Consider the following 57,671-nt stretch of genomic DNA (forward strand, 5'->3'; position numbering starts at 1 on the left):
CAAGTGCGAGGCATTTCCCCTTCTCGACCGTGAAGGTGACATCCTGCACGGCGCGCAGGTAACGCTTCGGCTTGCGGTCGATCACCCGGTTGAGCCAGGGCGCGGAGACATCGAAAATGCGGGAGAGCTGATCGACTTCCAGGGCGTTGTTTGCGCTTCTCACTGAACACCTCCATCATGAACGAGACAGGCAACACTGCCCTGCCCTTCGGCAACCATCACGGGGCGGACCTGCCGGCACCGCGACCCGGCTTCAAGACAGCGCGGATTGAAAGCGCAACCGGTGGGAATGGCATTCAGCCGCGGCATTGCACCGTCGATCTGGGCAAGACGCTCGACACGGGCGCCAAGTGCCGGGATCGAGCCCATCAGGCCGCGCGTATAGGGATGTTTCGGTCGGCTCAGCACCTCTTCGACCGGACCGATCTCGATGACGCGCCCGGCATACATCACGGCCACACGGTCGGCGGTTTCCGCAATCACGCCCATGTCGTGCGTCACCAGCATGACGCCCGTGCCGTGCTCACGGCAAAGCCTGCGCAGCAATGCGGTAATCTGCGCCTGGATCGAAACGTCGAGCGCCGTTGTCGGTTCGTCGGCGATGATCAGTTGCGGATTGCCCGCAAGCGCCAGTGCGATGACGACACGCTGGCGCATGCCGCCGGAAAACTGGTGCGGATAGTGATCGATCCGCTCATCCGCGCCGGGAATACCGACCTGTTTCAGCAAGGCGATCGCCTGGGCGCGCGCTTCCGTGCGGCTTCGGCTGGAATGCAGCCGGACGGTCTCGATCAACTGCTGGCCGACGGAGAACAGCGGATTGAGCGAGGTGAGCGGATCCTGAAAGATCGCACCGACCATGCTGCCGCGGATCGATGCCATTTCCGCTTCGCCGAGATTGTCCGTGCGCTTACCACCGATGCGAATTTCGCCGGAAGCCACACGGCCGGGCGGTTCGAGCAGGCCGAGAACGGCCATGCCTGTCATCGATTTGCCCGCGCCGGATTCGCCGACGACACCGAGAATTTCGCCGCGTTTGATCGTCAACGAAACATCGGAGAGTGCGGTGAGTACTCCCTTGCGGGTCGGGAATTCGACGGACAGGCCGCGAACATCCAGCGCGAGCGCATCGGAGGCTGGTGGGTGGCAGGAAATGCTCATGACGCAACCTCGCTTTGGCTGAGATGCAGTGGATAGCTTGGAGGAAAGATCGTCTCGACCGGCGGATGCCCGTAAGTGCGTTCGGGATAACGCTTCACAAGCCTGTCGAACTGCGCCTGTGCCTGATCGCGAGCCGCCGAAAGATCGATGCCGGCAACCTGCCCGTCACGCATCGACAGGCGACCATCGACGATGGTGGCGCGGGTGACGCGCCCGGTCGCGCCATAGACGAGCGTCTGGATCGGATCGATGCGCGGTGCGATCATCCGGTCGGCCATGTCGAAGACGGCGATATCTGCTTTGGAGCCGATGGCAAGCCGACCTAGATCGGGGCGTTTGAGAGCGTCGGCACCTGCGATCGTCGCAGCGTCGTAGAAGTCCGCGGCAGATCCGGCATCGCCACGCCCTTCGGCAATGCGGTTTGCCATCAGGCCGACCGCCATGTTCAGCACCATGTCCGGCGGCGCGGTGTCGGTGCCCATCCCGATGCGGATACCCATCGCCTTCAGCTTCGAGAAGGACTTGAGCGCAGAACCATGCCGGGCCGAAACCAGCGGGCAATGGGCGACCGTGACGCCGTTTGCGGCATAGCGGGCAAGATCGTCGTTCGTGGCGACGGTCGCATGCGGTGCTATCAGGCGTGAGGAGAGCAGGCCAAGGCCATCCAGCCTTTCCGGCGCGGTGACCCCATGCAGGCGCCGAACGGTCTGCAGTTCCATTTCGCCCTGTGCCATATGCAGGCGAACCGGAAGACCCAGCTCCCCGGCATGGGCGAATGTGCGGCGCAACAGGGTCTCGGTACAGGTCTCTACACGGTCGGGGGCGAACATCCCGGAGAGCAAGCCACCGGCGGTTCCGTGGATACGGCCTGCAAAAGCCGCGGCGACATCCAGTTCCGCCAGCCCCCGCTCCTCGTCGAAGATCGGCTGCATCGCGCCCGTCTCATCGACGATCACGCCGCCGCTGCGATAGGCAGGCCCGAGCCAGACGCGCAGGCCGAGTTCCTCGGCTGCCACCGCCGCCGCCTCGAATTCCGCCACCGTCTCGCCCCAGGCGCGGTAGAAGAGCGATGCAATCGGCAGAGCCGAAGTAATGCCGTTCAGAAGAAGCTGCGCAAAAGCATAACGCTTCTGAAAGGCAAGCTCTTGCGGGCTGTACATTTCATAAGCCCGCGCTGCGTAATCCGTCGGCCAGACACGGCCTTTCTTCCAGCCTGGCTGGTTGTCCATGCCCAGAACGGTCGTGTCGAGGTCAGACAGCGCATCGAGATCGACGAAGCCGGGGCCGATCAGGGCGTCGCCCATATCGTAACGTGCCGCAACTTCGCCCTCGAACCGTTTGCCGATCCAGATGACGCGATCATTCTCGATCACCGCTTCGCCACCTTCGACGAGCCGCCGGCCTTCGGGAAAATCGGCAACGATGTAGCGAGCCTTCAGCGCCCACCGGCCGGGCGGCCGTTTTCCGAGCGGAAGGACGGACCAGTTTCTGTCTCTGATCATGGCCGTTCCCGCAGGCTCTTCCCGTCACGGGCAACGACATTGCTGGTCGTCACGACAAGCTTGCGCGGCTGGTGGGTGACGATCGCCTCACCGACACTCTCGCCCTCGACGATGACCACATCGCCACGCCCGCCGACAGCCAGCACATGGTTGGCACGGTCCATCGCCAGCGCGCCGCCTGTCGTGCAGACATCAAGCGCCATCAGCAATTCATCGTCGCGGCGCAGATTGTTCTTCATGCCGAGCAGCATGGCGCGCTCCAGCATGTCGCCATTGCCATAAGGCCCCCATGTGTCGCGAAAACCGTCGACGCCCGCGCCGAAACGCACGCCGGCAGCACGCAACCGCTTGAGCGACGGGACTTCGCGCGACGGCGGCGCGGTGGTCAGGATCGGCACGTCGAGTTCGGCGCAGGTATCGATCAGTCCCTGGCTCACGTTCCAGTCGGGCATCCCGAGGCAGAAGGCGTGGCTGACGGCCACCTTGCCCTGCATGCCGAAAGCCCGAATACGCTCGAAGATCAGCTCCATCGAAAAGGCCCCGAGTTCGCCGCCTTCATGCAGATGGATATCGATGCCCTTGCCGTATTTTTCCGCCAGCGCGAAGATCGTGTCGAGATGTCCCTTCGGGTCGCGGTCCATGCCGCAAGGGTCGAGGCCGCCGACGAGATCCGCGCCCATCGCCATCGCCTGATCGAGCAGTTCGACCGTACCGGGCCGACGCAGCAGGCCGGATTGTGGGAAGGCGACGATCTCGATCTCGACGACACCGGCAAGCTGGCGACGCGTTTCCATCACGCCTTCGAGCGCGACCAGCCCCTGATCGGTGTCGATATCCACATGGGTACGGATCAGCGTCGTGCCGTAGCCGACAGACTGCAGCGACTGGCGCATGGACTGGACATGGGCATCAAGCCCGTAGTCGCGTTTCACCTTGCGCTCGTTGTCGATCTTGTCGATCAGCCGCGGGCCGACCTCGTTGACATACCAGGGATAACCAAGCAGCGACTTGTCGAGATGGGTATGCGCATCGACCAGGCCCGGAATGGCGATGCGGCCACCGGCGTCCTCCGTTGCAATGCCTTCGTCGGCAAGTCCCGGTCCGATCGCGGCAATAAGGCCGTCCCTGATCAGGATGTCGGACGCCTCGCCCCCCATGGGTCTTGCGTTCTTAATCAGAAGATCACTCATGGATATGCCTCAGCGCAGTTTGGGATTGAGAGCGTCACGCAGCCAGTCGCCCAGCACGTTGATCGAGACGACCAGCAGACAGAGTTGCAGGCCGGGGAAAAGCACGATCCACCACTGTCCGGAAAACAGGAACTGATTGCCGATGCGGATCAGGGTGCCGAGCGACGGTTGTTCCGGCGGCATGCCGACGCCGAGGAAGGAAAGCGTCGCCTCGATCAGGATGCCGAGGCCGAAATTCAGCGTCGCGGTCACCAGAAGCGGCGTGGTGGTGTTGGGCAGGATATGCTTGATCAGGATGCGCCATGTCGGCACGCGGATCAGCCTTGCCGCCTGCACATATTCCTTGTTGCGCTCGACCATGGTCAGCGCCCGGACGGTGCGGGCATATTGCACCCAGGCGGAAAGTGATATCGCGAGCACGATAACACCGGAAGCGCCGACCTCACGCAAGGATGGCGGCAAGGCCTGCCGTGCGAGCGCCGAGACGAGGATGGCGATCAGCATGGTCGGCATCGACAGGAGAACGTCTCCGGCCCGCATCAGCAGGCCATCCGCCCATTTGCCGTAATAGCCGGCGACCAGCCCGAGCGTCGAGCCGACGATCAGCGATACCGCGACGGAAGCGGCGCCGATGACGATCGACGCCCGCGAGCCATAAAGAATGGCCGACAACAGGTCGCGGCCCTGCGTGTCGGTTCCAAGGATGAACGGCCACTGGCCGTCCTCCATCCAGATCGGCGGGATCTCGGCGTTGAGCAGGTCGAGCGAGGCGAGATCGTAAGGATTCTGGACGGTGATCAGGGGCGCGAAGAATGCCGAACCGATGAGAAGCAGCAAGAGGATTGCGGCTCCGACGGCGGAAGGGTGGTGCGTGAAACTCCACCACAAATCGGATTCCCGCAGACGGGAGAGCCAGAAGGGAGCGGAGCGGGGGGCCCGTTTCGCAGTCTGTTCAGCAGTATTGATCAAGGGTGTCATGATTGTCTCCCGTCACGCAGCGCGCAGGCGCGGGTCGATCAGCGCGTAGGCAATGTCGACGAACGTGTTCAACGTCACGAAGATGAAGGATACGATGCAGAGATAGGCCGCCATGATGGGGATATCGACGAAGGTGACGGCCTGCATGAACAGCATGCCCATGCCGGGCCACTGGAAGACGGTTTCCGTGACGAGCGCAAAGGCAATCAGGTTGCCCACCTGCATGGCGGTCAGCGTAACCACCGGCATGAGACAGTTTTTCAAGGCATGGCGAAACCAGAGTGCCCGGCGCTTCACCCCGCGGGCACGGGCGAACTTGATGAAATCGGCCCGCAATATTTCCAACATTTCGGCGCGGACGAGGCGCATAACCAGCGTGATCTGGAAAAGCGACAGGGACAGCGCAGGCAGCACGATTGCGGCACGGCCGGAGGGCGTCAGCAGTCCAGTCGACCACCAGCCGAGCTGCACGACCTCGCCGCGACCATAACCCGGCAACCAGCCTAGGCTGACGGAAAAGGCAAGGATCAGGATGATGCCGACGAAGAAACTCGGCAGCGAGACACCGACGATGGAGGAAAACTGCAGGCCTTCAGCCCACCAGCGCCCGCGGCCGATCGCGGTGAAGACGCCGAGCGGAATGCCGATCGCCAGCGATAGGATGGTGGCGATGATGACGAGTTCGAAAGTTGCCGGAAAACGCTCGCCGATCAGGGTGATGACATTCTGCTGATTGCGCCAGGAAAGGCCGAATTCACCCTGAGCGGCATTGGTGACGAAACGCAGATATTGCACCAGAAATCCGTCATTCAGGCCGAGACGGCTGCGCAACTCGTCGCGCTCCACCTGGGTGGCGCTTTCATTCACCATCATCTCGACGGGATCGCCGAGGAAACGGAAGATCAGGAAGGCGAAAAAGGCGACGGTCAGCATGACAAGGATGGCGTTGCCGACGCGTTTTACGAGGAAGGCGATCATGGTCGCGGCGTCCCTGGTTTCAGAAAAGCGAAGGGTACCCCTTGCCGGTGTGATCGACGGCAAGGGGCATGGCGACTTACATCTTCACCAGCCAGAGGCGGGGAAGGTTGTCCGAGAAGAGCGGGAAATCCTTGATCTTCGCGGTTGTCGCCCAGGCAAGCGGCTGCTGATGCAGCGGGATCATCAGGGCATGGTCCTTGGCGATCTTCAGCGATTGAGCTTCCATCGCCAGACGCTTGGTCTGGTCCAGTTCGACGGCGGAAGCCTCGGTTACCTTGTCGAATTCCTTGTCGGACCAGCCGCCCCAGTTGAAGATGCCGAACGAGCCTTCCTTCGTATGAAGAACCTGCGAGGTGAGGCTGTAGGTGTCGAGCATGGGCAGGGTCGCCCAGCCGAGCGTGTAGACATCGACCTTGCCGGACGAGCGCTTCGGTGTCTGAACCGCACGGGTGCCCTGGTCCAGTTTGGGCTTCAGGCCGACGCGCGACCACATGGAAGCAACCGCCTGGCAGATCTGCTCCTCGTTGACGAGGCTGTCGGCACAGTTGAACTCGAATTCGAAACCTTCCGCACCTGCTTCCTTCAGCAGAGCCTTGGCCTTCTCCGGATCGGCCTTGACCGGCGTATCGAGTGCTGCGTCATAACCGGGGATCTGCGGGGCCACGAGCGCGCCGGCATTGCGCGATTTTCCGCGCATCACCTTCTTGTTGATGAGATCGAGATCGATGGCGAGCTGCATCGCCTGGCGAACGCGCAGATCCTTCATCGGGTTTGCAGCACCGGACAGAAGCTGATCACGCTGGGAAAAACCGATCATTACGGTGCGAAGGTCAGTGCCTTCCAGCACCTTGACCTCGGGCGAAGCGGCAAGCCGCGGCAGATCCTGCACCGGCGCCTGGTCGGTGAAATCGATATCGCCGGCCAGAAGGGCAGCAACACGAGTTGCCGGCGAGGCAATCGGGGTCAGCTCGATCCGGTCGATATTGTGTTCAGGCTTGTCCCACCAGCCGTCGAATTTGGTGAAGACCGTCTTTGCGTCCGGCTGGCGGCTTTCGAGCTTGAACGGTCCGGTGCCGTTTTCATTGTAGGTGGCATAACCTTCGGTGCCGGATCCGACATCGGTCGGCGCTTCGGCATTATTGTCCTTCAGCCAGCCCGCATCGAAGATGTAGATGGTTGTAAGGTCATTCGGCAGAAGCGGGTAATTGGCCGAGACATCGATCTCGATCGTGTGTGCATCGATGACGCGGGAGCCCTTATAGGCCGGAATATTGCCGCGCAGCGGCGACTTCGGGTCCGAGGCACGCTTCAGGGATGCCTGCACATCTTCAGCCGTGAAATCGGCGCCGTTGTGGAACTTCACGCCTTCCCGCAGCTTGAACCGCCATGTCGTCGGCGAGACGATTTCCCAGGAGGTGGCGAGCGCCGGCTCGATCTTGAGATTGCGATCATAACGGACCAGCCCCTCATAAGCGTGGTTGAGGACGCCAAGCGCAAAACTGTCGCCGTAGGAATAGGGATCGAGCGAGCTGATATCGCGCGAGGCACCCCATTTCAACGTTCCGGCAGTGGCCGGCATCGCAAGAGCAAGAAGCGCAACGCCCCCCACCAGAATTCTCGATAAACGCATTGATAATTCCCCTCGGATTGCATGCAATTCTCACAAGACGATGCTTGGGACTGGAATGCATGGCGTTAAAACCGGCTGCTGAAGGTGGCTTTTGGCGCTTTCTCTATCAGCTTGCCTTCATGCTAAATCAGAACGAATGCAAACTCAATATATAATTGCATGCAATTTATTAGACTGGATGACGTACGATTTTTATGCGATATGCTGATGAAACTGCATTCATTCGAAAGAGCGACAGCAATGTCCACGAACCTCAGCAGAAGTGATGCGATCTACGCCTCGCTGCGCCGCGCAATTCTCGAGCAGGCCCTGAAGCCCGGTACGAAACTACCGGAAGATTCCATCGGCGATACATTCGGCGTCAGCCGCACGAGTGCCCGTAATGCGTTGCTAAGGCTGGCTTCCGACGGCCTTGTCGAGATCAAGCCGAACCGCGGCGCAGCCGTCGCCATGCCGACGCTGGAAGAAGCGGAAGAGGTTTTTGCTCTGAGACGTTGCCTGGAGCGTGAAGTGATCGAAAGGCTGTGCAAGCGCATGCCGCGCGATGGCATCGACGCGCTGATCAGCCATGTTCGGGAAGAAGAAAGGGCGCTTCAGGCATCTTCGCCGCGCTCCATCCGGCTTGCCGGCGAATTTCATATCCTGCTTGCCGAACTCACCGGATCGAAACTGTTGATAGACTTCATCAGCCAGGTCGTCTCGCGCTCGTCGCTGATCCTCGCGCGTTTCGGAAGACCGCATTCCGCCGAATGCGGGATCGACGAACATGTGCAGTTGATCGAGGCGCTCAAGGAGCAGGATCCGCAGACGGCTTGCCGGATCATGGACCACCATTTGCATGCAGTCGAAGACCGCGCCAAGACGGATGACAAGGATGACGGCCCCGACATCACCGAAATTCTCAGCCGCTACATGTCGGCGTCCGATTGACATGAGCCAGCAGGAAAAGACCACTGCGCGGTCCAGGCGCGGCATGGTGACGAGCCCGCATCATCTCGCCAGCGAAGCCGGAGCCAAGGTCCTGCGCCGCGGTGGCACAGCGATCGAGGCGGTGATCGCTGCAGGTGCTGCGCTGACAGTGCTTTATCCGCATTTTTGCGGGCTGGGCGGCGATGCGATATGGATCATCGCCGACCGCGCCGGCCGGCGCAAGGCGATCATGGGGATCGGCCAGGCTGCAAATGACCTACCGAAGTTCGAAACCATCCCTGCCCGCGGTCCGCTTTCGGCGCTGACCACGGCAGCAGTCGTCGACAGCTGGGGCCAGGCACTCAATTTTTCGCAGGAAAACTGGCAGGGCAAGGAAAGTCTTGCGTCGCTGCTCGGCGATGCGATCGAACTGGCGGAAGAAGGGTTTCCGGTCAGCAGTTCGCAACAGCATTGGCATGCCTTTCGAAGCGCTGAGATCGAAAGCTGGCCGGGGATCGCAAATGCTTTCGTCACGGAAGGACATCAACGTCAACCGCAGCTTGCCGAAGTGCTGAAAGCGATCGCTCTGCATGGGCATCGCGAATTCTACGAGGGCGAACTCGCTAGCCGCATCGCCAGGGCGCTGGAGGCAGCCGGCAGCCCGATCCGGGCGGACGATCTGGCAAAGACCGTGGCCACCCTTGCCGAGCCGGTGTCGCTCACCTATCGCGATATCGAGCTTCTGGCCCCGCCGCCCCCCTCGCAGGGTATTTCGACGCTCGCCATCATGGGCATATTGTCGAATTTCTCGATGCGGAATGTCGATCCGACCTCCGCCGATTTCTACCATCTCTGCGTAGAGGCGGTAAAACAGGCGTTTCACGACCGGGGGCAGATCGCCGATCCGGATTTCGCCGCGCAACGTTGCGCAGAATGGCTGGCGGGCGATTATCTTGCGGCCAAGGCGGCGGCGATCGATCGCAAATCCGCCCTGCCCTGGCCTCACCGTTTCCAGACCGGCGACACGGTTTATCTCGCAGCGGTCGACTCCGAAGGCCGATCGGCAAGCGTGCTGCAGAGCACCTATTATGACTGGGGCAGTGGCGTATTGCTGCCGGATACCGGCATTCTCTGGCAGAACCGCGGAGCGGCGTTCAGCACCGATCCGAAAAGCCCGAACGTGCTGGCGCCCGGCAAGCGGCCCTTTTACACGCTCAATCCCGGCCTCGGCCTGAAGAACGGGATGCCGCATCTTCTCTACGGTACCCAGGGCGCAGACGGCCAGCCGCAGACGCTGACCGTTCTCCTCAGCCGTCTTATAGACCACGGCTTTGACCCACTATCCGCCCTTTCGGCGCCCCGTTTCCTTTTGGGCAGAACCTTCTCCGACACCCGCAACAACCTCAAGATCGAGGATGCCGTCGGCGATGATGTTCTGGCCGAGCTTGCGGGTCGCGGGCACGAGGTCATTCCGATCTCGGCGCTGAATGCCCTTTCCGGTCAGGCCGGCGTCATTCGATTGGACGGCGACGGCTGGATGGACGGAGCGCATGACCCGCGCAGCGATGGCTGCGCTGTCGGAATATAGGTTTCAGATGAAAGTCGATCTCGTTCTCCGTAATGCCTTGATCGCCCGACATCCGGGCCTGGTCGATATCGCCATTAGGGACGGCCTGATTGCCGAAATAGGAAGCCGGATCTCCTGTGAGGCGGTCGAGGAAGAGGATCTCGAAGGGGCATTTGCCTTTCCCGGCTTCGTCGACAGCCATATCCATCTCGACAAGGCCTGTATCATGGAGCGCTGCTCGATCTGCGCGGGTACGCTCGAAGAGGCTGTGCGCGAGACGGCGAAGGCAAAGGCCGGGTTCTCCGAAGACGACGTCTACAAGCGGGCCTCGGCGCTGGTCGAAAAGGCCATCATGCATGGCACCAACCGCATGCGGACATTCGTTGAAATCGACCCTCGCGCCGGAATGCGCTCCTTCGAGGCGATCAGGCGGGTGCGCGAGGATTACGCCTTTGCAATCGATATCCAGATCTGCGCCTTCGCGCAGGAGGGGCTGACGCACGAGCCGGAAACGGAAGCCATGCTCGACGAGGCGCTTCGCTCGGGCGCCGACCTGATCGGCGGCTGCCCCTATACTGATACCGATGCCACAGAACATGTCCGCAGAATTTTCGCACTTGCGCGCAAACATGATGTCGATGTCGATTTTCATCTCGATTTCAGCCTCGACCCGGCAAAAACCGATCTGCCGGGGGTGATCGAGGCGACGCGGAAGAATGGTTATGCCGGTCGCGTGACGATAGGGCATGTCACCAATCTGTCAGCGCTCGATCCCGCTGCGCTTTCCACGGTTGGAAAGAAGATTGCCGAGGCGGGTATCGCGCTCACTGTTCTGCCTGCAACCGACCTTTTTCTCATGGGGCGGCAATATGGCTCGAATGTTCCGCGCGGTATCGCACCTGCCAACGCCCTTGCGGCTTTGGGCGTTAAAACGGCAATCGCGACCAATAATGTACTGAACCCGTTCACCCCGTTCGGTGACGCGTCGCTGGCGCGCATGGCCAATCTCTATGCCAACGTCATGCAGCTATCACGTGACGCCGACATCGAGCTTGTCTTCGACATGGTGGGAGCGAAAGCAGCAGCAGTTACCGGCTTTCGACATGATCTGGCGGTCGGCCAACCGGCAGATATCGTCACTCTCGATGCCGCAAATCCATCCGAGATCGTCCGTTCCTCAGCCCCCACCCTTGCGGGATGGAAGCGCGGGCGAAAGACATTCGTTCGCCCGAAAGCGCGGTTGCTCTGAGGCGATTGCATTTACGTCAATGCGAGCAATCCGGGATGCCTGTCGGTTTCCCCGGCTGCAGGAATGCTGCTTTGGCTGCCGCGTCGCGAGCAGGCTATACCGGCCGCGACCGAAGCGCGTTCCATGGCCGCCTTGAGCGGCAGGCCGCGATCGAGTGCTGAAGCAAGCACGCCGACAAAGCAGTCGCCGGCCGCTGTCGTGTCCTTTACATCGATCGGCAGAGCCGTGACCCGGATTTCATCTCCATCGACACAGGCTTCCGCACCGTCTCCACCCAGAGTTCGCAGAACGCCGGTGCCAAGGCGGATCGAGAGCGCTGCGGCGGATGCTCCGCAGCCTAGCCAACCGGCCAGCGCCTCGGCCTCATCTTCGTTGACGACGACAAGGCCGCAGAGCGACAGTATCTTTTCGGACAGAGGGAAGGCCGGAGCGAGGTTGAGGATCGACAGGGCCTTCGAGGCACTTGCGCGGTGGATGAGCTTTTCCACTTCCGCCACATCGTTTTCCATCTGCATCAGCACGACATTTGCTCGCTGCAACAGGTCCTCTTCCACGGCATCCGAAGAGGCGGAAAGATTGGCGCCGGAGGCGACCACGATCATGTTGCGGCCTCTGGCATCGATATGGATAGAGGCGTTGCCTGTCGGCTCATCCACACGGGCGACACGGCTGATATCCGCCGCAGTGGCAAGGTTCTGCAGACCGATTTCGGCAAGGCTGTCATTGCCGACCGCACCGACCATCACCACTTCGGCGCCATCCCGTGCCGCCGCGAGCGCCTGATTAGCTCCCTTGCCGCCGGCTTCCGTGCGAAAACCCTTGGCAAGCAGGGTCTGCCCCGGTTGCGGCATCTCCTCGACCTCGTAGACGAAGTCGACGTTGATGGAGCCGAAGGTGATGATCATAACATGTCTTCCTTCAAGCGACCTGAACGAAGTGGCCTTCGCCGGCTTCTTCATAGGTGCGTTTGGGCGGAACGTAATCGGCGGCGCGGAACGGGCTCTTGATCTCGTCATTGGAGATGCGGCGCGTCTGGCGACGTGACGGATCGGCGATCGGAACCGCCGCCATCAGGCGCTTGGTATAATCGTGCTGCGGGTTTTCGAACACGGCCTGACGCGGGCCGATTTCGACGATTTCACCGAGATACATGACCGCAACGCGGTGGCTGATGCGCTCGACAACCGCCATGTCATGGCTGATGAAGAGGTAACCCAGCCCAAGCTTTTCCTGAAGGTCCAGCATCAGGTTGATGACCTGCGCCTTGACCGACACATCGAGCGCCGAAACGGATTCGTCGGCGATCAACAGCTTGGGTTCCAGAGCAAGCGCACGGGCGATGCAGACACGCTGCCGCTGGCCGCCGGAAAACTCGTGCGGGAAACGATCCGCCATCGACGCGGCAAGACCAACGCGTTCCAGGAGTTCCCCGACACGGTCACGCGCATTCGATGCACTCACCAGACCATGGGTGATCATCGGCTCGGCGATCGCCTGCCCGACACGAATGCGCGGGTTGAGGCTTTCGAACGGATCCTGAAAGATCATCTGCGCTTCGCGGCGAATGTCCGTCAGTTCCGTTTTTCCGGCTTTCAGCACGTTCTTGCCATCGATCCGTACTTCGCCCGACACCGGATCGGTGAGGCGAATGATCGAGCGGCCGGTGGTGGACTTGCCGCAACCGGATTCGCCGACCAGCGACAGGGTTTCGCCCTGACGAAGCTCCAGCGAAACACTTTCGACGGCATGGATACGGCCGATCGTTTTGCGCAGGAAGCCCCGCTTGACCGGAAAGCGGGTGATCAGGTTGTCGACCTTGAGGATCGGCGGCTGATCGCGCTTGACGGTGTCCTCGGTCGCCTTGACCGGCTTGATCTCGCCGGTCTGCATGTCGACCTGCGGGAACCGCAGCGGACGATCCTTGCCGGTCATCGAGCCAAGCTGCGGCACGGCCGACAGAAGCGCACGGGTATAGGGATGTTTTGCGCCGGCAAAGAGATCGTGCGTCGTTCCGGTCTCCACCTGCTCGCCGCGATACATGACGACGGTGCGGTCGGAGATTTCCGCGACCACGCCCATGTCATGGGTGATGAAGAGGACCGACATGCCCTCCTCTTCCTGCAGCGTCTTGATCAGCTCAAGAATCTGCGCCTGGATGGTGACGTCGAGCGCGGTTGTCGGCTCGTCCGCGATCAGAAGCTTCGGATCGCAGGCAAGCGCGATCGCGATCACGACACGCTGGCGCATGCCGCCCGAAAAGTTCATCGGATATTCGTTGAGGCGCGACTTGGCCGAGGGAATCCGGACCTTTTCGAGAAGCCGTACGGCTTCAGCCTGAGCTTGGCTTTCCGACATGCCGCGATGCTGACGCAGCACTTCGGTGATCTGCTCACCGATCTTCAGGACCGGGTTGAGCGAGGTCATTGGTTCCTGAAAGATCATGCCGATACGGTTGCCGCGGATCTTCTGCATGTCTTCGAGCGGGATGGACAGAAGATCCTTGCCCTCGAATTCAATCTTGCCGGTCACGCGGGAGTTTCCGGGCGACAGCAGGCGCATGACCGACATGGCCGTGACGCTTTTGCCGGAACCGGATTCGCCGACGACGGCAACGGTTTCCTTCGGTGCGATGTCGAAGCTCACATCTTTGACGACATTGCGCCACTCGCCGCCGACGCGGAAAGCCGTGTTGAGGTTGGAGATGGAGAGAATTGGACTTGTCATGATCTTAGCCCTCGCGACGCGGATTGAGGATGTCGCGCAGGCTGTCACCGATCAGATTGATCGCGACGATGAGCAACAGAAGGGCGATGCCCGGGAAGAGGCTGATCCAGTAATCGCCGGAGAGCAGATATTCGAAACCGTTCGAGATCAGGAGACCCAGCGACGGTTCGGTGACCGGCAGGCCGATACCGAGGAAGGAGAGTGTCGCTTCCAGCATGATTGCATAGGCAACGCGCATGGTGGCGACCACGATCAGCGGCGGCAGGCAGTTGGGCAGGATGTGCCGAAACAAGATGCTGCGGTCCGGCAGCGCCATCGAGCGGGCGGCATCGACATAGGCGCGCTTGCGCTCCACCAGTGCCGAACCGCGGATCGTGCGGGCGTAATAGGCCCACTGCGTCACGACGAGCGCCAAAATGATCTTGTCGACGCCCTGACCGAGGATGGCGAGGAAGATCAGCGCGATCAGGATGGCGGGGAAGCTGAGCTGGATGTCGACGATACGCATCAGGATCGAGTCGGTCCGGCCACCGACATAGGCGCTGACGAGGCCGATGGAAGCGCCTATGACCAATGCGATCGCCGCGCTGGAAAGGCCGACGAGGATACTGGTGCGCAGGCCATAAAGGATGGCGCTAAACAGGTCGCGCCCCTGTGTGTCGGTGCCGATCAAATAGGTCGTGCCCGACATGCTCTCAGAACCTGGCGGCAGGCGACCATCCATGATGTCGAGCTGTGCGAGATCGTAAGGGTTCTGCGGTGCAATCAGCGGCGCGAAGATTGCCGCAAGAATGAAGATGGTCACCAGCACCATACCGAGTAGCGCAAGCTTGTCATGCAGCAAGGCATAGATGATTTCGCGCGCGGGCGAACGGGAAGTGGATTTTGCACCGCTGTTTGCAGTGGCATGAACTGAAGTGGTGGAGGACGAGGTATTGTCGGTCATCACGAGTTCCCCTCAAGACGGACGCGGGGATCGACGATCGAATAAAGAATGTCGACCAGAAGGTTGATGACGCTGAACATCACGACGGTGATCATCAGGTAGGCGAGGATTACGGGGCGATCGAGAACACCGATGGCGTCGATGATCAGCTTGCCCATGCCCGGCCATGCAAAAATGGTTTCGGTGACGACAGCAAAAGCAATCAGCGAGCCGAGTTCGAGACCGATGACGGTGATCAGCGGGATGAGTGTATTCTTCAGCACGTGCACGGTGACGATACGGCGTTCCGGCAGCCCCTTGGCGCGGGCGAAACGGACGAAATCTAGCTGCATGGTTTCCATCACGCCGGCGCGAGTGAGACGGATGACCAGCGAGATCTTGAAAAGCGCCAGATTGAAGGCCGGCAGGAACAGATGCGACAGGCCATCCCATGTGAACATCGACAGCGGCACGCCAAACACATTGACGGTATCGCCACGGCCCGATGACGGCAGCCAGCCGAGATAGACGCTGAAATACATGATCATGACGAGGCCGATCCAGAAGGTCGGCAGGCTGAAGCCGAGGATCGAGAAGGTCATGATCGATTTTGAGATAAATCCCTTGGGCTTCAAGCCGGCATAAACGCCGAGCGGAATACCGATGACCAGCGCCATGGCGAGCGCCACGAAAGCCAGTTCCAAGGTCGCCGGCATCCGGTTCAGGATCAGCGTCAGGGCCGGCTGGTTGAACACGAATGAATTGCCGAGATCACCGGAGAGAGCGTTGGTCAGAAAGATCCAGTACTGCTCCCAGACCGACTTATCGAGACCGAAGGCCTGAATGACCTGCAAACGTTCGGCCGGTGTCGCGGTCGGGCTCAAGAGGACGTCGACCGGGTTGCCGACGAGAAAGAGGCCGGCAAACACCAGAACAGACATGACGAAAAGTGTGAGCACGGTCTGCAGGGACCGGCTTAATAGATATCCGCTCATGCGTGTGAGCCTCCCGTAGTTCGGATCTCGGGCGCTTCGCCGCCATGGCGGACAATTCGCTCGATCAGCAATTCGATAAACCCGGTCTCGTCGACATCGGTAACAACAGTGGTATTGGACGGCCGGTTCATCTTGTTGTAGAAATCGGCATAGGTATACCCCATCGTCAGGCCGGTAACCTGCACGCCGACAAAAGCCTCACGGCTGGTGAACAGTTCAGGACGGATGAGCCAGGCGATCGTCGTCGCATCATGAATCGGGCCGCCCGGACGACCGAAGCGCTTTTCGTCGCTGCGGTCGAAAGTGGTGAAGAGATTGTAGAGTGCGGCACCCGCCTCGCCGCCGGCGCGGAACCGCTCGAAATGGTCTGCCGTAAACAAAGCCTGAAAGGTCATGTCGAGGGGCATCAGCACGATCGGCACGCCAGACTGGAAAACGATCTCGGCCGCATGCGGATCGGCATAGATGTTGAACTCCGCCCAGGGCGTGCGATGGCCAAGCGCCGTGAAGGCACCGCCCATCGATACGATCTGGCGAATGCCGCGCGCGACATCCGGATGCTGGATCAGCGCCAGTGCGACATTCGTGAGCGGTCCGATGGCGCAAATGGTGATCTGCTCACCCGCCGTTACGGCGGCGCGAGCCGAACGCACGATAAACTGGATTGCACTCTCTTCTGCCGGCACGACATCGCCCGCCTTGACCAGCTTGTCATCGAACGAACCGATGCGAGCGTATTTGCCATAAACCTGTTCGCGCACCAGCGGGCCACTTGCGCCGGCAAAAACCGGTACGTCACGGCGGCCGCTTACGCCCACCAGCTTGCAGGCATTGGTAACGGTATGTTCGAGTGAAACATTGCCGGCCACGATCGACAGGCCGAGAACCTCGATTTCCGGCGAGGCAAGCGCCATCAGGATGGCGGCGGCATCGTCCACGCCCGGATCCGCATCGATGATGACCTTGTGGATGCTCATGCGACAGCCTTTTCGTCAGCGTAGCGCGACAGGCGCTCCAGGAAGAAGGCAATCACGCCTTCCGCATCGACCCTGGTGACGATATCTGCATTCGGCTCCAGCCCGCTCTTGCCATACCAGTCGGCAATCGTCTGGCCCATGCAAAGCTCGCTTTCGTATTCGACGAAGACGCGCGCCTTCTGCGTCTCGAACAAATGCGGCGCGAGGATGTAGGCCATGACCAGCGGGTCATGAAGCGGGCCGCCGCGCGAGCCGTAACGGCGCACATCGTTGCGGTCCCAGAAAGCCATGAGTTCGGCCAGCGTTTCGGAAATACGGCCGCTGACGCGCGAAAATTCGGCGACATGCTCCGGCTTCAGCATCACCTGATGGGTCGCGTCAAGCGCCAGCGCCACGATCGGGATGCCGCTCGAAAATACAATATGCGCGGCGTGTGGATCGGCGAGAACGTTGAATTCCGAGGTCATCGTGCGGTTGCCCGGCTCGCGATAGGCACCGCCCATCATGACGATGCGTTCGATACCGTCGGCCAATTGCGGTTTCATCCGTAGGGCCACCGCAACATTGGTGAGCGGTCCAAGGCAGCAGAGCGTGATGCGCTCACCGGTTTCGGCAGCATTGCCGAGCGCTTCGATAAGAAAATCGACGGCGGACATCGCTTCCGCCTTCTTCACCGGCTCCGGCAGCGTCGTGTTGCCGAGGCCCGTCTTGCCATGGAACTGTCCATGGATCGGCTCGCGTAGCATCGGCCGGAAACAACCGGCATAGACAGGGATATCAATGCGGTTTCCGAGCTCGCAAACCTGCAGCGCATTACGCACCGTACGCTCCAGCGGCTGGTTGCCGCAGACCGGAGTTATGCCAAGGATCTTCAGTTCCGGCGAAACGAATGCGGTCAAAAGCGCAATCGTGTCATCGATACCGGGATCACAATCGACGATGATCGAAGTCGGCTTCATACAAAATGCCTTCAATGTGGGAATCAGAAACGTCAAAGGGCGCCGATACTGCGCAATACGCCGGCGATTTCCTCGCGCGCCGCGTCATTCAGCGGCATTTGCGGATGCATCGGCGCACCAACGGCAAATCCTTGCAGGTCGAGCGCCGTCTTGATGCAGGCGGCGATCGAATATTTCGCGAAAACCTCGTTCAGCTTCCAGAGTGGCCGCTGCAGCTCCATTGCCCGCGCCCAATCACCCGCCTTGGCGGTTTCGTAGAGTTCAATGCTCTGTCTGGGCGCGATACAGGCCGGTCCAGCCATCCAGCCAACCCCGCCGATCATCATCACGCAGGTCGGAATGTGTGCGGAAGCTGCAAACACTTCCATCCGGCCACGCGTCCGCTCGATGATGGAGAGAAGACGACCGGTATTGGTGGAAGCGTCCTTGATGTAACGGATATTGTCGATACGGCTCAGGCGCTCGATAACCGGGAGAGAGAGGTCGGAGCGCTGGAACTGGGGATTGGTGTAGAGCACCACAGGGCGCCCTTTTGCCGCCTTGGCGATTGCGGTGAAATAGGCTTCAACGCCCTCGTCGCTGATCGGGAAGTAGGCTTCCAGGATGGCCAGAATCCCGTCGGCGCCCGAGTTCACCATATATTCGGTCTGGGCAACGGCATCGGCTGTTGATGTCGACGCCACGCCGGCGACAACGGGGACACGGCCACTGCTGGCCGAGATCACCGTGTCGACGACGCGGCGCCTTTGCTCTTGGGAGAGATAGGCAAATTCACCAGTGCTGCCGAGCGGCGCGAGGCCATGGACACCTTCATCGATGAGATGGTCCACCAGATCTGCAAGCAGATTCCGCATCACATTGCCGGCTTCGTCGATCGGCGAGACGAGATAGGGAAATACACCGCTGAAGGACATTGTGAACCGCTCCTCTTTCGATCAGTTCGGCTTCACGTAATAGGGAAGCGTGTAGCCGTCGGAGCGACCCGCATAGTTTATGTCGCTCTTCACCGCCCAGGTATTGGCGAGATAGAAGACCGGGATGACGCCGAGGTCGGTCATCGCGATTTCCGTGGCCTTCTTCAGCAGGTCCTCGCGCTTGGCATCGTCCAGCGTTGCACGGGCTTCGTTGAGCGCCTTGTCGAATTCCGGGTTGGAATAACGACCGCGATTGCCCTGGCCGGCCTTTTCGCCATAGGTCTCAAGGATAGGCCCGAGAACGCCCGAAGCTTCGCCGGTTTCGACGGCAGCACCACCCATGATGAACGAGAACTCGAGGTTCGAGGCGCGGGTGAAATAAACGCTGCCTGGCAGGGTGGCGACTTCGGTCTTAACGCCGACGCGGCTGAAGAACTGGCCGATTGCCTGTGCCACCTTGCTGTCGTTCGGATAACGGTCGTTGGAGGCATGGAAGGTCAGCGCAAAACCATCCGGGTAACCGGCCTTGGCAAGCAGTTCCTTCGCCTTGTTCGGATCATAGGCATCGACCTTGATGGCCGGATCATAACCGAAATAACCCTCCGGCACGACCTGGCCGGCAGGTACGCCCTGCCCGTCCATTATCCGATCGACCAGCGCCTCGCGGTTGATCGACAGCGAAAGCGCACGGCGCACATCGGCGTTCAAGAGCGGGTTCTTGCCGTCAGGACCCTTGGCGAACGGCGATTGTTCGCGGTTCTGGTCCATATGCAGATACATGATGCGGTTGCCGGCAATGTTGACGACCTTCATCTTGTCGGAGGCTTCCAGGCGGCGGGTATCGGCCGTCGGGATGTTTTCGATCATGTCGACATCGCCCGAAAGCATGGCGGCAACACGGGCGCTCGGGTTTTTGAAGACACGGAAGGTGACCTTGTCCCACTGAGCCTTTTCACCCCAATAGGCATCGTTTTTCTCAACGACGACGTTATCATCCGGAGACCACGAGACGAACTTGAACGGCCCGGTGCCGATGACGCCCTTGCCGGTGTTCATCTCACCGGTCGTGAGCTTTTCCATCTCGGCCGGCAGGATGGCGATACGGCTGAGGTTGTTCAAGAGCAGCGGCGTCGGGCCGGAGGTCTTGATGCGCACCGTCAGCGGATCGACGGCCGTGACTTCGGTGATCGCCTTCACATAGGCGGCAAACGAGCTCGGGCTGTTGGTGGACGCAAGCGGAATGCGCTTGATGCTGGCGACCACGTCTTCAGCGGTGAAATCGCTGCCGTCGTGGAATTTCACGCCTTCGCGCAGTTTGAATTCCCAGGTCGTGTCATCAACGATCTGCCAGGAGACTGCCAGCGCCGGCTGGATCTGCTGCTTGTCGTCCTGATTGACGAGGCCGTCGAAAATATTGCGCGCCATCGCGCTATTGGGGCCGACGACATAGAATTGCGGATCCATGGATGTCGTCGAGGCGGAAAGACCGACGGTCAAGTCCTTTGCCTGGCTTGCGAGCGGCATGGCGGAAACAGACGCTACCAATGCGGCTGCGAACACAGAAAACTTCATGGTGAGGACTCCTCCGGGTTGTCCAATCTCCGCACTCTCCCTGCGGGGTGGAGATGAGTTAAAGCTTTCTTACAAGAAAGAAAAATTGCATTTTGTACTCGATCCATGCCTAAATGTTATGGAGAGGATAGCAGCATGCGATTGAAACCACGTCAGGTAGAGGCCTTCAGGGCCGTGATGATGGCCGGGGGCATTACCGCGGCGGCAGATGCCCTGAATGTTACGCAACCCGCCGTCAGCCGGTTGATCCGCGATCTCGAGGACGTCGTTCAGATTACATTGTTCGAGCGGATCGGCGCACGCCTCATACCGACCTCCGAGGCGACCCAGCTCTATCGGGAGGTCGAGCGGCTTTATCTGGGTCTCGACCAGATTGCCCAGGCCGCCGACGATATCCGCCTGCACAAGAATACCGTTCTTCGTATCGGCAGCGTGACATCACTTGTCCGTCCCTATCTGCATCGGGCCATAGTCGACGTGATCGGCGAGCGGCTGGATATTCCTCTGGTTATCGAGGTCGAGAACAGTCGTTACATCTGGGACATGGTCGAGCGGAACCGCTACGATCTCGGCCTGGTCTTCGCTTCGCCGCGCATGGCCGACAAAAACGCCGTTCGTCTGCACAGCACGCATGCCGTTGCCGCGATGGCGCCGGGCCATCGTTTGGCCGGGCGTTCCGTCATTACGCCCTCCGATCTCATCGATGAGCGGGTGCTGATACCGGGCCGGAATTCACCTTTGCGCCTCTCACTCGAGAGGGCCTTTTCCCGCGAGGAGCATCAGCCGGTCAGCACTATGGAAACATCCATGCTGAACTGCTGCTACTTCGCCGCGGCCGGCATGGGAGTGGGGATCGTCGATCACACCAGCCTCAGGTCCGCAGAGGCGGATGTGATCTCCATCCCGTTCGAACCGAATATCGAGGTTTCCTATTTCGCCATACGCCCAAGCGGCGGTCAACGGATCGCCATCCTCGACGAGATCATCAACAGGATCCAGCACCTGATCCAGAACTGACCGCGAGCCTGTTTTTCCTGCCGGCGCTTGGTTACGGCTGATTGGCGGCCTTTCGCACTGGAGCCAGCAATTCCGCCTGATCGGCAACGATGGAAGCAGCCTCGGTCCTCAAGACGTCCTTGGCGTTCTTGCGGGCATTCTCAAGCGCAAGATCGGCGCTCAGGCTGCGCTCGTTGGCCTGCAACCCGTCATCCTCGCCACGCAGCACACCGTCATCTCCTTCTGCACGCGCCTTCAGGCGGCTTTCAAGGGCTTTCATCTCTTCTCGGCGCTCGGCCTCATTCAGGGAGATGACGCGCTTTTCCCGTTGCGCTTTCAACTCCGCAGCGTCTTCGACGAAACGCTGAAAATCCTTGTCGTCTTTCACGCGGGTTTCATGACGGCTCAGGAGTTGCGGCAGCAACGAAGTTGTCTTGTTTGATGCGGTATATCTGGCCGGCTTGATCTTGTCCCACGGCAACGCATTGTCATAGCTCGATTCGCCAACGATCTTCGAGTCCAGGAGACCCGGCAAAGTAATGTCAGGCGTCACACCACGAAGCTGGGTCGTGCCACCGTCTATCCTGAAAAACTGCGCGATCGTCAGCTTCAACTGGCCGTATTTCGGCGTATTGTTGCGAACGGCCTGATCGAGATCGATGACGGTCTGAACCGTACCCTTGCCGAAACTGGGCTCGCCGATGATCACGCCGCGACCATAATCCTGTATCGCCGCTGCAAAGATTTCTGATGCCGACGCGGAGCCGCGATTGATCAGCACGCCGACCGGGCCAGCCCAGGCCGGCTTGGAAAGATCATCGCTTTCGACCTCGACCCTGCCCGCCGCATCGCGCTGCTGAACGACCGGACCCTTGCCGACGAACAGACCGGTCAGGTCGATCGCTTCGGTCAGCGAACCGCCGCCATTGTCGCGCAAGTCGATCAGGACGCCATCGACCTTTTCCTGCTTCAACTCCCCGAGAAGCTTGGCGACGTCGCGGCTGGCGCTGCGGTAATCCTTGTCGCCTTTGCGGCGCGCATCGAAATCCTCGTAGAAGGCCGGCAGGGTAATGACCCCGATCTTGCGGGGCACACCATGATCATCGATGGGCAGGACGGTTTTCTTCGCAGCCTGTTTTTCAAGGCTGATCTTGTCGCGCACCAGGCTGATCACCCGATGGCTTGCATTCGCGGCAGTCTCGGCGGGAAGGATATCGAGCCGCACGACGGAGTCCTTCTCGCCGCGGATAAGCTGGACAACTTCGTCGAGGCGGATGCCGACGACTTCCTTGACCGCGCCATCCTTGCCCTGGCCAACGCCGATGATGCGATCTCCGACCGCCAGCTGCTCGGATAGCTGGGCCGGACCGCCGGGCACGAGTTCGCGAATGGTCGTGTAGCCGTCCCGTTCCTGCAGAACCGCCCCGATGCCGACCAGCGAAAGCTTCATCGAAATGTCGAAATCAGCCGAGGCGGCAGCACCGAAATAGTCGGTATGCGGATCGACGGAGGTTGTGTAGGCAGCCATGAAGGACTGGAACACGTCATCACTCTTGTAGGTGTAGACGCGCTGCTGGATGTTCTCGTAACGCTTGTCGAGCGTATTGCGAATTGTGTCGCTTGTCTGGCCGGCTAGTTTCAGCCGCAGCCAGTCGTTCTTGACACTCTTGCGCCACAGGTCATGAAGCTGTGCTTCCGATTGCGCCCATGGGTCATCCTCACGCGACAGAGGAAAATCTTCCTTGGCGCTGAAATCGAAGCCCTGCTTGAGCAGGTCCCGCGCATATGCCATGCGATCGACAACGCGCTGCGAATAGACGTTGAATATCGAAAACGGGATCTTCAGGTCTTCGTTGACGATGGCATCGTCGATCCTGGTCTTGTTGACCATGAACTTGTCGATATCGGCCTGCAGGAAAAAGCTCCGGTCCGGATCGAGCGACTTCAGATATCGATCCATGATTTTCGCAGACAGGGCATCGTCGAGCGGAACCGGCTTGTAGGCATAGCGCTCAAGGAATTGCGCGCTCAGATTTGCGGCCTCCGCCTGGCTCTTTTGCGGCGCAAGAACCGGTGGCGGGCCAAGCTCCAGGGCATAGGCCGACGGTGCCATTAGAAGAAACAGGCCAACGAAACCGTAACGAGCGCGCATTCAGCTATAATCCCAAGTGCAGAATAAACAGACTGTCAGGTGTTGCATCAACCGTGCCGTTTTAGCAACCCAACTCTATGCGCAATAATTTGTGTCTAACGCCCACATTATCGACAAAATTGCTGTCGCGAGCCGGCTCCCGCTCTGCCCTGCCGTCGCCTTGCGCCATGTTTTCCGGTCGCCATCACATTTTCCTTCATGGTCTTAAGACTGAAACCGGCCTTTCCCTCGCTCCGGTTTTGCTATCTTTATATGTGTCTGCATTCGCACATTCTTTGGGAGGAAATATGCGGGCAATGTTGAACGAGGTCGAAAAGCGTCGCGCGGAGGCGAGGCTGGGCGGCGGCGTCAGGCGGATCGAGGCCCAGCATGCCAAAGGCAAGCTGACGGCCCGCGAACGGATCGAGGTGCTGCTCGACGAGGGTTCGTTCGAAGAATTCGACATGTATGTCACCCATCGCGCCGTCGATTTCGGCATGGCGGACCAGAAAGTCGCCGGTGATGGCGTAGTCACAGGGTGGGGCACGATCAACGGCCGGCAGGTCTACGTCTTTTCCCAGGATTTCACCGTACTCGGCGGCTCGCTGTCGGAAACCCATGCGCAAAAGATCTGCAAGATCATGGATATGGCGGTGCGGGTCGGCGCACCGGTGATCGGCTTGAACGATTCAGGCGGCGCGCGCATCCAGGAAGGTGTCGCCTCGCTTGCCGGTTATGCCGAAGTGTTTCGCCGCAATGCCGAGGCATCCGGCGTCATTCCGCAGATTTCCGTGATCATGGGCCCCTGCGCCGGCGGCGCCGTCTATTCGCCTGCCATGACCGATTTCATCTTCATGGTCCGGGATTCGTCCTACATGTTCGTCACCGGCCCGGATGTGGTGAAAACGGTGACAAACGAGATCGTGACCGCGGAAGAACTGGGAGGCGCAGCCACCCACACGCAGAAGTCATCGGTCGCCGACGCGGCATTTGAAAACGATATCGAGGCGCTGGAAGCGGTTCGCCGGCTTTTCGATTTCCTGCCGCTCAACAATCGCGACAGGGTTCCGGTCAGGCCGGTTCACGACGACCCATCACGGGTCGAAATGCGGCTCGACACGCTGGTGCCGGACAGCGCGGCCAAACCCTATGACATGAAGGAACTGATAACGGCACTTGCCGACGAAGGCGATTTCTTCGAGATCCAGCAGGCCTTCGCGAAAAACATCGTCACCGGCTTCATGCGCATCGAAGGCCAGACGGTCGGCGTCGTTGCCAACCAGCCGATGGTTCTGGCCGGCTGCCTGGATATCGATTCATCGCGCAAGGCGGCGCGGTTCGTCCGTTTCTGCGATGCCTTTTCCATTCCGATCCTGACGCTGGTCGACGTCCCCGGTTTTCTGCCGGGCACCGCGCAGGAATATGGCGGTGTCATCAAGCATGGCGCAAAACTGCTGTTTGCCTATTCGGAAGCGACCGTGCCGATGGTGACGCTGATCACCCGCAAGGCCTATGGCGGCGCCTATGACGTGATGGCATCGAAACATATCGGCGCCGATATCAACTATGCCTGGCCGACAGCCGAGATCGCGGTAATGGGCGCCAAGGGCGCGACCGAAATCCTCTATCGCTCCGAACTTTCAGACCCGGACAAGATCGCGGCCCGCACGAAGGAATACGAGGAACGTTTCGCCAATCCCTTCGTTGCCGCCGAGCGCGGGTTCATCGACGAGGTGATCATGCCGCATTCGTCCCGTCGCCGTATCGCCCGCGCCTTTGCCTCGCTGCGCAACAAGCAGGTAACGACGCATTGGAAAAAACACGACACGATACCGCTCTGAAGGCCCGCAACCATGTTCAAGAAAATCCTCATCGCCAATCGTGGCGAAATCGCCTGCCGGGTTATCAGAACAGCGCAGAAGATGGGCATCGCAACAGTCGCCGTCTATTCGGACGCCGATGCGAATGCCCTGCATGTGTCGATGGCCGATGAGGCGGTGCATATCGGCCCCGCCCCTTCGAACCAGTCTTATATCGTCATCGACAAGATACTTGATGCGATCGCCCGGACCGGCGCGGATGCGGTGCATCCGGGTTATGGTTTTCTGTCTGAGAACGCCGCTTTCGCCGCAGCACTTGAAAAAGCCGGCGTCACCTTCATCGGTCCGCCCGTGAAGGCCATCGAGGCAATGGGCGACAAGATCACTTCCAAAAAGATCGCTTCAGAGGCAGGCGTATCGACCGTGCCCGGGCATATGGGCCTGATCGAAGACGCCGAGGAGGCGGTGAAGATCTCTTCCTCGATCGGCTATCCGGTTATGATCAAGGCCTCCGCAGGAGGCGGCGGCAAGGGCATGCGCATCGCCTGGAACGATGCGGAAGCGCGCGAAGGTTTCCAGTCTTCCCGTAACGAGGCGAAAAGCTCGTTCGGCGACGACCGTATCTTCATCGAGAAATTCGTCGACCAGCCGCGCCATATCGAGATCCAGATTCTGGGCGACCAGCATGACAACACGCTGTATCTCGGCGAACGGGAATGTTCCATCCAGCGCCGGAACCAGAAGGTCATAGAGGAAGCCCCCTCACCTTTCCTCGATGAAGCGACCCGCAAGGCCATGGGGGAACAGGCGGTAGCGCTTGCAAAGGCGGTCGGTTATTTCTCCGCCGGCACGGTGGAATTCATCGTCGACGGCAACCGGAATTTCTATTTCCTCGAAATGAACACCCGCCTGCAGGTGGAGCATCCGGTGACCGAACTCGTCACCGGCATCGACCTCGTCGAGCAGATGATCCGCATCGCAGCCGGCGAAAAGCTTTCGTTCAAGCAGAAAGGCGTATTGCTCCGGGGATGGGCGATCGAAAGCCGGCTTTATGCCGAAGACCCCTACCGCAATTTTCTGCCGTCTATCGGCCGGCTTTCCCGCTACCGCCCGCCGGTCGAAGGACTACAGGATAGCGGCGCCGTTATCCGCAACGATACCGGTGTTTTCGAAGGCGGCGAGATATCGATGTATTATGATCCGATGATCGCCAAGCTTTGCAGCTGGGCCGAGGACCGGACAGCCGCGATAGACGCCATGGGCGCGGCTCTCGATGCGTTCGAGATAGAAGGGATCGGCCACAACCTTCCCTTCCTGTCTGCCGTGATGGGGCAGGAAAGGTTCCGCTCCGGCAAGCTGACGACCGCCTATATCGCGGAAGAATTTCCGGATGGCTTTTCCGGCGTGGAGCCGGATGTCGGCGACGCGCACAAGCTTGCGGCCGTCGCGGTACTGGTCAACCAGGCTCTGGAAGAGCGCGCAACCTGGATCTCCGGCACCCTATCCAAACGCCGCCGGGCGGTGGCAAAGGACTGGGTCGTGACGCTTTCGGCCGGAGTAAAGCCCTTATTCGAAAGCCCGGTCACACTCGATACGGCTGCCGATGGGGCCTTCGTGCGTTTCGGCGATGCCCATCACATCTCAGCGGCGACCGGCTGGTTTCCGGGGCAAAGTCTTGGCGATTTCCATGTCGGCGGTGAAAGCCTGATGGTGAAGGTCGATCTGGTGGGATCGGCCATCCGGCTGCGCTGGCACGGCATGGACATTCTGGCGCGCGTACGCTCGCCGCGCATCGCCGAGCTTGCCAAGCTCATGCCGGTCAAGCTGCCACCGGACACCTCGAAAATGCTGCTTTGCCCGATGCCCGGCGTCATCACTTCGATCGCAGTGAGCGCGGGTGACAAGGTGGAGGCGGGCCAGACGCTTGCAACCGTCGAGGCGATGAAGATGGAAAACGTTCTGAAGGCCGAAAGAGCAGGACTTGTCAAACGCGTTGCCGCCAAGCAAGGCCAAAGCCTTGCCGTGGACGAACTGATCATCGAATTCGAATGATCGCCGGGTGACGCTGCCACCGGTGATCATAACCGCTCATGTCGAAGCTGATGACATGGAGCCTTTCGATCGTCTCCGGCAGGCGCATTTTCCGCCTGCCCGCAATTTCCTCAAGGCGCATGTCACCGTCTTCCATCATCTCCCCGGCCAGCGGCTCGCAGCGGTCAAGGAAATCTTGGCCGAAACGCTGCTGGAGCGGACAGATTTCCTCGCAACCATCAGCGGCATTCAGCATCTGGGAGCAGGCGTCGCATTCAAGATCGAAAGCCCCGAACTGCAGGAGCTGCGAGCCGAACTCGTCCGTCGCTTCGGCTCCTGGCCCGGCCCGCAGGATCTGCAGAAATTCCGCCCGCATATCACGATCCAGAACAAGGTATCGCGGGCAAAAGCCGACCAGTTGTTTTTCGAGCTGACCAGCCGGTTCGAACCGAAATCCATCCGCATGACCGGGCTCGATCTATGGAGTTATCTGGGCGGTCCGTGGCGTCATGAAGGCTTGATGTCATTATCGGACCGAGAGGGGCAATCGCAGCCCCAGTCATCCGGCGCGGGACACTGATCCTCCGTACTATTGGAAACGTTTTCGCAATTTCATCAAAAAACCGAGCCATCGTCGGAACCGGAAGCCCTGACAGGCATTACGCCCTCGTTCTTTCTCTCACCACAAGCTTGATGTCCGAGGTTTGATGATATGCCCAACGCAAGCGACCTTCTACGCTTAGGCCACATCGTGCTCACGGACTTTGGACCGTCGTTCTCGATCCTCCTTTCGATTTTCGCCTTGGGTGCCTGGGTTTTGGGCCTTCAGTTTGGAAGCGTGCTGCACGACTTTCCCGACTACGGAGACAGCGTGTTTCAGAATATGCGGTCGTCGACGATTTCCGATTTCATCGGATAAACACCGCCCGGCCCTGAACGAGCCGGACGCGTATTGCTTGAGGAAACTACCTTACCACTCGGCGAAGCTTCCATCCTCATGGCGCCAGATCGGATTCCGCCAACGATGGCCTTCCTTGGCTCGTTCAATCACATAGGCTTCGTCGACTTCAACACCGAGGCCCGGCCCCTGTGGAATGCTGACAAAGCCATCGGCGTAATGGAAGACTTCCTTGTTGGAGATATAGTCGAGGATGTCATTGCCCTGGTTATAATGGATGCCGAGGCTCTGTTCCTGAATGAACGCGTTATAGGAGACGGCATCCACCTGCAGGCAGGCGGCAAGCGCGATCGGGCCGAGCGGGCAATGGGGCGCCAGCGCCACATCATAGGCCTCCGCCATGGCGGCAATCTTGCGGCATTCGGTAATCCCGCCAGCATGCGAAAGATCCGGCTGGATGATGTCGACATAACCGTCCGACAGAACCTGCTTGAAGTCCCAGCGTGAGAACAGCCGTTCACCGAGCGCGATCGGCGTCGAGCAATGGTTGGCGATCTCTTTCAGCGTCTCGCGGTTCTCGGAAAGCACCGGTTCCTCGATGAACATCAGCTTGTAGGGCTCGAGTTCCTTGGCAAGAACTTTGGCCATCGGCTTGTGAACACGGCCGTGGAAATCGACGCCGATGCCAATATGCGGGCCGACGGCTTCACGTATGATGGCGATCGTCTCGACCGCCTTTTCAACCTTTTCATTGGTATCGACGATCTGCATTTCCTCGCAGCCGTTAAGCTTGATAGCCTTGAACCCGCGGGCAACCACGTCCTTTGCATTGTTGGCGACATCCGACGGGCGGTCGCCGCCGATCCAGGAATAGACTTTGATCCGATCCCTGACCTGGCCACCGAGAAGCGAATGGACCGGCTGGCCCAACGCCTTGCCCTTGATGTCCCAGAGCGCCTGGTCGATGCCGGCGAGCGCCGACATGTGAACGGCCCCTCCCCGATAGAACCCGCCGCGATAAAGAACGGTCCAGTGATCCTCGATCAGAAACGGGTCCTTGCCGATCAGGTAATCGGACATCTCATGCACGGCGGCCTCGACCGTCAGCGCTCTGCCCTCAACCACCGGCTCACCCCAACCGACGATGCCTTCGTCGGTCTCGATCTTCAAAAACAGCCAGCGCGGCGGGACGATATAGGTGGTAAGCTTGGTGATCTTCATCAAAGTGCTCCAAATATGAAGTCGTGCGGCTACATTGCCGACTATAGCGCGGACTACGGTCTTCCCTTTGCTCCGGAAACAGTCAGCACCAGGCGATCTAATTCTCTGCTGACAAGGATTAAAATTCATAGGATGGATGTCAATATAAATATGATTTATTTCTGGATTTGATCAAAAAATAAGATCGTTCCATACTATGAATTGCAAACGAAAAAACCGCACCCCTCAGGAGAGAGATCGAGCAATGACAAAAGAGGGCTCTCTGCTGAGAAACGCTTCGATGACACGGGTGCTGACAGAGGACGGCGAACCGATCGCACAGCGCGGAAAACGAACTGTCCGAGAAGCGCTGCTTCACTGCCTTATCGAAATGATCGTATCGGGGGCGTTTGCCGAAAACTCCACCCTGCCTAACGAGGCCGAGCTTACCGAACGTTTTGGCGTCAGCCGCACCAGCCTGCGGGAAGCCATGCAATATCTCTCTGCCCTCGGCATGGTTCGATCGCGAACAAGAGCCGGCACTACCATCCTGCCGAAGGAAAACTGGAACTATCTTGATCCGATCGTCCTTGAGGTCATACTGTCGGTCGGAGCTGACGACGCCTTTTATTCCTCGCTGATCGACGCTAGACAACTGTTAGAACCTGCAGCAGCCGCGCAAGCGGCCGCCAATGCCAACGCGCGCCAACTCTACCAGATTTCAAAAGCATTCGAGGACATGGTCGAGGCCAACTCCCGAGATACAGATGCCTGGAGTCGGGCCGATTTGGAATTCCATACCGCAATCATCAATGCCAGCGGAAACTGGGTCTACCGGCAGTTCGCAAGCGCCATCCAGGCAGCGCTGCTCGCTAGCTTCCGGCTCACCAACCGTGCCAGCCAATCACACAAGCAGGCGATCTTGAGCCATCAGGTTGTATTGGAGGCCATTCGCATGCGACGACCCGAGGCAGCGCACCATGCCATGGCACACCTTATCGGCGCGGCACGAATAGAAATGACTGAAGCACTTCGACAAGCAAGTATGGTTTTTCAGCCGCCGAAGCGAGAATGGGATACTGAATAAATCCTACAATAACTCAAGATCATATGTGATTTTCTGCCACTTTATGCGTGAGCGGACAGCGGGCCGCTTGACGTAATCCCGGCAATCGTTGACAACTCCAACAACAAGAGACAGACCGGTCTTACTTCTGTCAATTCCCGACCGTCGATGGATCATCGAAGTGATAGGCCCAAAATTTAAAAGCGATGCCATGAGAGAAGCCATACCTGACCAGATCCTCACTGCTGCCGGAGCACTTTTCTATAAAGAAGGCATTCGAGCGGTGGGAATTGACCGCATCATAGAAGAAGCGAATGTCGCCAAGGCGACGCTTTATCGTCACTTCCCTTCCAAGGACCATCTGGTCGCAGCCTACCTCAAGGCCCGCCACGATCGAGTTATCCGATCTCTCGAAGACGTCACCGAGGCGGCGATGGCCCCAAGAGACAAGATAGAGCTGATCTTCGAACGCTTGCACGAAAAGGCAGACAGCCCGGAGTTTCGCGGCTGCGCATTTGCGTTGGCAGTCGCGGAACACGGCGATTCCGAGCGTGTCGTCTCTGTAGCTCGAACTCATAAGACAATGGTTCGGGACATATTCTCTGCCATTATGTCAAAGGCCAACAGCGGATCTCAACAGGCGTCCGCCCATCTTTCCCTTCTTTACGAAGGCGCGCTGGCTACCGTGGCAGTCGGACGCGACCCGAGTGCCGTACTCATTGCCCGCGATTGCGCACTTTCCGTCTTCGATACGGCAGTGTCCACCAAGCAGCCCTCCTGAAAGCGATAGCAGACCATGACAAAAACGATCGATTTCTTCTTCAGCATTGGCTCACCCTGGGCCTTTATCGGGTTGGAACCATTTGCCACGCTGGCAGCTGAACATGGCGCCACGATCCGTCCTCACGTCATTCCGTTGATCGAGGACAATGGCGGCATCTACTCCCGCAATCGGCCCGAAGCACGCCGCGCCTACTGGACGAAAGACCTGAAACGTTGGGCGGCGCTGAGAGGCAAGACGCTCAACTTCGACAATCGCGCCGCACTTTCCGATCCAGCACCGGCCGGCCTGATGGTCGTCGCCGCGATCGAGGCCAATCAGGACTGGCTCAAGCTGACGAAAGCGCTTCAGGAAGCGTTCTGGGGACGTGGCGAAGATATTGGCGATACTGAGATCCGCCGGTCGATTGCGACGGCAGCGGGCTTTGATGCAGCAGCACTGGATGACCTGGGCCAGGGTGAAGCCGTGGAGGCACGCCGCACATCCAGCTACGAGACTGCAAAGGCTACCGGCGTATTCGGACTTCCGACTTTCTTGTATGAAGGCGAGCTTTATTGGGGCCAGGACAGTCTGCCTTTCCTTGAACGCCATCTGAAGGGCGAAAAGCTGGTCGCCTGATTTTCACTCAAGCGACCTCATGCGCCGCAGACGCGGCACGGGTTTGTTTATCCGCTTATATTTTTCGGAGTTTCCCAATGTCTCTTTCCCTGCCCGGCTCTCTTGTCACCACCGAATGGCTTGCAGCGCATATTGACCAGCCGGATCTCGTCATTCTCGATGGATCTTTCAAACTGCCGGGCGCCACCCCGATCGCGGCTGACGATTTTGCCGCCCGGCACATTCCGAAGGCGCGGTTTTTCGATATCGACAAGATTGCCGACCACGAAACGTCGTTGCCGCATATGCTACCCTCGCCCGAAGCTTTCGAGCAATATGCGGCGGATCTCGGCATTTCGAGCGACAGCGTCGTAAGTCGTCTATGACACGCCCGGCCTTATGTCGGCTGGCCGCGTCTGGTGGACCTTGCGGACTTTCGGACACGACAAGGTCGCAGTTCTAGACGGTGGCCTGCGGAAGTGGCTGGCAGAAGGTCGGCCGGTAACCGACGAGGTTGCACCATTCTCCAGAGGAGTTTTTAAGGCGCATTTCAATCCCGAGGCGGTGCGTTCGAAAGCACAGATCCTCGATAACATAGCAAGCCGTGCCGAGCAGGTTATCGATGCCCGCTCTGCTGCCCGCTTCACGGCAACAGAGAAGGAAGCGCGACCGGGTCTTCGCTCCGGTCATATTCCGGGCAGCCTCAATCTGCCATTCAATGCGCTGACCAATCCCCAGACCGGAGAACTTCTCGATATCCCAAGCATCGCGAAGGCTTTTGAACAGGCCGGGCTCGATCTTTCCGAACCTGTCATCGCAAGCTGCGGCTCAGGTGTAACTGCAGCAGCGCTTGCCTTCGGCCTTCATCTTGCAGGCAAGGACGACGTGGCGATCTACGACGGAGCCTGGACAGAATGGGGGCAGCAAGGCGATACACCTGTTGAGACCGGAGACGGAAAATGAGCGCGCTTCCGCTCTCCCTTTCCGAAGTGCTGAGCAAACGCTTCGGTGATCGTTATTCGATATCGCAGGCCCTGCGCGAACAGCATGGCCGCGGTGAATCCCATCACACGCCTGCCATCCCGGATGCCGTCGTTTTTGCGGAGAACACACAAGAGGTGGCCGATATCGTGCGGCTATGCGCTGCCGAAAGCGTTCCGGTCATCGCCTTTGGCGCGGGAACATCGCTCGAAGGCCACCTGACCGCAGTGCGCGGTGGTATTTCCATCGATCTGTCGCGCATGGCGAAGATCACCCGCATCAGCTCCGAGGATCTCGACTGCACCGTCGAGGCGGGCGTTACGCGCGAGCAGTTGAACACCCATCTGCGTGACATGGGTCTGTTCTTCCCGATCGATCCGGGTGCCAATGCCTCGATCGGCGGCATGACAGCTACACGCGCTTCCGGAACCAATGCCGTGCGCTACGGTACCATGCGTGAAAACGTGCTTGGGCTAACCGTCGTATTGCCGAATGGCCAGATCATCCGCACCGGGGGCCGGGCGCGCAAGTCCTCCGCAGGTTACGACCTGACCCGGCTCTTCGTCGGCTCGGAGGGCACGCTCGGCATCATTACTGAGGTCACATTGCGTCTCTACGGTATTCCAGAGACGATCTCTGCTGCGCTCTGCTCTTTCGAAAGCGTGGAACAGGCGGTAGCCGCTGCAATTCAGGTAGTCCAGCTCGGCATTCCCGTTGCCCGTATGGAACTGATGGACCGCGGCCTTATCAAAGCCGTCAACGCGTATTCCAACCTGTCCTTGAAGCTGGAGGACACGCTTGCCTTCGAGTTTCACGGCTCGCCGGCCGGCGTGCAGGAACAGGTCGAAATGGTTGCCGCAATCGTCGCGGAAAACGACGGTCGGGATTTCGAATGGGCAAATGCAGCAGAAGAGCGTAACCGGCTTTGGAAGGCGCGTCATAGCGCCTTTTATGCTGTCGTCTCCCAGCGAGAAAACGCCAAGGGCTGGTCGTCCGATGTCTGCGTGCCTGTCTCCGAGTTAAGTGGCTGCATCCTGAAGACACGCGAACTTCTGAAGGATTGCAGTGTCCCGGCAGCCATTCTCGGACATGTCGGGGACGGCAATTACCACGTCGTCTTCGCCGTCGATCCGAACAACCGGCAGGAACTCGACGAAGTCGCTTCAATCAATAAGAAGATGGTGCAATATGCCATCTCCGTCGGCGGTACATCGACAGGCGAGCATGGGGTCGGCACGGGCAAGATTGCCTATCTTCGGGCTGAACATGGTGATGCCGTTGATCTCATGGCCGTCATCAAGAATGCTATCGATCCGGCGGGCATCATGAACCCTGGCAAGGTTTTGCCAAATTAGCCCTTGACCGACAGCTGAAACACATTGATCGCCGAGGATACCCGCCATGAGCTCGTTCAAGCCTCACAGCTCACATTGGGGCGCCTTTTCAGGCAGATATGAAAACGGCACCCTCCACATCCGGCCTCATCCCGACGATCCGCACCCGTCTCCCCTGCTGGGCAACATTCCGGCGATTGCCGATAGTCCTGCTCGTGTCAGACGCCCCGCCATCCGGCGTGGCTGGCTTGAGCAAGCACCTGCCCACGCAAAAAAACGTGGCGCCGATGATTATATTGAAGTTAGCTGGCCCCAAGCGGTGGAGCTGGTCGCAAACGAACTTCACCGCGTTTACCGGGATTTTGGCCCGCAAGCCGTATTCGGCGGTTCCTATGGTTGGTCGAGTGCCGGCCGTTTTCATCATGCCCAGAGCCAGATCCATCGTTTTCTAAACGTGCTCGGCGGTTATGTGCGATCCGTCAACACCTACAGTTCCGGCGCGGCCTCGGTCATCATCCCGCATGTATTGGGACCTTATGACACGGTCGACCGCAAGAGCGTCACCTGGGATGCAATCGAGCGCAGCACGGAACTCGTCGTCGCCTTCGGCGGAATGGCGATCAAGAACGCCGACGTGCATGGCGGTGGTATAGGAGCCCATATTGTGCGGCCGAAACTGTCCGGCGCCAGTGCTCGCGGCGCCCGGTTCGTCTCCATCACCCCGCTTAAGGACGACTTTCCTTCTGAAGTGAACTCTGAATGGCTGGCAATCATTCCGGGCACCGACGTTGCACTCATGTTGGGAATAGCACATGTGCTGGCGGCAGAAGGAATGCATGACCGCGAGTTTATTGAGCGCTATACGGTCGGATATGAGCGCTTCGAGGACTATCTGCTTGGCCGCAACGATGGATTGCCGAAAACGGCCGAATGGGCAGCGGAGATCTGCGGCATAAGCGCAGAAACAATCAGGGACTTGGCGCGGGCAATGGCACGCCTGCGCACACTGGTGACCGTCAGTCATTCGCTCCAGCGAGCCGACTACGGCGAACAACCAGTCTGGATGGGTATTGTGCTTGCCGCGATGCTCGGCCAGATCGGTCTTGATGGAGGCGGATATTCCTATTCGCTCGGAGCGCTTGGAAACATCGGAAAACGCCAGCTGGCCGTGCCGCTGCCAACGCTCAGTCAGTTCAAGAATCCTCTGGCGGACTATATCCCCGTCGCCCGTATCGCGGACATGCTGCTCAATCCGGGTGGCGAATTCCAGTATAATGGCAATGATCTGCACTATCCGGATATTCGCCTTGTCTATTGGGCAGGCGGCAATCCGTTTCATCACCATCAGGATCTCAACAGGCTGCGCGCCGCATTCAGGCGACCCGAGACAATCATCGTTCATGAGACGGCCTGGACGTCCACCGCGCGTCACGCGGACATCGTTCTGCCGGCAACAACAACGATTGAACGGGACGATATCGGCGCGGCGGACCGCGACGATCTGATGGTAGCAATGAAGAAATTGATCGAACCGGTCGGCGAAGCACGCGACGACTATGAGATTTTTTCCGCCATCGCCCGGCATCTCGGGAAATTCGACGCGTTTACCGAAAACCGCACGGCCCGGGAATGGCTCGGCTTCCTTTTCGAAACGACACGTCAGGCGCTCGCAGCCGGCGGGCATGACGCTCCGAATTTCGAAGAGTTCTGGGAACGCGGTGAACTGCGGCTGCCGATCAAACCCGATGATGGCGGCCCAGCACGTGCCTTCCGTGACGACCCGTCTGCATCTCCCCTGCAGACCCCATCCGGCAAGATAGAGATATTTTCAAGGACGATCGCAGCTTTCGACTATGACGATTGCGGCGGTCATCCATATTGGTACCCTGCAAGGGCTGAAGCGGCGGTTGATAAAACGATCTACCCGCTGCATCTGGTTTGCAACCAGCCGCACCAGCGACTGCATAGCCAGCTCGATTATGGTGACTTCAGCCGCTCTACGAAGATCAAGGACCGCGAGCCGGTCCGCATCAACCCGGCCGATGCGGCAGCGCGCGATATAGAGGATGGCGATATCGTCAGGCTTTTCAACAATCGTGGCAGTTGCCTTGCAGCAGCGATATTGAGCGACGAAGTAAGGCAAGGCGTGATGCAGCTTTCGACGGGCGCATGGTTCGAGCCGGATGATCCGAAGTCGGAACACCCGATGTGCATCCATGGAAATCCGAATATCCTCACGCAGGATATAGGCACTTCCAGATTGGCCCAAGGCTGCACCGGTCAGATCACCAAAGTGGAGGTCGAGCGGTTTTCCGGCGACACTCCACAGGTCCGGGTCTTCGAGGCCATGACATTCGTGACGAATGAGAATGGTTCCTAGACATAAACCCGGACCGCAAATCCTCACCTTTGCGCCGGCCGATCATCTCTCGTATGCAGTCTCGACCAAGATGTAGGCCGGCAGTTCGCTGCATTTTCCATTTCTCACCGCCTGCCTCGCAATCCGGCGTTCAGGCCTCCCCCATTCCCCGTCACCACGTTTGAAACATCAATCCCAAACGCTTCCCAAACTGCGACAAATTAATCCACTAATTCCATGGAAAAAGAATAACCAGTCTTTCTCCTTGGCGCTGCGCTGATAGGCTGTGTGTCATGATCTTCTTGCTGAACAACGGAGGACCGCGTCATGAACGGAATATGTAGCGCCGAGCGCGCTCTGCGCGCGATACGGCCTGCCAGGAGCAGTTAACAGCGGCTTGGCCGAAGTCCAGTCATCGGAATTTGCATTTTCCTATTCGCCCGCTCGGCACGGAACCGCAGCGGCAACGGCTTGACGCGCGCAGTTTCCGCTTATCGCGGACCAGCATGCGCGCTCGCAGAACATCGAAAACACAACCTACACCCCGAAACATCAGGATCACCCCATGACCGAACGATCTTCTCTTCTCAATCTCTCCCGGCGCCGCCTGCTGATCACGACATCGGCTACGGTTGCGGCGGCTCTTTTGGTCTCGACAACGGGCTTCAATCCGGCTCAGGCCGCCGAAACGCCGAAAGATGGTGGCGACATAACCTTCCTGATTGACTCTCTCGGTGATACCTGGATCCCCAACAACAGCGCCATCTCCAGCTTCCAAGGACATATCTGGGGGCATGTCACCGACAAGCTTCTTTATGTTGATGCTGAAGGCAAGGTCAGCCCCTGGCTCGCCGAACGCTGGGAGCAGAATGACAATGCCACGGAATTCACGCTACACCTCAAGAACGGTGTGACCTTCTCCGATGGTGCACCGCTCGATTCCGCCGCGGTCGTTGCCAATCTCGACATCTGGTATGCAGGCCGAAAGAACGAAGGCATCAACCCGATCGGCCTTTTCCCCAAGACTTACGATCGCGCCGAAGTTATCGACCCGTCCACCGTCAAGGTGTTCTTCAAGAAGCCTACACTGGGCTTTATTCCGACGCTGGGCTATCACGGCTCGATCCTGGTATCGCCCAAAAGCCTGGCCCAACCGGCTTCCGAACAAGCCGACCTGAGCAAGACTGCCGGCAGCGGACCCTATGTGGTCGAGAGCTGGAAGGAAGGCGATCACGTTACGCTGGTCAAGCGCAAGGATTACAACTGGGGACCGGCCGCCGTCGGCCATACCGGTCCGGCCTTCCTCGACTCAATCACCTACAAGCTCGTGTCAGAACCCTCGCTCCGGGTCGCCTCGGTCCAGTCCGGTCAGGCAGATGTCGCCTATAATGCCTCCCCACAGGAGCTAAAGTCGCTCAAGGAAGAAGGTTATACGATTGCAACGCCGCGATATCTCGGTTTCGTCAATGGCTGGGCAGTCAATACGAAGATCGCCCCCTATGACGACGTAAAAGTTCGCCAGGCGCTGCAGGCCGGTATCAATCGTCAGGAAATCATCGATACGGTCTACACGCCCGACTGGAAGCTGCCGACCTCGTTCATCCAGAGCAACGTGCCCGGCGCCACCGACCAGAGCGGCCTTTTAGCTTACAATCCCGACAGAGCCGAAAAGCTGCTCGACGAGGCGGGATGGGCAAAGGGCGCAGACGGTGTTCGCACCAAGGACGGCAAACCGCTTACGCTGACGCTCCATTCCAATCCCTATCTCGCCACCTCCAAGTCTGTGGACGAGCTTATCGCCCAGCAGCTCGGCAAGCTTGGCTGGAAGGTCGCTATCCGTGCTTATGACGTCGTGACCTATGGAGAAAAGGTGAAATATGGCGGTCCTGCCATCCCGACATACGAAGTAACACGCAGCTTCATCGACGCCGGAACGGTTGCCGGTATCCTGACAAATGCCAACAATGGCGAGAACTGGTTCGCACTCGATGACCGCGATGCCAGGCTCAACGATCTGCGCGACAAAATCGCGGGGGCAGGCACTTTCGATGAGCGCAACCCGCTGCTGAATGACCTGCAGCAATACGTTCTCGACCAGGGATATTTCATCCCGCGCACGCAGATTGTCCAGCGCATCTATGTACAATCACCGACGCTGAAAGGCGAGGTCTACAACGGCGTTGCCTATGCAAGCTACTACACGGCCTTCATCGCCGATTGACGCATAAAGCAACCAACCAATGCGAGGCACCGGCATGAGCAATGCCTACCTAACCTATGCCGCAAAACGGCTCGGCCAGGCGGTCGTCGTCATCCTGCTGGCCTATGTTTTCACCTTCGTGGTCGTCAGCATTCTTCCCGGCGATCCGATCACCAGCGTTCTGCGCAACCCGCAGAACGGCTTCAGTGAAGAAGAAATCGCCGAGATCATCGCCGCACAGGGGCTGGACAAGCCGATCATCGTCCAGCTCTGGCATTCGCTGTCCGGCTTCCTGACAGGCGACCTCGGCATCTCGATGCGGTCCAACCGGCCCGTCTCGACGCTGATTGCCGAGGTCCTGCCCTCGACGCTCATTCTGGCATCGGCGGGTCTCGCCGTCGCGCTGGTCCTGGCCATGCTTGTTGCCTATGGCACCCGTTTTGTTCCCAAGCGATACGGGCAGGGCCTGCTGCGCGGGTTTCCCTCGCTGTTCCTGTCTGTACCGAATTTCGTCATCGGCCTGGTGTTGATCCACCTGTTCGGTTTCCAGCTGGGGCTGTTCCGGGTAATCAATCCGGATAGTTTCTGGGCAACCCTGTTTGCGGCAATCGCGCTCGGCATCCCGATTTCCGCACAGATCGCAGAAGTCCTCATCGCCAATCTCGATAAGGAGGCGGAGCAGGAATATGCCACCGTCGCCCGCAGCCGTGGCCTCGGTCAGGCACGTCTCTTCGTAAGCCACCTGCTGAAGCCGGCTTCGCTCCCCGTCGTCACCGTCATCGCCCTTACGATCGGTGAACTTCTCGGCGGTTCTCTGATTACAGAAACGGTATTCGGGCGAACCGGTATCGGCAGTCTCGTACAACGATCGGTCAGCACACAGGACCTGCCCGTCCTGCAGGCCATTGTCTCGCTCGGCGCCGTGATCTTCGTTCTCGTCAATCTCGCTGCGGACCTTCTCTACCCCCTCCTCGATCCGCGAGTGAAAATTCTGGGCGGGCGGAAACGCCAGCCGACCACTGCGGACGAGACATCGATCGGACCCACCAGAGTGGTGACGCCATGACCTTTGTCGCGAATTCCACACTTTCACGCGGAAGCCGAAGCGGCTGGGCAGAAGCACTTCGAATGCCGCCGATTGTTGCGCTCTCCTTCTTGATCACCGCGACCATCATTGCCTGGTCAATCGCGCCGCAGCTATTCACCACATACAGTCCGGTCGTCGGTGTTCCGGCAGACAAATTGCTTGGTCCCAGTGCCGCGCACTGGTTCGGCACAGATCACCTTGGGCGCGACCTTTACGCTCGCGTTGTCTACGGCACGGCCTCCTCGGTATCGAGCGCGCTGATTGCCGTAGTGATCGGCGTTCTGGCAGGTGGCCTGATCGGGCTGCTGGCAGGTTTCCTTGGCGGCTGGGTCGATGTCGTTCTGGCTCGTCTCGTCGATGTCCTGCTTTCCATCCCGAAATTCCTGCTCGCCGTCATCGTCGTCACCGCGATCGGCTTCGAGACGATCAATGCTGCAATAGCGACGGGCGTATCGGCTGTGGCGATCTTTGCACGCGTCACCCGCGCAGAGGTCATCAAGACCAGACAGGCGACATTTGTCGAGGCCGCGTTCCTGTCCGGCGGTTCGCGCTGGTACATCCTCTGGCGGCATATCCTGCCGAATGCTTCGCGCTCGGTGCTGCCGCTTGCGGTGCTGCAGTTCGGCGAATCCATTCTGGTCATCGCCAGCCTTGCCTTCCTTGGATACGGCGACCCGCCGCCTGCCTCAGACTGGGGCCTGCTGATCTCGATCGGCAAGGATTACCTCAAATGGCCGTGGCTCGTTTATGCGCCCGCCTTCATCACGATCGTAACCGTCCTCTCAGTGAACAGGATCAGCCGATGGCTTCGCAAGACAGACTGAGCGCCGCTCTCATTCACGCAATTACGGTCGCTCCGGCGCCGCAACCCGTCACCCCTCTGCTGCGTGTGGACAATCTGTCGGTGTCCTATGGACGGCAGGATGTCGTGCACGATGTTGGGTTCGAACTCGGACGTGGCAAAAGCCTCGCCCTGATCGGCGAATCCGGCTCGGGAAAATCGACGATTGCCCGCGCCATTCTGCGGTTGTTGCCGAGCGGTGCGACAGCCTCCGGCGCCGTTCGGTTTGGCGGAGACAACCTGCTGGCCCTTCCCGAACGCCGTTTCCGACCTCTGCGCGGACGCCAGATCGGCTTTGTCCCTCAGGATCCCGGCAATGCGCTCAACCCGGTGCGTACGATCGGCGCACAGGCGATGGAAGCGGCAGAGCTGACGGACGAGCCGAATGCGGCAATCCGCAAGGCTCTCATCCTCGAAACCTTTGCGCAGGTTGGGCTCGACAATCCTCAGCGGGTTTTCTCTTCCTACCCTCACCAGCTCTCCGGTGGCATGCTGCAACGTGTGCTGATCGGGCTCGCTGTTCTGCCTCGGCCGGCGCTTCTGGTTGCCGACGAGCCGACATCCGCGCTCGATGTAACCATCCAGAAGCGGATTCTCGATCTTCTCTCCCGGTTGCAGCATGATCTGAATATCAGCCTGCTGCTCATCACCCATGATCTCGCCATCGCTTCCGAGAGAACGGACAGTCTCGTCGTGCTGAAAAATGGTGTGGTGCAGGAAGCCGGAAAGACGTCCTCGGTATTTTCCTCACCGGCCTCTGCCTATGCGCGGAAATTGCATGCCGATGTACCGGCTCTCAATCCGGACCGGTACGCGAGGCTAAGGGAGACGGGCTTGCGTTTGCGCAGTGCCGACGAGGCTCCGAAGATCGAGGTCAACGCGGTAAGAAAGAGCTTTACGGTCGACGGCAGGACACTGACAGCTGTCAACGATATCTCTTTTGCCGTCGCTCCCGGTACAACTCATGCACTGGTCGGAGAGTCGGGTTCCGGAAAGACGACAACCATCCGGCTGTTGCTCGGGCTTGAAGAGCCGGACGCGGGCGAGATCTCAGTTGCTGGTGAAAGACTGTCCGGCCGCTCGCACGCATCATTGCGTGCCGTATGGCGGCACCTCCAGCTCGTCTACCAGAACCCCTTCACCTCACTCGATCCGACCTGGACCGTCGAGCATCTGGTGGGCGAACCTCTGGACCGTTTCAAAGTTGGAACACCGAAAGAGCGTGCAGAACGGGTACGCGAGGCGCTCGCCAATGTCGGCTTGGCTGAACACCTGCTTACCCGCAAGCCGGGTGCACTTTCAGGCGGGCAAAGGCAGCGTGTGGCGATCGCAAGAGCGCTCGTCCTCAAACCCGATGTGATTGTTCTCGATGAACCGACATCGGCACTCGATGTCAGTGTCCAGGCGGATATCGTCGAGGTTCTTCTGTCGCTGCAGGCCAAGCTGGGCCTGACCTATGTCTTCGTCTCGCATGACCTCGCGCTTGTCCGCCAGCTCGCACATACCGTCTCCGTTATGCAGCGAGGCAGCATCGTCGAACATGGCAGCGTCGCGGATATTTTTGGCAATCCGCAGCATCCCTACACCGCGACCCTCCTGGAATCGATCCCGGCGGGCATTACCAATCCGGCCAACACCACCCAGCCGAAACCTCGGGAAGTCTTTAGAAAGGAACAGATCGCATGACCATCGCCGTTCCGGCCAAAAGCCTACCCGGCTCATTCCGCCCCAAGCAGCGGCTCGGTTTCAACACACGCGTGTCATTCAATGACGATGCTGGACCAGCTCAAGGGCTGCGCGACGGACTGGAGCTGTTCAGACAGGCCGAGCAACTCGGTTACCAGTCGGGTTGGGCCTATCAGCGTCATTTCGATCATTACCTGTCCTCACCGCTTCCATTTTTCGCAGCCGTCGGCCAGCATACGCGGCATATCACGCTCGGATCAGCCGTCATCCCGATGCGTTATCAGGATCCCATCCTTCTCGCAGAAGCTGCCAGTACGACGGACCTTCTGATCGGCGGCCGGCTTGAGCTTGCCATCTCGACGGGGTCCAATGGGGCTTTCGATGCTGTCTTCGGCACCGTCGATACCGACGCCCGCACGGAGGCCAAACGCCGCCAGGCACGTTTCCTCTCGGCTGTTTCCGGCGAAATCCTGCATACCGTCACCGAGCCGGTTCAGGGAGCGCCGTTGGGAGCTGAGCTACGGGTCACCCCACATAGCCCGACCCTGCGCAGCCGTATCCGGCAGGGTTCAGCCAGCCTCAGCTCAGCGATCCAGGCTGCCGAACTCGGTATCGGACTGATTTCCGGGACCGTGCTGCACGATCAGTCCGAAGGCGAGACCTTCGGCGACTATCAGGCTCGAATCATCGAAGCCTACCGCACGACCTGGCGCAAGCTCTGGGCAACCGAGCCACCGCCGGTAGCCGTCGCCGCCTCTGTTCTTGTTGGCACAACAGCCGAGCTTCGCGACAAATATGCCGCGTATGATCTGGATCGTCGGACCAATGGCATTGCCGCATCACGTCCCAATGGCGCGCTCGCACCCGCCAGCCAGCCGGTCGGAGCACTCATATCTCCCGTTTTCCAGGGAACGCCCGATCAGGTGATCGAATCTGTCTTTAACGATCCAGGTCTCCGCGCAGCTGACGAGCTGGTCCTCTTTTTGCCACCAGCCTTCGGGCTCACCGAAAACATCCGGCTATTGAGCGACCTTGCCCAAACCGTCGCCCCGGCATTCGGCTGGTCGCCCGCCCTGCAGCACTAAGAACGGTCAGGGTCGCGGTAACACCGTCTAAAGCATCATCAACCGCAGAGAATATTTTCTACATACTCCATAGAAAAAGAACGACCTGTCTTCCTCATCCATCTGCCGCTGCTTAACCTTTGCGCATCGGCTGCCAAACTTAAGGAGCTCACATGACCGCGGAATTTATCAGCGTAAGCTTTCCCAATGCGTCGAATGATCTGCACCCCATTCCCGACGCTCCTGTGGATCCACGGTTCCTCGAACGCTACTCTCGTTCGCTGGATGATTACGGCTTCAACTATACGCTGATCCCCTATTCCTCGTCGTCATTCGATCCCTTCACGCTGGGCGCAACGGTGCTGGCACATACCAAGCAAATCAAGATCATCGTGGCGCTGCGGCCAAACACCGTCTATCCGACCGTTGCGGCAAAATCGCTCGCTACGCTCGACCAGCTGAGCGGCGGTCGCGTCGTCGTCCACTTCATCGCCGGCGGCAGCGATGAGGAGCAGGCGCGCGAGGGTGACTTCCTCAACAAGGAAGAGCGCTACGAGCGGCAGGAAGAGTATATCCGCATCCTGCGCCTCGCCTGGACATCGAAGGAACCCTTCGATTTCGACGGGAAATATTACCAGTTCAAGCAGTTTCGCAGTGCCGTGCGCCCGACCAACGGGCTGATCCCGATCTCGCTGGGCGGTTCGTCCGACGCGGCTTATCGCATCGGCGGCTCCCTCTGCGATATCTTCGGCCTTTGGGGCGAGCCGCTTGCCGAAACAAAACAGCAGATCGAACGGATCTATGCGGAAGCGGCAAAGGCCGGCCGGACAGATCGCCCGCGCATCTGGGTCACCTTCCGTCCCATCGTCGCCGAAACCGACGAGCTTGCGTGGCAAAAGGCGCACAGGGTTCTCGACCAGTTGACCGAGAACCGCCAGAAGGGTCTCCATCGTGCTCCGGTAAACGCTCCGCCGCCGGCCAATGTCGGCTCGCAGCGACTACTGGAAATCGCCAAGCGTGGCGACGTGCATGACCGCGCCCTCTGGTATCCGACAGTCACCGCGACCAATGCCAGCGGCGCGACCACGGCACTCGTCGGTTCACCACGTACGATCGCGGACTCGATCCTCGATTATATCGATCTCGGCGCCGATCTGATCTCGATCCGCGGCTACGACAATTACAACGATGCCGTTGATTACGGACGCTACGTGCTTCCGCTCGTGCGCGAAGGCATTCGCGAGCGGGAAGAGGCCAAGCGCAAGACGGCCGCGTAAACCTGGAAGGTCCGTCGCCTTGCCGGATCTTCACCCACTTCAGGTAAAACAGCGAACTCAATCGCTTCTTCGGGGAGATATTCCCTGCAATCCGGAAAGCCCAGAACTGCATGTCCTATGATCCAACTCTCCTAGATGCTACGGCACGCATCCTTGCAGAAGCCGCACCCGATGCGGATCAGACCGGCCAGTTCCCCTGGGTCGGTATCCGTGCCGTTCATGAGGCGGGTTTGCTGGAAAGCACTGTGGCCAGCCGTTATGGTGGTGAAGGATCAACGCTGAGTGATGCCGCGCATATTCTGGCAGCACTTGGTCGTGGCGATCCTTCGGTGGCACTCATCAGCGCCATGACGATCTTTAACCATCTCGGCCAGGCGACAAAGAACCATTGGCCGGATGACCTCTATGGGCGACTGCTGGAAGAGGCCAAACAACGCCCCTTGCTGCTTAACGCAGCTCGCGTAGAGCCTGAACTCGGTTCGCCAGCACGCGGCGGCCTACCTGCAACGATCGCGCGCCGCACGGCAAACGGATGGTCGATCTCCGGCCGAAAACGTTTCGTGACGGGTGCCCATGGCCTGACGCATTTTCTCGTCTGGGCACATACGGACGAACTGCCGGCGCGCGTCGGAACCTTCGTCGTGCCAAACGGCCTTCCGGGTATTGAGGTCATCGAGAACTGGAAAAGCCTCGGCATGCGAGCGACCGGGTCCCATGACGTCGGATACACGGATGTTGAAATTCCGGCAGAAAACGCGCTGGACCTGGTTGATCCTTCTATCGCCCAACAGGATAACCGAGCTCATGCTGCGATCAATCTGGCATTGACTGCTATCTATCTCGGCGCAGCCGAAGCGGCCCAAGCTGTCTTCATCCAGTTCGCGCATGAACGCATACCGGCCAACCTCGGCCATCCCATCGCTCGGACAGAGCGGTTCGTCACGCTCTCAGGGGAAATTGATCTGGCCATTTCAGGCGCTCGCCAGATCATATTCGGCACGCTGAATCACAATAGTGACGACGCGGAGGCACTGATAAGGGCAAGACTACTTGCCGGCCGGCAGATCCGGGACGCTGTCGAGATTGCAGTACGCGGCATCGGCAATCCAGGCCTGAGCTCGGACTTGGGCCTTGAACGTCATTTCCGGGATATCCAATCCGTACTGGTCCACGCGCCGCAGGAGGATACTACCGTCTCCATCCTTGGACGCGCCGCTTTCGATAAATGGAAAAGAAGCGATGCCGGCCGGTCCGACGATGTGACCAATGTTGCGATCCTCAAGACCGCCTGAGCAAGCGAGAGAAACCTCACTGACGGCTAACAGCTGTGACCGCATTTCTGAAAGGGATTTGAATGAGTAACAATCTTATTGTCGGCTTCTCGGGCAACATCTCACGCCCTTCAGGTACGCGACGTTTCGTGGAGAATGTGACGGAAGCGTTGGCGGCGCAAGCCGGTTTGCAGCAAGTGGTCTTCGATGTGGAGGACCTCGGCCCATCGCTGGCGACCGCCAGATCGGTCACGGATCTAGATCCAGCCGCCCGCAAGGTGATCAGGACGATTATCGAGGCAGAAGCCCTCGTCATCGGTTCGCCGACCTATAAGGGAAGTTACACCGGTCTCTTCAAGCATGTGATCGACCTGCTGGATCCTTCCGACCTGCGCGGCAAGCCAATCGTTCTCACGGCAACGGGTGGCGGGGACCGGCACTCGCTTGTGGTCGAACATCAGTTGCGACCGCTCTTTGCCTTCTTCGAAGCCTTTGTCACACCGACTGCGATCTACGCTTCGGGCCGTGATTTCGTCGAAGGTGCTCCCTCACCGGCCATCCTCGGTCGCGTGAACCAGGCGCTTGCCGAAGCGTCTTTGCTGATCAGCGCTCGTTCGATCTCTGCGGCGATTGCAGCCGAATAGGCCACGGTTTCGCTGGCCTCGGATCCGGAAGATAAGCCAGCGGCATAGGGACAGACGGGATGACAGCCAGAAAATATGTGGTCGGGATTACCGATCACATGATCGGCCGGCCCGATCTCGAAGCGGAAGTGCTTGGTGATGACGTCGAGATCGACTTCTTCGCCAGCACGGACGAGACGTCGTTTGACCCCGGTCGTCTGGCCAGGCTTGATGCGCTGATGGTATGGGGCGCGCGGCTTGGACCCAAGACCATAAACCACCTGACCCGCTGCAAGGGCGTAGTTCGTTACGGCGTCGGTTACGAAAAGATCGATCTTGCGGCCCTTGCCGCTGCTGGCATCCCCTTTGCCAATAATCCCGACTATGGGACAGAGGAAGTTGCCGATCATGCGCTTGCGATGATCCTTTCCCTGCATCGGCGTCTCTGGGAACATGACGAACGCGCCCGAGGATATAGCTCCGGGTGGCAAATCCACAGTTTGAAGCCGCTTTCCCGCTCGAACCGTGCTACGGTCGGGGTCATTGGCGTCGGCAGAATCGGAACGGCAGTCATCAACAGATTGAAGCCTTTCGGATTTCGCATCCTTGGTTACGATCCCGGCCAGCCACCCGGGCACGAGAAAGCCATCGGTTATCAACGGGCCGAGCGACTGGATGACGTTTTCTCCCAGTCGGATATCGTCACCCTTCATTGCCCGGCAACAGTGCAGACACGCGGCATTCTGAATGCTGAAGGCCTCGCCCGGTTGAAACACGGCACGATTGTCGTCAACACTGCACGAGGGGAATTGATCGAAGATCTCGATGCGCTTGAAGCAGCGCTTCGGAGCGGGCAGGTCGCAGCGGCAGCAATAGACACGTTACTGCATGAACCGCCGGGAAATCACCCTCTGTTGGAAGCATGGCGCAACCGTGAGGATTGGCTCGCAGGCCGCCTGGTCATCACGCCGCACAATGCATTCTACTCCGATCACGCAGCCATAGAGATGCGCACGAATGCAGCGAAAACGGTAAAGCTGTTGTTCGATGAGGGCAGGCTTCGCAACAGAGTGACGGAGTGACCTCGCCGGAGCGGGGTTCGCAAAACTCAGCGCGGCTTCGTACAAGCGACCGCAAGGAGGTTTGCATGGCTGATAAACTTCCTGGTGCAGTACTGAGAGAAAAAAACGCTCCGCTAGTCACGTTATTTAATGCTTTGTTCCTTCTATCGCGATGAGGACCATGGCTGAATATCGCCCTTGTGCAGGAGGGTGCGATGAGCAAGGTCATCAACTTGGCAGGAACGCTCAGGGCCGTTTCCCCTTATATCAGAACAGAAGATGAAGCGATTGAGGCTGCAAAAGCCCTAGCGAATGAAATTCGCAGCGGCGCCAGCCGTCGTGACCGGCAACGTATCCTACCCCATCACGAACTGGAGCGTGTCGCTCAATCCGGCATTCTGGGCATCACGGTTCCGGCTGAATATGGCGGAGCCGATATCTCGAACCCGTTTCTGGCCGAAGTGCTGGCGATCCTGTCCGAGGCGGACAGTTCCATCGGTCAGATCCCTCAGAGCCATTTCCAAATCCTTGAGATACTCCGCCTTGCCGGTACAGAAGAGCAGAAGCGGTATTTCTTCATCAGGGCATTGGCAGGCGATCACTTTGCCAACGCCCTTGCCGAAAGAAATACCGAGGCGGCAGGACTGATAACCACCCGCCTCGTGCCGGACGGGATCGGTTATCGTATTTCCGGCCAGAAATATTACTCCACCGGCGCCTTGTTTGCCGACTGGATTGCCGTCTTCGCGCAGGACGATCGTGAGCATCTTGTCATGGCGATAGTCCCTCGCGACACCGAGGGGCTGACGATCATCGATGATTGGGCAGGCTTCGGCCAAAGGACGACGGCAAGTGGCTCCGTGATCATCGACAACATGTATGTATCGGCAGATTCCGTAATCGCTCACGACAGGGCTCTCGAACAACCGGCAACGCTGGGATCGCTTGGCCAGTTGCTGCACGCAGCCGTCGATCTTGGCATTGCCCGTGCGGCCTTTGCCGACATGATCGATTTCGTCCAGACCAGATCACGGGGCAATCGAAATCTCGACATCGAAAGCACGAGTACCGACCCTCTGGCGATCGCAAAAACGGGATCGATCGCCGTCAAGATCGAAGCGGCGGCAGCAATGATCGAGCGCGCTGGCCGAAAAGTGGACGTAGCCCAGGTATCTCCGTCTGCATCCGCAGCCTCGGATGCCTCTCTGGCCGTGGCAACTGCCAAAATCCTGACGACCGAAGCCGCGCTCGAGGCCGCCAACGCGCTTTTCGAGCTTGCAGGAACGGCCGCGACAGGCGAGGATTTCAATCTCGATCGCCACTGGCGAAATGCACGAACCCACACGGTTCATGATCCGGTACGCTGGAAATATCACGCCATCGGCGACTTTCACCTCAATGGCAGGCTTCCCAGGCCGAATGGCCAATTCTGATCAGGCGATCGCCGGATGCTGGAAGCAGGCATACCAGTTATCTATAGCTTCGGCCTAGAGCGGCGACGAGCTGTCCAGATGGCGACGCGGTGGGGGATGCCCACTGCTCTGTCAATAAAGAACGCCGCACCAGCCGCTCGAAGAATTCATATCCTTCAGGCCAGCGCCCAAAACCGCTTGCAACATTGATGTGGCCGGAAAACCCGATCGTCACGAGATCGCTTCCCCAGGCTTTCACATGACGTTCCAACTGCGGGACACTCATGTAGGGATCGTTGAGGCTACCGACAACGAGACTTGGAAAGGGAAGACGCTCGAGCGGTTCGGCACCAAATTCAATCATACAGGGATGCATCTGCAGGGTTGTTTCCAGCGAACAAGGAGCGACCAGTAGCGCGCCGCGGATAAGGCCTGCCCCACGGCGGCTGGCATAGCTTGCTGCAAGGAGGCAACCGAGGCTGTGTGCAACGATAAAGGCGCCATCGGTGTTCGACAGCGCCTCATCGAGCTTCGCCTGCCAGTGCGCAAGAACCGGACAGGTCCAGTTCTCCTGTTCCACGACCGACGAGGATACTTGCTCGCGTACCCAGTGTCGCTGCCAATGCTCATCGGAAGAGCCATTCAAACCCGGAATGACAAGCGTCTGGATCATAACCGCCTCATTACGTTTCTAACGCTTCTAGAAGATAGGCGGGCGGTCACGTTGCGTCGGCGAAAGCTCATCCAAAATCTACCAGAAAGATAGATTAATTTGCCTCGTTGCGCGCAACACGATCCGGTAATTTGCAGAAATCGAATACAGAACGAATGGAAGTCGGACATGAAAAACTTCATCACTGCAGGCCAAGCCAAAACCAGCCAGTTTGTGGGTTCGTCCGTTTCCCGATGCCACCTTCACTCGCGAATGCAGATGTGTATTGCGCCCATTACGGCCGAGAACATTGAGGAAAGATTGCGAGATTGGAGTGAAGGACATGCAGAAGCAAGTCGTTGAGCATGGTGGGTTGCCGGTCGGTATAGCCATTCCGGATAGCGGGAAGCTGCGTTTTATAGCTGTGAAGTTTCATGTCATCGATCTCGATGATCAGCGTTTTGCAACGCTTGGCGAATTGAGGGCCGCGATCAGCGACCATCTCAGATCCCCGAGACCGATTGCTGCCTGACGACGACAGACCAAGTGCCAAAACTGGTCGTCGGCGTCACGCCCGCGCTCGACAAACTCGTTTTCCCAGAGAGATCCATGAAAGACATTCTGAAAGTAACCGGCAACCGGACATTGACGGTTGGTGCAGCCCTCATCGTTGCAAGCTTGGTCCTGCGCAATTTCGACACCGGAATACCCAGCTGCCTTGTCGCTGTCAGCCTGGCAGCTGGTCTCGTCTCGGTTATTTTTGCTGCTGGCCGGATGAGCGATTAGTACGCCCGGCACATCCGTTCATCTGAGCTCTTGCACGACGAGAACGGCGACGCGTCGAGCCGTCCGAGCTTGAGGCGACAACGCAAAAACCTTGCTCAGCTATGGATAGGCTGGCGGTAACCTGGAGGTAGACGGGAAAAGAGGTTCGTGAACGATCTTGACGAACCCACCTCCCCGACCCACATCCCCGGCGATCAGGACAAGATGCATAGCATGACAACATTTCTAGAAAAGACGTTCGGCCCGACCGAGCTTGCCATTGTTGAGGCTGCTTTCAGCGAATGGGTTGATCAAGCAAAAGTTGAAAAACAAAGTCCTGAGGCAGAGTTGGCAGCGGCGATCGTCATCAACCTGTTTCGCGAGGGAAACGACACGATTCCCGCAATGCGAAAAGCAATTTCCGCTCATCGCGGCTTGATCGACCTGCGTTGCTCTTAATAGCTCAGCGGATTTGGCTGCAGGGAGATACGGCTCTCTCTTACGGTTTGCCGGAATTTGAACGCTATGCGCCGACAGGTCGCCTCATGCTTAAATTTTGGCGGAGATATGATCCGTACCGGCGAAACAGCATCCCTCGCTTATTGTGAGCGGGCACGCCATCCTTGAGAAAGCACCGGGCCTGGACCGCCTTGAATTGTTCACCCGTGGGTGTTCGCGAAATCATGACCACCCGGCTTCACATCGGTGATGCCGAGCCAAGCAATCTGTTACCCCGAATACCCCAGAAGCCGCGAAATTCGCACAGCGGTGCTCTTCGTCTTTTCAATATGTTCTTCTGATGGAACCTCGCCGAGGAACTGGATCATGTCAACGATGCCCACAGCGCCACAGACCATGCCGGCTGCGTTGAATATCGGGCTGGCGAGCGTGTTCAAACCGAGAGCGGCCTGATTGGGCGCGACAGCCCAGCCCTGCCGCCGGATGATTTCGTATTCTTGCGCCAGCACGGTCGGCGAAACGATTGTCTCAGGGGTGAAAAGCTCAAGCCGGTTTCGCAACACGCGCGCCTGGAAAGCCTGCGAGGAAAAGGCAGTTGCGACTTTGCCCTGAGCAGAACCGTGAAACGAGAGGATCGATCCGACCCGAACGCCGATTTCGATCGAAGCCCGTCCGGGAACAGTCGCGATGACAAGCATGCCTTCCGGCGTTAGCTGCGATGCGACAGCAGAGTGGCCCAGTGCATCCCGAAGATCGAGAAGTGGATCGTTGGAGGCGCGAATAAGACCCATATTGTCAAAAACGGATTGGCCGAGAGATAGCAGCTTGGAGCCTAATTCATATCGTTCGGAATCATCCTGCTGAAATACATATCCCTGCTGAACAAGCGTCTGCAGATGGCGGTGGATACGGCTTTTGCTTGTCCCTAGTGTATTGGCGAGGCTGGTCACACCTACGCCCTTGGGAGTGCGGACAACCTGCTCGATAATATTCATCGTAAGGATGACGGACTGGAGGCCATCTGAATTTTTGTCTTCAGTATCAGTCATCTGCCGTTGCACCTTTAAAACTCATCCAAACGTCCATAAAATAATCGGAGCGGCTTTGTGCTTCCGAAGCATGCTAAATCCAGGCATCCGAGATTTCTGGTCAAGTCTGAAACAATAGCAGCCTGCCATTTTTTCATTCCGGAACGCTCTGCTGGAGCGTCTTTCAGAAAATTCATTCCCTCCCAAGACGCCGCAAAACACTCGTGCGCAATTTCGTCCACGGGCGTAACCGCTCATTCGCGAACATAAATTGGTAAGAACAAAGTTCTGAGAAATCAAGGTATTTGGCTTTCCGCTTGCGAAACAGCAAGCCTTCTATCGGCGTTTAAATCCCAGAAATACTGACAGCCGCGTCCGTTTGACGCGCAAGCCGTCCCCAATCAACCGCTTGACGAATGATCGCGGAAAGCAAATAAATCAGAACAACGTTTCTTTCAGCGGAACAAAAGAATGCGGTGCCGTGATTGATGGAATGGCATCCCTCTTCTGGAGGTCCGTCTTGGAATAACGGAAATCAAGCTGGTGACGTGAAGATGCCGCCAGAGGAGAATGGAGGAATATAAATGGCTGAAATTGCCTCAAGGACCTCGGAACTTGACGCCCGTGTCGATGAGATATTGCGCGGGGGCGTCGACCCGCATGTTCACAGCGGCCCATCGATCGCAGCTCGGGCTGTCGATCATCTGGAACTGGCTAGACAACTCTCGGATGCGGGCTTCATTGCGGCCGTCACCAAGGATCACGACTACTCCGGCGTCGTGCCAACGGAGATGATCCGCAAGCATCACCCCGAACTTTCGACAAAGGTTTATTCAGGCATCGTACTGAATAACGTGGTGGGTGGCTTCAATCCTTATGCGGTCGAGCACACCGCTGCCATGGGCGGGAAAATTGTCTGGTTGCCGACACTTGCCGCCGAAAACCATCTTAAATGGGAAAAATCATCGGGCTGGGTTCACCCTGCATCGACGCAGAAAATCCGCCCTGCGACCGCGGTTCCGCTTTTCGACGGCGACGGCAAGCTTCTCGAACCAGTGCTTGATGTTCTCGATGTCGTTGCAGCAACTGGCATGGCCTTAGCCAGCGGCCACATCCACGTCTCAGAGACAAAGGTGATATTCGCGGAGGCTATAAAGCGGGGCGTAGAACACCTCATATTCACTCATCCGGAAGACATCGTCGGCGCCTCCCTGGAAGACGCCCGCGAACTCGCCGGAATGGGGGCCTATGTCGAGCATTCGCTCGCCTTCTTCCTGAACGGTTCGAAGTTCCAGACGCGCAAGGAAGAAGAGCTTAAGGCTCATATCGACATCGTTGGCGTAGATCGGACAATCTTGTGTTCAGATCTCGGACAAGTCGGCACATTCACACCGATTGAAGGTTTCCGAAATGGCGTTCTCGCCTGCATCAAGCTTGGCTACTCCGACAGCCAGATCCACGAAATGGTGGCGACCAATGCGGCGAATGTCCTCGGCCTCACCGGCTGACCATTTGATACTTGCTATCAAGCCAAAAGGTTGGCCTGAAAGCGCATTTCAAAATTATTAGCGTTGTCTGCTTCGGACCGGGAATCCGAAGCAGCTTTTCTGGAGGAAAAAATGTTGCAATGGTATCAAGAGCTTAACAGCAAAGAACGAAAGACGTTCTATGCTTGCTTTGCCGGGTGGGCGACCGATGCGCTCGACACACAGCTCTTCAGCTTTCTTATTCCGACACTTGTTGCGTTCTGGTCGATTACCAATGCCGAAGCCGGCTGGCTCGGCACATCCGCTTTGATCTCCTCTTCAGTCGGTGGTTGGGTCGCCGGCATTCTTTGTGATCGCATCGGTCGCGTGAAGGTCATGAAGATCGCCATCGCATGGTTCACCGTATTTACCATCGCAAGCGGCTTTGCCGATTCCTATGAGCACCTTCTGATTGCCCGCATTCTCTCCGGCCTCGGCTTCGGTGGCGAATGGGCCGCAGGCGCAGTCCTCATGGGTGAAGTCATTCGCCCTGCCTATCGCGGCAAGGCCGTCGGTAGCGTCCAGAGCGCCTATGCACTCGGATACGGCTTTGCAGCCATCCTGTCTTCGGTGCTCTTCGCCACGATCGAACCGTCCGAGGCCTGGCGCTGGATGTTCTGGATCGGCGCACTTCCTGCCGTCTGGGTTTTCTGGGCACTGCGCGGCGTGGAGGAGCCGGAAGTCTTCCTGAAAGCCAAGAAGGAACAGCACGCCCGTGGCGAACGTGTCAATCCGCTGGTCATCTTCGCACCGCGTTACCTGAAGACGACGATCCTGTGCTCGCTGCTTGCTCTGGGGGTACAGGGCGGCGCATTCTCGATCGTCATGTGGCTGCCGTCGTTCCTCAAGAGCAGCTATCACCTCACCTCGGTCGAAGTCGGTTACTATGTCTTCGTACTGACCTTCGGATCGTTCGTCGGCTATATCGTAGCTGCTTATCTCTGCGATTCCATCGGCCGCCGACTCAGCTTCTTCGTCTTCACCATCCTGAACTGGATCATCATACCGGTGTTCCTGTTCGTGCCGGAAATGGGTGCGGTGTCGCTGCTGCTCATCTTCCTGCTCGGCTTCTCGCTGCTCGGTATCTACAGTGCACTTGGCCCTTATTTCACCGAGTTGTTCCCCAGTCTCATCCGTGCGAACGGGCAGGCTTTCAGCTACAATTTCGGCAGAGCCGTGGGTGCCTTCTACCCGGCCATCGTCGGCATGCTGGCATCCGCTGAACTGCTGCCATTGCACAGCGCAATGGGTGTGACGGCAATGTCGGCCTACGTCTTCGTGCTGCTAGCAGTCGCAATCCTGCCGGAGACCAACGGCCGGGATCTGACCACGACGGATGGAAAAGTCGATGCGATGCCCGTCGCGCCGAGCGGACAGCCAAACGAAGTCAACCCTTAACAATACCGTCAAACGCAATCTGAAATTCCCAACGGCCTCAGGCCGTTGGGGGTCGGTAGTGCGCGACACCCGGAACCTCAACATCTCAGCTGAAATGCGTGACCACCATGACAATTCAGAATCGAAACATCCTGATCGTTACCGCTCACCCTGAACAACGGTCCTTCAATCATGCGTTGACCGAAAGCGCCGCCGCTGCGCTGCGTTCCGCCGGACATGATGTCGTGGTTTCGGATCTTTATGCCGAAAATTTCGGCGCCTCCTCCGGACCTGGCGATTTCACCGCCCGTGCGGATGCCGATCACCTGCACTATCAGAACGAACAGACCAATGCGGTTCGCACCAAATCCTTCGCGCCCGACATAGCACGCGAACAGGCCAAGCTTGCTGCCGCCGATGTCGTCATCTTTCAATTCCCGCTCTGGTGGGGAGGGCCGCCCGCCATCCTCAAGGGCTGGCTCGACCGGGTTCTTGCCTATGGCTTCGCCTATGTGGACGGTTATCGATTTGACACCGGCCTCTTTCGCGGCAGGCATGCGATCCTGTCGGTGACCACAGGCGGAACGCCCGCCCGTTTCAGCGACGATGGCGTTTATGGACCGATCGAACAGCTCCTGCGGCCGATCAAGCGCGGTGCGCTGGAATATATGGGCTTCGAAGTCGCGCCATCCTTCGTTTGCTACGGCGCACCACGCATGAGCGAGGAGGATCGCCAGACCCATCTGTCGCTCTGGGCGAAACAGGTGCTCGAGATCGCCAGGCTTCCCACGGACAGATCGCTTTATCCCGCCGACCCGCTGTCTCTGGTCGAGGATGGAGCATGGGCGAGAGGCCGATGACGTCGGCAAGGATACATTTGGAACGAGCCTGCCTCGTCACCTCTGATTGGAGTTAAAAATGGAACAGGACATATTCATTCTCGATGGGGCCCGTACCGCGATCGGTACGTTCGGGGGGGCATTGAGCACCTTCACACCGGCGGAACTCGGCGTGATTGCCGCAAAATCAGCGATTGAACGCTCGGGTGTTGCCGCTGCCGATCTCGACAATGCCGTCGCCGGCAATGTCATTCCGAACTCGCCTCGCGATCTTTACCTCGGGCGCGTGATCGGCATGGAAAGCGGCTTGCCTGCCTCTGCACCGGGCCTCACGCTTAACCGACTCTGCGGCTCTGGCGCCCAGGCAATCGCAACGGCGGCTTCGATGATCCGGGCCGGCGAAAGCAGGCTCTCGCTCGCCGTAGGCTCCGAAGTCATGAGCCGTGCTCCCTATTCGATCGACAGCCTGCGCAAGGGCCAGAAGATGGGGGATGCCGGGCTGACCGATTGGTTGCTCGGATCGCTCACCGATCCGTTTGGCTGTGGGGGAATGGGCATCACGGCGGAAAACATTGCTGCCAAATACCATATCGGCCGCAGCGAGCAGGACGTCTTCGCACTCGACAGCCAGCAGAAGGCAGCGAGCGCTATCAGCGCCCAGCGGTTCGCATCGCAGATCGTCCCGGTCACGGTCAAAACCCGGAAGGGCGAGCAGATTGTTATGGAAGATGAACATCCTCGCGCGGATACGACGCTCGAAGGCCTTTCGTCTCTGCGACCGACCTTTCGCAAGGACGGTACGGTGACTGCCGGTAATGCGAGCGGCATCAATGATGGTGCTGCAGCCGTCGTGCTGGCAAGCGGCGCAGAAGTTGCAGCCCGAAATCTTCGTCCGCGTGGAAAATTGCTCTCTTGGGCCGTTGCCGGCGTTCCGCCGGAAATCATGGGTATCGGCCCGGCTCATGCCGTTCCGCTGGCGCTGCAGCGCGCGGGCCTCGATCTCGCGCAGATCGACGTGATCGAATCAAACGAGGCATTCGCCGCGCAGGCGATTGCCGTGAACCGGCTGCTGGGTCTGCCTCTCGAAAAGGTCAATCCGAGTGGCGGTGCAATCGCGCTCGGGCATCCGCTGGGCGCGACCGGCGTCATACTGACGGTCAAGGCTCTTTATGAACTGGAGCGAATCGGCGGCCGCTACGGTCTCGTCACCATGTGCATCGGCGGTGGGCAGGGGATTGCTCTTGTTATCGAGAATTGCCTGGCCAATCGCGCGTAGACTTCAAGGAGGAAAAAATGACTTCGAATTTGCGAACACGGATCCGCGCAGGTGAGCTGCTTGTCGGGTCGTTCATCAAGACGCCTTCCCCGCATGTGATAGAAATCCTTGGTCATGCGAAACTGGATTTTGCAGTGATCGACCAGGAACATGCGCCGATCGGCATCGCCCAGGTGGACATGCTGGCACTTGCCGGCAAGGCGATCGGCCTGCCGCTCCTGTCCCGTCGCTGGGGTGCCTCGGTCGACTGGATTTCTCCGCTGCTCGACCTCGGACTTGCCGGAGTGATGGTGCCGCACGTGCTGAATGCCGAAGGTGCCCGTGCCGTCTGCGATGCAGTGCGTTTCTCTCGTGGGAAACGTGGCCTTTCGCCATCACCACGGGCCGGCAATTACGGTGGCATCGGCATCGCCGACTATCGTGTCAAATGCGACGCGGAGAGTGTCGTGATGGTGCAGATCGAGGACAAGTCTGCGCTCGATCATCTCGACGAGATCGCCGGCGAGCCGGATGTCGATCTTCTGTTCATCGGACCGGCAGACCTCTCGCAATCGATGGGGGTCAGTTATCCCTCGCCGGAACTGGATGACGCCATCGACCAGATCATCGCAGCCGGCAAGAAGGCGGGTGTCGCAATCGGCCTGTTCGTCGGCGATGCCGGCCATATCGCCAAATGGCACGCCCTTGGCGTGACCGTCTTCGTCTGCGGCTCCGATCAGGCGCTTCTGCGCAAATCCGCCACCCAGATGATGATCACAGCAAAAACCGAGAAGGAGTGAAACATGTACAAGGACAAGGATCCG

General features: G+C 59.0%; 52 protein-coding genes (2 of these 52 running past the window's edge). 33 read left to right on the forward strand and 19 right to left on the reverse strand.

The window, feature by feature from the left end; translation table 11 throughout:
* The 7 genes from GGE33_RS16300 to GGE33_RS16330 all read right to left on the reverse strand — a co-directional run.
* Positions 1–163: the start of an oligopeptide/dipeptide ABC transporter ATP-binding protein gene (locus tag GGE33_RS16300; RefSeq protein ID WP_183825042.1), read on the reverse strand. 818 nt of this gene lie to the left of the window's left edge; only the first 163 of its 981 coding nucleotides appear in the window; it begins with the start codon at positions 161–163; the stop codon falls past the left edge of the window.
* On the reverse strand, positions 160–1,161 hold the full coding sequence (locus GGE33_RS16305) for an ABC transporter ATP-binding protein (protein ID WP_183825045.1): 1,002 nt from the start codon (positions 1,159–1,161) through the stop codon (positions 160–162). The genes GGE33_RS16300 and GGE33_RS16305 overlap by 4 nt, the downstream gene beginning before the upstream one ends.
* Positions 1,158–2,663: an amidohydrolase family protein gene (locus GGE33_RS16310; RefSeq protein ID WP_183825048.1), complete on the reverse strand. Its 1,506-nt coding sequence runs from the start codon at positions 2,661–2,663 to the stop codon at positions 1,158–1,160. Before GGE33_RS16310 ends, GGE33_RS16305 begins: the two co-directional genes overlap by 4 nt.
* On the reverse strand, positions 2,660–3,853 hold the full coding sequence (locus tag GGE33_RS16315; protein WP_183825051.1) for an amidohydrolase family protein: 1,194 nt from the start codon (positions 3,851–3,853) through the stop codon (positions 2,660–2,662). The genes GGE33_RS16310 and GGE33_RS16315 overlap by 4 nt, the downstream gene beginning before the upstream one ends.
* Before the next feature lie 9 nt (positions 3,854–3,862).
* Positions 3,863–4,831 (reverse strand): ABC transporter permease, encoded by a 969-nt coding sequence (locus GGE33_RS16320; RefSeq protein ID WP_183825054.1) that lies wholly within the window; start codon positions 4,829–4,831, stop codon positions 3,863–3,865.
* Positions 4,832–4,843: 12 nt separating this feature from the next.
* Positions 4,844–5,809, reverse strand: a complete 966-nt coding sequence (locus GGE33_RS16325) for an ABC transporter permease (protein ID WP_183825057.1) — start codon at positions 5,807–5,809, stop codon at positions 4,844–4,846.
* 76 nt (positions 5,810–5,885) lie between these two features.
* A complete protein-coding gene (locus GGE33_RS16330) occupies positions 5,886–7,439 on the reverse strand; it encodes an ABC transporter substrate-binding protein (protein WP_394353652.1) in 1,554 nt (517 codons plus the stop codon).
* A gap of 240 nt (positions 7,440–7,679) precedes the next feature.
* On the opposite strand from GGE33_RS16330, the gene GGE33_RS16335 reads away from it, so the two are divergent.
* Genes GGE33_RS16335 through GGE33_RS16345 form a run of 3 tightly spaced genes read left to right on the forward strand, consistent with a single transcriptional unit; the run spans position 7,680 to position 11,164 of the window.
* Positions 7,680–8,369, forward strand: a complete 690-nt coding sequence (locus tag GGE33_RS16335; protein WP_183825060.1) for a GntR family transcriptional regulator — start codon at positions 7,680–7,682, stop codon at positions 8,367–8,369.
* Position 8,370: 1 nt separating this feature from the next.
* Entirely contained in the window at positions 8,371–9,936 is a 1,566-nt protein-coding gene (locus GGE33_RS16340; RefSeq protein WP_246436156.1) for a gamma-glutamyltransferase family protein, read from the forward strand.
* Between the two features lie 7 nt (positions 9,937–9,943).
* Complete coding sequence (locus GGE33_RS16345; protein ID WP_183825637.1) at positions 9,944–11,164, forward strand: amidohydrolase family protein; 1,221 nt, start codon at positions 9,944–9,946, stop codon at positions 11,162–11,164.
* A gap of 11 nt (positions 11,165–11,175) precedes the next feature.
* On the opposite strand, the gene GGE33_RS16350 is transcribed toward GGE33_RS16345, so the two are convergent.
* Genes GGE33_RS16350 through GGE33_RS16385 form a run of 8 tightly spaced genes read right to left on the reverse strand, consistent with a single transcriptional unit; the run spans position 11,176 to position 20,230 of the window.
* On the reverse strand, positions 11,176–12,069 hold the full coding sequence (locus GGE33_RS16350; RefSeq protein ID WP_183825063.1) for a ribokinase: 894 nt from the start codon (positions 12,067–12,069) through the stop codon (positions 11,176–11,178).
* 13 nt (positions 12,070–12,082) lie between these two features.
* The gene (locus GGE33_RS16355; protein ID WP_183825066.1) at positions 12,083–13,888 is read right to left on the reverse strand and encodes an ABC transporter ATP-binding protein; all 1,806 of its coding nucleotides are present in this window, start codon (positions 13,886–13,888) and stop codon (positions 12,083–12,085) included.
* A gap of 4 nt (positions 13,889–13,892) precedes the next feature.
* Positions 13,893–14,834 (reverse strand): ABC transporter permease, encoded by a 942-nt coding sequence (locus tag GGE33_RS16360; protein WP_183825069.1) that lies wholly within the window; start codon positions 14,832–14,834, stop codon positions 13,893–13,895.
* A complete protein-coding gene (locus GGE33_RS16365) occupies positions 14,834–15,808 on the reverse strand; it encodes an ABC transporter permease (RefSeq protein WP_148144612.1) in 975 nt (324 codons plus the stop codon). Before GGE33_RS16365 ends, GGE33_RS16360 begins: the two co-directional genes overlap by 1 nt.
* On the reverse strand, positions 15,805–16,785 hold the full coding sequence (locus GGE33_RS16370; protein WP_183825072.1) for a nucleoside hydrolase: 981 nt from the start codon (positions 16,783–16,785) through the stop codon (positions 15,805–15,807). The genes GGE33_RS16365 and GGE33_RS16370 overlap by 4 nt, the downstream gene beginning before the upstream one ends.
* The gene (locus tag GGE33_RS16375; RefSeq protein ID WP_183825075.1) at positions 16,782–17,744 is read right to left on the reverse strand and encodes a nucleoside hydrolase; all 963 of its coding nucleotides are present in this window, start codon (positions 17,742–17,744) and stop codon (positions 16,782–16,784) included. The genes GGE33_RS16370 and GGE33_RS16375 overlap by 4 nt, the downstream gene beginning before the upstream one ends.
* 32 nt (positions 17,745–17,776) lie before the next feature.
* On the reverse strand, positions 17,777–18,658 hold the full coding sequence (locus GGE33_RS16380) for a dihydrodipicolinate synthase family protein (RefSeq protein ID WP_148144609.1): 882 nt from the start codon (positions 18,656–18,658) through the stop codon (positions 17,777–17,779).
* A 21-nt stretch (positions 18,659–18,679) separates the two neighbouring features.
* A complete protein-coding gene (locus tag GGE33_RS16385) occupies positions 18,680–20,230 on the reverse strand; it encodes an ABC transporter substrate-binding protein (RefSeq protein ID WP_183825078.1) in 1,551 nt (516 codons plus the stop codon).
* Between the two features lie 135 nt (positions 20,231–20,365).
* Between GGE33_RS16385 and GGE33_RS16390 the strand changes: the two genes are divergently transcribed.
* Positions 20,366–21,247 carry a LysR family transcriptional regulator gene (locus tag GGE33_RS16390; protein WP_183825081.1) on the forward strand — a complete coding sequence of 294 codons (882 nt, stop codon included), beginning with the start codon at positions 20,366–20,368 and terminating at the stop codon, positions 21,245–21,247.
* Between the two features lie 31 nt (positions 21,248–21,278).
* Here the strand turns inward: GGE33_RS16390 and GGE33_RS16395 are convergent, their stop codons facing one another.
* Entirely contained in the window at positions 21,279–23,378 is a 2,100-nt protein-coding gene (locus tag GGE33_RS16395; RefSeq protein WP_183825084.1) for a carboxy terminal-processing peptidase, read from the reverse strand.
* A 296-nt stretch (positions 23,379–23,674) separates the two neighbouring features.
* Between GGE33_RS16395 and GGE33_RS16400 the strand changes: the two genes are divergently transcribed.
* Genes GGE33_RS16400 through GGE33_RS16410 form a run of 3 tightly spaced genes read left to right on the forward strand, consistent with a single transcriptional unit; the run spans position 23,675 to position 27,788 of the window.
* The gene (locus tag GGE33_RS16400; RefSeq protein WP_394353651.1) at positions 23,675–25,198 is read left to right on the forward strand and encodes an acyl-CoA carboxylase subunit beta; all 1,524 of its coding nucleotides are present in this window, start codon (positions 23,675–23,677) and stop codon (positions 25,196–25,198) included.
* A 12-nt stretch (positions 25,199–25,210) separates the two neighbouring features.
* Positions 25,211–27,229 (forward strand): acetyl-CoA carboxylase biotin carboxylase subunit, encoded by a 2,019-nt coding sequence (locus GGE33_RS16405; RefSeq protein ID WP_183825089.1) that lies wholly within the window; start codon positions 25,211–25,213, stop codon positions 27,227–27,229.
* Positions 27,230–27,236: 7 nt separating this feature from the next.
* Positions 27,237–27,788, forward strand: a complete 552-nt coding sequence (locus tag GGE33_RS16410) for a 2'-5' RNA ligase family protein (protein WP_343062483.1) — start codon at positions 27,237–27,239, stop codon at positions 27,786–27,788.
* Positions 27,789–28,178: 390 nt separating this feature from the next.
* On the opposite strand, the gene dgoD is transcribed toward GGE33_RS16410, so the two are convergent.
* Entirely contained in the window at positions 28,179–29,327 is a 1,149-nt protein-coding gene (gene dgoD / locus GGE33_RS16415; protein ID WP_183825092.1) for a galactonate dehydratase, read from the reverse strand.
* Positions 29,328–29,571: 244 nt separating this feature from the next.
* Between dgoD and GGE33_RS16420 the strand changes: the two genes are divergently transcribed.
* The 17 genes from GGE33_RS16420 (at position 29,572) to GGE33_RS16495 (ending at position 48,967) form a co-directional block, all read left to right on the forward strand.
* Positions 29,572–30,393 carry a FadR/GntR family transcriptional regulator gene (locus tag GGE33_RS16420; protein ID WP_246436158.1) on the forward strand — a complete coding sequence of 274 codons (822 nt, stop codon included), beginning with the start codon at positions 29,572–29,574 and terminating at the stop codon, positions 30,391–30,393.
* Between the two features lie 190 nt (positions 30,394–30,583).
* Positions 30,584–31,153 carry a TetR/AcrR family transcriptional regulator gene (locus GGE33_RS16425; RefSeq protein WP_183825650.1) on the forward strand — a complete coding sequence of 190 codons (570 nt, stop codon included), beginning with the start codon at positions 30,584–30,586 and terminating at the stop codon, positions 31,151–31,153.
* A gap of 15 nt (positions 31,154–31,168) precedes the next feature.
* Entirely contained in the window at positions 31,169–31,771 is a 603-nt protein-coding gene (locus GGE33_RS16430) for a 2-hydroxychromene-2-carboxylate isomerase (protein ID WP_183825095.1), read from the forward strand.
* Positions 31,772–31,848: 77 nt separating this feature from the next.
* Positions 31,849–32,136 carry a rhodanese-like domain-containing protein gene (locus GGE33_RS27865; RefSeq protein ID WP_343062484.1) on the forward strand — a complete coding sequence of 96 codons (288 nt, stop codon included), beginning with the start codon at positions 31,849–31,851 and terminating at the stop codon, positions 32,134–32,136.
* Positions 32,137–32,149: 13 nt separating this feature from the next.
* Entirely contained in the window at positions 32,150–32,713 is a 564-nt protein-coding gene (locus GGE33_RS16435; protein ID WP_343062485.1) for a sulfurtransferase, read from the forward strand.
* Positions 32,710–34,086: an FAD-binding oxidoreductase gene (locus tag GGE33_RS16440; RefSeq protein ID WP_183825099.1), complete on the forward strand. Its 1,377-nt coding sequence runs from the start codon at positions 32,710–32,712 to the stop codon at positions 34,084–34,086. Before GGE33_RS16435 ends, GGE33_RS16440 begins: the two co-directional genes overlap by 4 nt.
* Before the next feature lie 46 nt (positions 34,087–34,132).
* Positions 34,133–36,445: a molybdopterin guanine dinucleotide-containing S/N-oxide reductase gene (locus GGE33_RS16445; protein ID WP_183825102.1), complete on the forward strand. Its 2,313-nt coding sequence runs from the start codon at positions 34,133–34,135 to the stop codon at positions 36,443–36,445.
* Positions 36,446–36,989: 544 nt separating this feature from the next.
* Entirely contained in the window at positions 36,990–38,645 is a 1,656-nt protein-coding gene (locus GGE33_RS16450) for an ABC transporter substrate-binding protein (protein WP_183825107.1), read from the forward strand.
* A gap of 34 nt (positions 38,646–38,679) precedes the next feature.
* Positions 38,680–39,690: an ABC transporter permease gene (locus tag GGE33_RS16455; RefSeq protein ID WP_183825110.1), complete on the forward strand. Its 1,011-nt coding sequence runs from the start codon at positions 38,680–38,682 to the stop codon at positions 39,688–39,690.
* Entirely contained in the window at positions 39,687–40,535 is an 849-nt protein-coding gene (locus tag GGE33_RS16460; protein WP_183825114.1) for an ABC transporter permease, read from the forward strand. The genes GGE33_RS16455 and GGE33_RS16460 overlap by 4 nt, the downstream gene beginning before the upstream one ends.
* Entirely contained in the window at positions 40,514–42,238 is a 1,725-nt protein-coding gene (locus tag GGE33_RS16465) for a dipeptide ABC transporter ATP-binding protein (protein WP_183825117.1), read from the forward strand. Before GGE33_RS16460 ends, GGE33_RS16465 begins: the two co-directional genes overlap by 22 nt.
* Positions 42,235–43,323, forward strand: coding sequence for an LLM class flavin-dependent oxidoreductase (locus GGE33_RS16470; RefSeq protein ID WP_183825120.1), 1,089 nt, complete (start codon positions 42,235–42,237; stop codon positions 43,321–43,323). The genes GGE33_RS16465 and GGE33_RS16470 overlap by 4 nt, the downstream gene beginning before the upstream one ends.
* A gap of 152 nt (positions 43,324–43,475) precedes the next feature.
* Positions 43,476–44,579 (forward strand): LLM class flavin-dependent oxidoreductase, encoded by a 1,104-nt coding sequence (locus GGE33_RS16475; protein WP_183825123.1) that lies wholly within the window; start codon positions 43,476–43,478, stop codon positions 44,577–44,579.
* Positions 44,580–44,689: 110 nt separating this feature from the next.
* Positions 44,690–45,871, forward strand: a complete 1,182-nt coding sequence (locus tag GGE33_RS16480; protein WP_183825126.1) for an acyl-CoA dehydrogenase family protein — start codon at positions 44,690–44,692, stop codon at positions 45,869–45,871.
* A 62-nt stretch (positions 45,872–45,933) separates the two neighbouring features.
* Complete coding sequence (gene msuE / locus GGE33_RS16485; protein WP_183825129.1) at positions 45,934–46,494, forward strand: FMN reductase; 561 nt, start codon at positions 45,934–45,936, stop codon at positions 46,492–46,494.
* A gap of 59 nt (positions 46,495–46,553) precedes the next feature.
* Complete coding sequence (locus GGE33_RS16490; protein ID WP_183825133.1) at positions 46,554–47,555, forward strand: C-terminal binding protein; 1,002 nt, start codon at positions 46,554–46,556, stop codon at positions 47,553–47,555.
* 194 nt (positions 47,556–47,749) lie between these two features.
* Positions 47,750–48,967: an SfnB family sulfur acquisition oxidoreductase gene (locus tag GGE33_RS16495; RefSeq protein WP_183825137.1), complete on the forward strand. Its 1,218-nt coding sequence runs from the start codon at positions 47,750–47,752 to the stop codon at positions 48,965–48,967.
* 37 nt (positions 48,968–49,004) lie between these two features.
* On the opposite strand, the gene GGE33_RS16500 is transcribed toward GGE33_RS16495, so the two are convergent.
* Complete coding sequence (locus tag GGE33_RS16500; protein ID WP_183825140.1) at positions 49,005–49,619, reverse strand: RBBP9/YdeN family alpha/beta hydrolase; 615 nt, start codon at positions 49,617–49,619, stop codon at positions 49,005–49,007.
* A gap of 322 nt (positions 49,620–49,941) precedes the next feature.
* Between GGE33_RS16500 and GGE33_RS16505 the strand changes: the two genes are divergently transcribed.
* The 3 genes from GGE33_RS16505 to GGE33_RS16515 all read left to right on the forward strand — a co-directional run bounded on the left by GGE33_RS16505 (position 49,942) and on the right by GGE33_RS16515 (position 50,822).
* Positions 49,942–50,130, forward strand: a complete 189-nt coding sequence (locus GGE33_RS16505; protein ID WP_183825144.1) for a hypothetical protein — start codon at positions 49,942–49,944, stop codon at positions 50,128–50,130.
* 77 nt (positions 50,131–50,207) lie between these two features.
* Entirely contained in the window at positions 50,208–50,384 is a 177-nt protein-coding gene (locus GGE33_RS16510; RefSeq protein ID WP_183825147.1) for a hypothetical protein, read from the forward strand.
* 147 nt (positions 50,385–50,531) lie between these two features.
* Entirely contained in the window at positions 50,532–50,822 is a 291-nt protein-coding gene (locus tag GGE33_RS16515; RefSeq protein ID WP_148144585.1) for a hypothetical protein, read from the forward strand.
* 269 nt (positions 50,823–51,091) lie between these two features.
* Here GGE33_RS16515 and GGE33_RS16520 read toward each other — a convergent pair whose 3' ends face one another.
* Positions 51,092–51,871 carry an IclR family transcriptional regulator gene (locus GGE33_RS16520; RefSeq protein WP_148144584.1) on the reverse strand — a complete coding sequence of 260 codons (780 nt, stop codon included), beginning with the start codon at positions 51,869–51,871 and terminating at the stop codon, positions 51,092–51,094.
* Positions 51,872–52,434: 563 nt separating this feature from the next.
* Here GGE33_RS16520 and GGE33_RS16525 point away from each other — a divergent pair.
* The 6 genes from GGE33_RS16525 to GGE33_RS16550 form a co-directional block, all read left to right on the forward strand.
* Positions 52,435–53,358 carry a DUF6282 family protein gene (locus GGE33_RS16525; RefSeq protein ID WP_183825150.1) on the forward strand — a complete coding sequence of 308 codons (924 nt, stop codon included), beginning with the start codon at positions 52,435–52,437 and terminating at the stop codon, positions 53,356–53,358.
* Positions 53,359–53,469: 111 nt separating this feature from the next.
* The gene (locus tag GGE33_RS16530) at positions 53,470–54,774 is read left to right on the forward strand and encodes an MFS transporter (protein ID WP_210303697.1); all 1,305 of its coding nucleotides are present in this window, start codon (positions 53,470–53,472) and stop codon (positions 54,772–54,774) included.
* Positions 54,775–54,881: 107 nt separating this feature from the next.
* Positions 54,882–55,613 (forward strand): NAD(P)H-dependent oxidoreductase, encoded by a 732-nt coding sequence (locus GGE33_RS16535; protein ID WP_183825153.1) that lies wholly within the window; start codon positions 54,882–54,884, stop codon positions 55,611–55,613.
* A 58-nt stretch (positions 55,614–55,671) separates the two neighbouring features.
* Entirely contained in the window at positions 55,672–56,868 is a 1,197-nt protein-coding gene (locus GGE33_RS16540) for an acetyl-CoA C-acyltransferase (RefSeq protein WP_183825156.1), read from the forward strand.
* A gap of 17 nt (positions 56,869–56,885) precedes the next feature.
* Positions 56,886–57,647 (forward strand): HpcH/HpaI aldolase family protein, encoded by a 762-nt coding sequence (locus GGE33_RS16545; RefSeq protein WP_183825159.1) that lies wholly within the window; start codon positions 56,886–56,888, stop codon positions 57,645–57,647.
* A 3-nt stretch (positions 57,648–57,650) separates the two neighbouring features.
* Positions 57,651–57,671: the start of a cupin domain-containing protein gene (locus GGE33_RS16550; RefSeq protein WP_183825162.1), read on the forward strand. The gene runs 888 nt beyond the window's last position; only the first 21 of its 909 coding nucleotides appear in the window; it begins with the start codon at positions 57,651–57,653; its stop codon lies off the right edge, out of view.

The organism is Aliirhizobium cellulosilyticum, from assembly GCF_014198105.1.
Lineage (GTDB): Bacteria > Pseudomonadota > Alphaproteobacteria > Rhizobiales > Rhizobiaceae > Neorhizobium > Neorhizobium cellulosilyticum.

What these genes read in the sequence shown, in the direction of transcription:
- GGE33_RS16305 (WP_183825045.1), bottom strand. Translation starts at nt 1,161, where the DNA reads ATGAGCATTTCCTGCCACCCACCAGCCTCCGATGCGCTCGCGCTGGAT.
- GGE33_RS16310 (WP_183825048.1), bottom strand. Translation starts at nt 2,663, where the DNA reads ATGATCAGAGACAGAAACTGGTCCGTCCTTCCGCTCGGAAAACGGCCG.
- GGE33_RS16315 (WP_183825051.1), bottom strand. Translation starts at nt 3,853, where the DNA reads ATGAGTGATCTTCTGATTAAGAACGCAAGACCCATGGGGGGCGAGGCG.
- GGE33_RS16320 (WP_183825054.1), bottom strand. Translation starts at nt 4,831, where the DNA reads ATGACACCCTTGATCAATACTGCTGAACAGACTGCGAAACGGGCCCCC.
- GGE33_RS16325 (WP_183825057.1), bottom strand. Translation starts at nt 5,809, where the DNA reads ATGATCGCCTTCCTCGTAAAACGCGTCGGCAACGCCATCCTTGTCATG.
- GGE33_RS16330 (WP_394353652.1), bottom strand. Translation starts at nt 7,439, where the DNA reads ATGCGTTTATCGAGAATTCTGGTGGGGGGCGTTGCGCTTCTTGCTCTT.
- GGE33_RS16335 (WP_183825060.1), top strand. Translation starts at nt 7,680, where the DNA reads ATGTCCACGAACCTCAGCAGAAGTGATGCGATCTACGCCTCGCTGCGC.
- GGE33_RS16340 (WP_246436156.1), top strand. Translation starts at nt 8,371, where the DNA reads ATGAGCCAGCAGGAAAAGACCACTGCGCGGTCCAGGCGCGGCATGGTG.
- GGE33_RS16345 (WP_183825637.1), top strand. Translation starts at nt 9,944, where the DNA reads ATGAAAGTCGATCTCGTTCTCCGTAATGCCTTGATCGCCCGACATCCG.
- GGE33_RS16350 (WP_183825063.1), bottom strand. Translation starts at nt 12,069, where the DNA reads ATGATCATCACCTTCGGCTCCATCAACGTCGACTTCGTCTACGAGGTC.
- GGE33_RS16355 (WP_183825066.1), bottom strand. Translation starts at nt 13,888, where the DNA reads ATGACAAGTCCAATTCTCTCCATCTCCAACCTCAACACGGCTTTCCGC.
- GGE33_RS16360 (WP_183825069.1), bottom strand. Translation starts at nt 14,834, where the DNA reads ATGACCGACAATACCTCGTCCTCCACCACTTCAGTTCATGCCACTGCA.
- GGE33_RS16365 (WP_148144612.1), bottom strand. Translation starts at nt 15,808, where the DNA reads ATGAGCGGATATCTATTAAGCCGGTCCCTGCAGACCGTGCTCACACTT.
- GGE33_RS16370 (WP_183825072.1), bottom strand. Translation starts at nt 16,785, where the DNA reads ATGAGCATCCACAAGGTCATCATCGATGCGGATCCGGGCGTGGACGAT.
- GGE33_RS16375 (WP_183825075.1), bottom strand. Translation starts at nt 17,744, where the DNA reads ATGAAGCCGACTTCGATCATCGTCGATTGTGATCCCGGTATCGATGAC.
- GGE33_RS16380 (WP_148144609.1), bottom strand. Translation starts at nt 18,658, where the DNA reads ATGTCCTTCAGCGGTGTATTTCCCTATCTCGTCTCGCCGATCGACGAA.
- GGE33_RS16385 (WP_183825078.1), bottom strand. Translation starts at nt 20,230, where the DNA reads ATGAAGTTTTCTGTGTTCGCAGCCGCATTGGTAGCGTCTGTTTCCGCC.
- GGE33_RS16390 (WP_183825081.1), top strand. Translation starts at nt 20,366, where the DNA reads ATGCGATTGAAACCACGTCAGGTAGAGGCCTTCAGGGCCGTGATGATG.
- GGE33_RS16395 (WP_183825084.1), bottom strand. Translation starts at nt 23,378, where the DNA reads ATGCGCGCTCGTTACGGTTTCGTTGGCCTGTTTCTTCTAATGGCACCG.
- GGE33_RS16400 (WP_394353651.1), top strand. Translation starts at nt 23,675, where the DNA reads ATGTTGAACGAGGTCGAAAAGCGTCGCGCGGAGGCGAGGCTGGGCGGC.
- GGE33_RS16405 (WP_183825089.1), top strand. Translation starts at nt 25,211, where the DNA reads ATGTTCAAGAAAATCCTCATCGCCAATCGTGGCGAAATCGCCTGCCGG.
- dgoD (WP_183825092.1), bottom strand. Translation starts at nt 29,327, where the DNA reads ATGAAGATCACCAAGCTTACCACCTATATCGTCCCGCCGCGCTGGCTG.
- GGE33_RS16420 (WP_246436158.1), top strand. Translation starts at nt 29,572, where the DNA reads ATGACAAAAGAGGGCTCTCTGCTGAGAAACGCTTCGATGACACGGGTG.
- GGE33_RS16425 (WP_183825650.1), top strand. Translation starts at nt 30,584, where the DNA reads ATGAGAGAAGCCATACCTGACCAGATCCTCACTGCTGCCGGAGCACTT.
- GGE33_RS16430 (WP_183825095.1), top strand. Translation starts at nt 31,169, where the DNA reads ATGACAAAAACGATCGATTTCTTCTTCAGCATTGGCTCACCCTGGGCC.
- GGE33_RS27865 (WP_343062484.1), top strand. Translation starts at nt 31,849, where the DNA reads ATGTCTCTTTCCCTGCCCGGCTCTCTTGTCACCACCGAATGGCTTGCA.
- GGE33_RS16435 (WP_343062485.1), top strand. Translation starts at nt 32,150, where the DNA reads ATGTCGGCTGGCCGCGTCTGGTGGACCTTGCGGACTTTCGGACACGAC.
- GGE33_RS16440 (WP_183825099.1), top strand. Translation starts at nt 32,710, where the DNA reads ATGAGCGCGCTTCCGCTCTCCCTTTCCGAAGTGCTGAGCAAACGCTTC.
- GGE33_RS16445 (WP_183825102.1), top strand. Translation starts at nt 34,133, where the DNA reads ATGAGCTCGTTCAAGCCTCACAGCTCACATTGGGGCGCCTTTTCAGGC.
- GGE33_RS16450 (WP_183825107.1), top strand. Translation starts at nt 36,990, where the DNA reads ATGACCGAACGATCTTCTCTTCTCAATCTCTCCCGGCGCCGCCTGCTG.
- GGE33_RS16455 (WP_183825110.1), top strand. Translation starts at nt 38,680, where the DNA reads ATGAGCAATGCCTACCTAACCTATGCCGCAAAACGGCTCGGCCAGGCG.
- GGE33_RS16460 (WP_183825114.1), top strand. Translation starts at nt 39,687, where the DNA reads ATGACCTTTGTCGCGAATTCCACACTTTCACGCGGAAGCCGAAGCGGC.
- GGE33_RS16465 (WP_183825117.1), top strand. Translation starts at nt 40,514, where the DNA reads ATGGCTTCGCAAGACAGACTGAGCGCCGCTCTCATTCACGCAATTACG.
- GGE33_RS16470 (WP_183825120.1), top strand. Translation starts at nt 42,235, where the DNA reads ATGACCATCGCCGTTCCGGCCAAAAGCCTACCCGGCTCATTCCGCCCC.
- GGE33_RS16475 (WP_183825123.1), top strand. Translation starts at nt 43,476, where the DNA reads ATGACCGCGGAATTTATCAGCGTAAGCTTTCCCAATGCGTCGAATGAT.
- GGE33_RS16480 (WP_183825126.1), top strand. Translation starts at nt 44,690, where the DNA reads ATGTCCTATGATCCAACTCTCCTAGATGCTACGGCACGCATCCTTGCA.
- msuE (WP_183825129.1), top strand. Translation starts at nt 45,934, where the DNA reads ATGAGTAACAATCTTATTGTCGGCTTCTCGGGCAACATCTCACGCCCT.
- GGE33_RS16490 (WP_183825133.1), top strand. Translation starts at nt 46,554, where the DNA reads ATGACAGCCAGAAAATATGTGGTCGGGATTACCGATCACATGATCGGC.
- GGE33_RS16495 (WP_183825137.1), top strand. Translation starts at nt 47,750, where the DNA reads ATGAGCAAGGTCATCAACTTGGCAGGAACGCTCAGGGCCGTTTCCCCT.
- GGE33_RS16500 (WP_183825140.1), bottom strand. Translation starts at nt 49,619, where the DNA reads ATGATCCAGACGCTTGTCATTCCGGGTTTGAATGGCTCTTCCGATGAG.
- GGE33_RS16505 (WP_183825144.1), top strand. Translation starts at nt 49,942, where the DNA reads ATGCAGAAGCAAGTCGTTGAGCATGGTGGGTTGCCGGTCGGTATAGCC.
- GGE33_RS16510 (WP_183825147.1), top strand. Translation starts at nt 50,208, where the DNA reads ATGAAAGACATTCTGAAAGTAACCGGCAACCGGACATTGACGGTTGGT.
- GGE33_RS16520 (WP_148144584.1), bottom strand. Translation starts at nt 51,871, where the DNA reads ATGACTGATACTGAAGACAAAAATTCAGATGGCCTCCAGTCCGTCATC.
- GGE33_RS16525 (WP_183825150.1), top strand. Translation starts at nt 52,435, where the DNA reads ATGGCTGAAATTGCCTCAAGGACCTCGGAACTTGACGCCCGTGTCGAT.
- GGE33_RS16530 (WP_210303697.1), top strand. Translation starts at nt 53,470, where the DNA reads ATGTTGCAATGGTATCAAGAGCTTAACAGCAAAGAACGAAAGACGTTC.
- GGE33_RS16535 (WP_183825153.1), top strand. Translation starts at nt 54,882, where the DNA reads ATGACAATTCAGAATCGAAACATCCTGATCGTTACCGCTCACCCTGAA.
- GGE33_RS16540 (WP_183825156.1), top strand. Translation starts at nt 55,672, where the DNA reads ATGGAACAGGACATATTCATTCTCGATGGGGCCCGTACCGCGATCGGT.
- GGE33_RS16545 (WP_183825159.1), top strand. Translation starts at nt 56,886, where the DNA reads ATGACTTCGAATTTGCGAACACGGATCCGCGCAGGTGAGCTGCTTGTC.